Below are 54,288 nucleotides of genomic sequence, written 5' to 3'. Positions count from 1 at the left end.
GGATGCGCGCAGACGCCGTCTGCTAGGCTGCACGGCCGCTACCCGTTGGACTCTGACATGGATGATCTGCACGCCTCATTCGCCCGCTTCGGGCTGCTGCATGCGCAGCACGAGCGTGACTGGCAGGGCCCGTTCCCGCTGCCCACGGCACTGGCGTCGTTCTACGCGCAGGTCGGGCCGCTGGGCGAAGAGATCAATGCCAAGGTTGGCCGCGCCGGCATCACCGTTCCCGGCCTTGATGTCTGGATACCGCCACTGCAGCGCCTGTGGAGCCAGCAGGCCGGCTATCGATGGCATGGCGTCAGCGGCGAACGGATCAACGACTGGCCATCGAACTGGCTGGTGATTGCCGATCGCGGCGCTGATCCGTTCATCCTCGACCTGGACGACGGCCGTGTGCTGTTCAGCCACCACGGCGCCGGCCTGCTGGATGCCGGCGAGATCACTGCCGATGTGCCGACCTTGATGGCGGCTCTGGCTGCTGCAGGCACGGTGTACCTCGATGCCGGCGATGACCTCTACAACGACGATGACGATGGCGGCATCCGTCCTGAACACCGGGAGGCAGCCGTACAGGCGGTGGCCCGGGTACTGGGCGACCGCCTGCAGGCCGAGTTGTTCATCGAGACGTTGCTGGACTGAATCCAGCCATGGCGTGGATCTATTTCTCGAAGCGCTTCATCGCTTCGCTGATCAGCGTCCGCGCCTCGGCAGCATTGCCCCAACCGTTGAGCTGCACCGGGTTGCGCCCGGCCGGCAGGTCCTTGTAGACCCGGAAGAACGCTTCGATGCGCTGTCGTTCGATCTCCGGCAGATCGGCCAGGTCGCGGATGTTGGCGTAGGTCGGGTCAACCTTGTCGGTCGGCACGCCGATGATCTTCTCGTCGTGCTCGCCGCCGTCGACCATCTTCAGGTAGCCGATCGGCCGGAAGCGCACGATCACGCCCGGATGCAGGGGTTCACGGGTCAGCACCAGCGCGTCCAGCGGATCGTTGTCGCCAGCCAACGTGCGCGGCATCGAACCGTAGTTGGCCGGATAGGCGACCGGCATCGACTGGAAGCGATCCACGTGCACCAGGCCGTCCTCCTTGATCTCGTACTTGGTGACGCTGCCGGCCGGAATCTCCACCGCCAGGTTCACTTCCTGCGGCGCCTGCTTCGGCTGCGCCACCAGGAACGGGTGCAGCACGCCATCGGCGGCGGCCACCGCGGTCGCGAGCAGGAACAGGGCCCCGCCGATGGCAGCCATGGGAACAAGACGGTGTACGGTTTTCATCTGGATCTCCTCCTCATTCCCAGCAGCGATCGGCGCGGCCCTTGGCAGTCTGCGCGCGCGGGCAGTCACGCGGCGTGATGCGGCCTTCGGTCAGCTCCGTGCGCTGCTTGCCGCCCTTGGTGTCGCGACGCAGCTCGAAGGCATCGTAGAGTCGCCCGGTCACCGTGCGGGCCTCATAGCGCAGGTGCTGCGGATCGATGTGCAACACCTGGAACAGCTGGGTGTCCTCGGCCACCGGATCCATCGTCCTACGTGCCTCGTCGGAGAGACGGTACTGCTTCGGCCCCGCCACGGTCACCACATACTGCGGCGTCGCAGCCTGTCCTTCACCACGACGGCCATAGGTGTGATCGTGGCCCTGCAGCACCAGATCGACGTTGTGGCGACGAACCACCGGCAGCAGCACGTCACGCAATGCGGCGTTCTCGCGCCCTTCGCGCGGCGAATAGAACGGCTGGTGCAGCAGCACGAGTGTCCACGGCTGCGGATTGCCGGTCAGTACCTTGTCCAGCCACTGCGCCTGCGCCTTGGCCGTGCCAAGGTCGAGTGCCGACGTGCCATCGACCACGGCGACGCGCACGCCCTGCGCATCGAACCAGTAGCTGGTCTGTTGTGCGGCGGATGCCCCATTGCCCGGCAGCGCGAACGTCACCGGCCAGTGCCTGCCCAGCACGCGGCGTTCCTGCGGAGTGTCCTCGAACTCCTCGACATACTCGTGGTTGCCGATCGCCGGCGCGACCAGGGTTTCCTGCGCCAGCCAACCGGTGGCGGCAAACCATTCGCCCCACTCGCTGTCATCGGCACCATCGCCCCCACTGACCAGATCGCCAGCGAACAGGCTCAGGCGCGCCTCGGGTGCGGCCTTCTGCGCGGCGCGCACCACGCGGCTGACATGGCTCACGTTCTTGTTCTGGGTATCTCCAAAGTACAGCAGGGTCAGCGGCTGGTCGGGCGCAGCCAGCGTGCGCAGCTGGTTCCAGGCGCTCCAGCTGCCGTTGCCCTGCACGCGGTAGACGTACAGGGTATCGGGCCGCAGGCCGCTGACATCAGCGCGGTGGTGGTGCGACAGCCCGTTCTCGGTCTGCAGCGCGCGGGTCGTGGCGCGCACCTGGCGGATGCCCTCGATGGCCGGTGAATCACCGGCAAGGGCAATTTCCAGCAGCGGCGCCTGCACGCTGCCGTCGGTGCGCCAGGCCACGGCGAACCCATGGCCGGGATCGACTGCCGGCGAAGCGACAATGCGGTCCGGCACCGTCGTCGCTGCGTAGTGGCGGCTGCCCGCCGGCACCTGGGTGTTCGCTTCAGCCGCCGCGAAGCACAACGACGGCACCGCCAGCAGCAGGCCCAGCGCCAACGTATGCATCAGGCAACGACCGCTCACGAACCACACTCCAGCGGCAATGCCAACTGCTTGGCGATGCTCTCCCAGTCGAACGCCACCACGCCCTGGTCGTCATGCACCGCATACAACGCGCCGTGCGGGAAGCGCGCGCTGGGCTGCTGCATCATCCAGATGCCATCGGTGTTGGCCACGGTATTGCCCTGGAACGCGCCGACCGGCTTCAGGGTATGGCGGTCGAACAGGTGGAACACGCTGCGCTGCTTGCCCTGTTCGGTGGTGATCCACCAACCATCCTTGCCGCAGGTGCGCAGGGTTACGCCCTCGGCCTGCGCCTTGAACACGTCGCGGCCGAAGGTGGTGCCGGTGAAACGCCCGGCCAGCGTGTAGACCTTGAACTCGCTGGCGTAGCCCTCGTCCTCTTCGGCGATCAGCAGGCGATCGTTCTCGGGGTCGCCCCAGATCGACTCGACCACGCGCAGGGCACCCGCCTCAGTGGTATCACCGATGCTGGCCACGAGCTTCGCTTCGACCTTCGCGCCATCGCGGGTCACCTGGTACTGGCGCACGCGCTTGTCCAGCTCGGTCAGCGGCGGCAGGATGTCACGGCCCTGTGCATCCTCGCCGTTGTCCCAGGAGTCGGTCACGTAGACGCTGTAGCCATCGGCACGGCGGTCGACCCACAGTCCGTACGGCTTGCGCAGGTCGTCCGCAGCGAAGGTCGCCAGTGGAGTGAAGTCCGGCAGGCTCAGCACCTGCACGCGGTGATTGTCGCGCTCCACGATCCACAGCAGATCGTCGGTCACCGCGATGCCGTTTGGGCGATCGAACTGCCCTGGCGCGGTGCCGCTGCTGCCTACGTCGCGCAGGTGCTGGCCGCTGCTGCCGTCGTAGACCACCAGCTTGTCGGTGGCCTTGGCAGTGGCGATCAGCCAGAGCTTTCCGTCAGGTGCACGCCAGGCGGCAGGCGAATCGATGTTGTCAGCCGGCGTCATCGGTGAAAGGAATGCCTCGGCGATGGTGGTCACCGCACGCTCGTTCGTGGCCTTCGCCCCGGGCTTGGCCACGGCCGGATCATTGCCGTTGGCCGGCGTGCAGCCGGCCACCAACGTCACGGCCAGCATGGTGGCCAGCAGGGTGATGCGAGGCCCGCTCACAGTGCCACCTTCAGGCCCAGTGCGTAGGTGCGGCCATATTCTTCCATCTGCAGGGTGCGCGAGCGCGTGCCCTGGTACAGCTCCAGCGGCTTGTCCAGCAGGTTCTGTGCCTCGAAATACATGCTCACGCGCGGAGTGAACCTGTAGTCAAGCGAGAAGTCGAGCTGGGTGTTCGGCGCTACGTAGATGTCGAAGGCACGGCCGGCACCAAGGGTATCCAGGTACTCGCTGCGGTGCACGGCTGCCACGCGGGTGCTCAGGCCGTACTTCTCGTAACCGATGTGCGCGCTGTACACGTTCTTCGAGGCGCGCGGCAGGGTGAAGTCCTCACCGGCGCGGTTGGCCAGGCCCGGGTCGAAATCAGTGTCCAGCCAGGTGCCGCTGGCACCCACCAGCAGGCCATCCCAGCCAGCCGGGAGGAACGACAGCTGCTGCTGCCAGTTGAATTCGGCGCCGCGCACCTTGGCCTTGTCGCCATTGATCGAGGTCACCACCGGCAGGCCGTCGTAGATGCCGTCGGCGCCGGCCTGGCGGACCTGCACGATGTAGCCGTCGATCGACTTGTGGAACACGCCCAGCGAGAGGATGCCGCTGTCGCCGATGTACTTCTCCACCGACAGGTCGATGTTGGTCGACTCGTACGGATCCAGCTCCGGGTTGCCCAGGCGCACTTCATTGTCGTTGCGGGCCAGGCCGATGCGCGGCGAGGCATCGCCGAAGCCCGGGCGCGCCACCGTCTTGTTGGCAGCGAAGCGGAACACCCAGTCGTCGCTGGCGTCGTAACGCAGGTGCAGGCCCGGCAGTACGTTGTTGTAGCTCTTGCTGGCGGTAACCCGGGTCGCGGTGTAGGAGCGCCCGTCCTTGGCCACGTCCACGCGATTGCCGGTGGCGCTGAAGCGGGTGTTCTCCACACGCACGCCGCCGATCACGCGCAGCGCACCGATGTCCCAGGTGCCCATCGCATAGCTGGCGAACACGTCTTCGCGCGCGGTGTAGTCGCCTTCCAGAGACGTCGCGGCGTTGCCACCGACGTCCTGCGGACGCGCGCTGTATTCGCCACCGTGCTGCGACCAGTAGCTGCGCATCGCCGACGAGTCCATGCCCTGCCCCATCGGGCCGTGGCGATGTTCCGGCGAGCCAGTGGTCCAGTCACTGAGCTTGATCGCCGGACCCACGCGCAGCGACGCTTCATCGACATTCACGTCACGGTCGCGCCAACGCCCGAGCAGGCCGAACTTGTAGCTGCTGTTGTCACCGTCGAAGCGGATGTTGACCTGCGCGCTGCGCTCCTCGTCGTCCACCTTCTTCGGCTTGGCCACCACACGGTCGAATTTGTAGTTGGCGTTGTCCAGCCACTGGTCGTTGTCGAAGGTGTAGGTGGGCAGGCGGCTGCGCTGGTCCAACGTGCCATTGAAGGCCTTGCCGTTGAGCTTGAAGCGCGACTCGATCTCGTCGTCCACGCGTTCTTCGGTGCGGGTATAGCCGATCTTGTAGTCCAGTACCGCGTCGGTCAGCTTGTTCTCGCCACCCAGGCTGGCGGCGAAGGTGTTCTCTTCCTTGGTCCGGTAGCGCATGCGCTTGTCGATCGAATCCTTCGGCATGCCGGCAAGTCGATACTGGTCGGTGCCGGTGGCGATCATGTCGGCGCTGTTGAAGTTGAAGATCACGCGCTGGCGGGTTTCGGCATCGTCGAACTGGCTGTACAGCGTGCGCAGGTAGTAACGGCTGTCCTCGTTCGGGCGCCAGTCGAAATTGAGGTTGGCGCCGATGCGCTTGCGCTCGATCTCGTACTTGCGGTTCTGCAGGTTCAGCGCGGTGATTTCGCCCGGGCGGGTGGTGGTCGGATCCTTGTTCCCGCTGACATCACCGTACTCCACTTCGCTGTTGTCCGATTCGAACGTCCGCTTCTGGTAGTTCACGCCGGCGGCGATGCCGAAGGTGTCGTTGAACACTTCGCTGTAGTTGAAAGCGGCCTTCGGGCTGGTCTCGCCCGAAAGCTGCTGGTGGCTGCCTCCGATCTTGCCACGCAGGCTGCGGCCCTCGCGGTCGAACGCCGAGGCGGTCTCGACCAGGATCGCGCCGCCAATGGCGTCGCCCGGCATGTCCGGGGTCGGTGATTTGACCACGCGCAGGCGCTCGGTCGAATCGGACGGGATCACGTCCATCGGTGCGGCGCGGCTGGAGTTGTCCGGTGTGCCGATGGCGATGCCGTCGACGCTGACGCTGTTGAGGTTGGCATCCAGTCCGCGCACGACCACGTAGCGGCCCTCTCCCTGGTCGCGCGTCACGCTGATGCCCGGCAGGCGTTGCAGCGACTCGGCCACGTTCTTGTCCGGGTACTGGCCCAGCGCGTCGGACGACACCGCATCCTCGATGGCGTTGCTGCTGCGCTTGAGGTCCACCGCGCGGATCTGCGATTCAAGCTGGGCGCGCACTTCAATGCGGTCCAGGTCGACCGCATCGGCGGCCACTGCACCGGTGGCGGCGACCGCCTGCTGCCCGGCGGCCTGCAGTGGTGCAGCAGCCCCCATCGCCAGGGTCAGGGTGATGGCAACGGCCAACGGAGTCTTGATATGCACTGGGAATCCCCATTCCTGTTAAGAATGGGTCTGCACGGTATGTCCGCAAGGTTGCATGGCAATGACATGCATCTGCACATTTCATGCGGGCCGCCTCCGGCCCCGGTTTGGGGTTGGGCGCCCAATCCGGCAAAATGGCGTCCTCTCTCCTTATCCCCCTTCCCGACCATGAAGATCGTCGAAGTGCGCCACCCGCTGGTGCAGCACAAGATCGGCCTGATGCGCAACGCTGCGCTCAGCACCAAGGATTTCCGCGAACTGGCCAACGAGCTCGGCACGCTGCTGGCCTACGAGGCCACCGCCGACCTGGACACCGAGCCGCACACCCTGGCCGGCTGGGCCGGCCCGGTCACCGTGCAGCGCATCGCCGGCGCCAAGATCACCGTGGTGCCGATCCTGCGCGCCGGCCTGGGCATGCTCAGCGGCGTGCTGTCGCTGATCCCGGCGGCACGCGTCAGCGTGGTCGGCCTGCAGCGCGATGAGGAAACCCTGCAGCCGGTGCCCTACTTCGAGCGCCTGACCGGCCGCCTGGAAGAGCGCGACGCGCTGATCCTGGACCCGATGCTGGCCACCGGCGGCACCCTGATCGCCACCATCGACATGCTCAAGCGTGCCGGCGCCCGCCGCATCAAGGGCATCTTCCTGGTCGCCGCGCCGGAAGGCATCGAAGCAGTCAAGGCCGTGCATCCGGACGTGGAAATCTACACCGCGGCCATCGATGCCCAGCTCAACGACAAGGGCTACATCCTGCCCGGCCTGGGCGATGCCGGTGACCGCATCTTCGGTACCCGCGTCGGCTGATCCGGTGAACCGGGGTCGGATCCCTTTCGCAGAAAGGGCTCTGACCCCACCCCGAATGCCGGCCTACAGGCCGGCCGCGAACGCTTCCAGCTGGCCGATGACGGTGTTCCAGCCGTCGAAGAAGCCCATCTGCTCATGCTGGTCGCGCAGGGCCTTGTCCGGGTGCATCACCTGCGCGGTGTAACGACAGCCCTGGCCCTCATCCTCCATCGAGATGATGGCGGTGAAGCCCAGCCACGGTGACTGCGGCCGCCAACCCGGGCCCAGCATCGAGGTGAACACCAGACGCTGCTGCGGCACGATCTCCAGGAAGCTGCCCGGGTTGTCACTGCTGCCGCCGTCGGGGCCCTGCATGAAGGTGTGGAAGGCGCCGCCCGGGCGCAGGTCGAAGGCACGCACTTCGGTGGACCACGGCTTCGGGCACCACCACTGGCGCAGCAGCTCCGGGTCGGTCCACGCCCGCCACAGGGCGGCGCGCCGTGCGTTCAGTACGCGACTGATGACCAGATCGGTCTCGGGGTTGTTACCTGCGTCTACGGCCATGGGCCTGCTCCTGTCGGTGAAGGGTTTCGACAAACTCGACCATGCGGTCGGCGCGCGCCTCCCACACAACGCGCTGCGCGGCCAGCCATTGCTCGGCCTGGCCCAACCGTTCCGGCACCAGTTCGCAGGTGCGTACACGCCCCTGCTTGCGGCTGCGCACCACGCCACTGCGCTCCAGCACGGCCAGATGCTTCATCAGCGAGGGCAAGGCCATCTCAAAAGGCTCGGCCAAGGTCGACACCGTGCGCGGCCCCTGCCCCAGCGCCGCCACGATCGCGCATCGGGTGGGGTCGGCCAGTGCCTGGAACACGTCTTGAATGGCGGGATAATACTTACCCATATGGCTAAGTAATACGCCGATCTGAATGCCCCTGCAAGCGGTCGCTGCCGAGGCACGATTCTTCACGTGGCCTTGCTGCCTGCAGGCCAATGCTCCGCGCACCCGCCACCGCCTGGAGTGCTCTCGATGAAAGCTTCTTTCCTGCTGGCCGCTGTCCTGCTGGTCGGCCTGCCCCTGGCTGCCAATGCCACCACGCCGCAGCAGCAGCGCATGGCCGACTGCTCGGCCAAGAACAAGGGCTTGAAGGGTGACGCCTACAAGACCGCGCAGAGTTCCTGCCTCAGTGGCCACGCCGCCGAAGCCAAGCCGGCCAACGCGCAACAGGAACGCATGCGCAAGTGCAATGCTGACGCGGGTGCCAAGAAGCTGGCCGGTGACGCGCGCAAGACCTTCATGAGCAGCTGCCTGAAGGCGTCGTAGCATCGCTCGTCCAGTTCAATCGAATGGGGGCAGAGCCCGTTGCACAGCACTGGCATTCGACCCCATTTGAATATCGATATCTGACAGATGTGCCGACCAACGGTCGGCACCCACCAATAGCCACCGGCCACCTGTCAGCGATGGGGGCGGTGTGGGTGGGCAGGCGCCGTGGATGGCGCCATCGAGCCCCCATGGATGGGTTTACGGCGTGTCCTGACCACCCACACCGCCCCGCCATCCCACGGAATGCCGTTCTTGATCTTGCTTCGGCTTCTGCAGGTGCAGGGAGCAGCCCTGCCGAACACCCGTCACCCCAGCGCGCGCGCCTTCAGTTCACCCTGCTCGTGCAGGGTCACGAAACGCCCCTTGTCATCGCGACCCAGCTGCGCCAGCGCCACCTGCGGGTCGTGCGTGAAAAACAGATGCACGTTGCGCGCCAGCTTGTCCTCAAGGAACTGCCGCTTCTCGTCGATCAGGAGTTCGGCATTGCGGTCATAGCCCATGGTGATCGGCACGTGTACCCATGAGCGCCCTGGGATCAGGTCGGCACAGAACACCACCCCGCCGTGCGCATCTTCGCCGGCGTGCGCGTGGCCGACGATCTCGGCCAGCATCAACCCCGGCGTGTGGCCATCGCTGTAGCTGAAGCGAACGCTGCGACCCAGAACCTTCGAATACTCGCCGTCCACTACTTCCAGGCGACCGCTGGCCTGCAGCAGGCCAGGCAGCTCCGGAATGAAGCTGGCACGGTCGCGCGGATGCGGCTGCATGGCGCGCTGCCAATGCTGCGCACCGACCACATAGGTCGCATTGGGGAACAGCAGTTCCGGCTCACGCCCTTCGCTCCATGCCGCCAGCAGGCCACCGGCATGATCGAAATGCAGGTGGCTGAGCACGACGACATCAATGTCCTCGTGCTCGAAACCTGCTTCGCGCAACGAATCGATCAGTACGTGCTGGCTTTCCTGCACGCCATAGCGCTCACGCATGCGCGGATCGAAGAACGCCCCGATACCGGTTTCAAACAGCACGGTCTTGCCTTCCAGCGGGCTGGCAAGCAGCGCACGGCAGGCCAGCTCGATGCGATTGAGCTCGTCCGGTGCCGCCCATTTTTCCCACAACGCGCGCGGCGCGTTGCCGAACATCGCGCCGCCGTCGAGGCGCTGCGAGTTTCCACGAATAGACCAGAGTTTCATGTGTCGATTATCGGCGCCGGCTCGTTAAATAATCGCTAGAAAGGAAACAGAAAACCCCGCCGTCAAGGGCGGGGTTTCGGTAAACAGCCAGATTGGCGGCCAGCGGCCGGCACGACCGTATCAGCGTGCCGGCACGACCAGGGCGCTGCCCACCGGGTTGCGCGGGTCGCTGCCGCCAAACAGCTTGTTGGCCTTCCGGTCCCATTCCACGGTCTGCAGGTTGCCCCACACGTGGCTGGACCCACGGCCCCCGGCGGCCACATTGCCCGGCAGGTCGATCTTGTGACCCATCGCCTGCAGCTGCTTCACCGTGGCCGCGTCGAATGCATCGTCCTCGGCTTCGATCAGGTCCGGCAGCCACTGGTGGTGGTAGCGCGGCAGCGCGGCAACCTGCTGCGCGTCCAGGCCGGCGTCGTAGCCGAGGATGCCCAGCAGCACCATGGTGATGATGCGGCTGCCACCCGGGGTGCCCAGCACCACCACCTTGTCGGCGTTCTCCATGAAGGTCGGGGTCATCGAGCTGAGCATGCGCTTGCCCGCCTTCGGCGCATTGGCCTCGTAGCCCATCACGCCGAACGCGTTGGGCGTGCCCGGCTTCAGCGCGAAGTCGTCCATCTCGTTGTTCAGCAGCACGCCGGTGCCCTTCGGAATCAGCCCCGAGCCGTACAGCAGGTTGACGGTCTGGGTCGCGCCGACCCGGTTGCCGTCACGGTCGATGATCGAGAAGTGCGTGGTCTCGTCATCTTCCAGCGGCGTCGGGTTGCCCGACAGCAGGTCGCTGGGCGTGGCCTTCTCCGGATGGATGGTCGCCCGCAGGCCCTGTGCGTAGTCCTTGCTGGTCAGCACTTTCTGCGGGATCTGCACGAAGTCCGGATCGCCGAGGAAGAAGGTGCGGTCGCGGTAGGCACGGCGCATCGACTCCACCACCAGGTGGGTGCGGTGCGCCGGGTCCATCTTGTTGATGTCCCAGCCTTCCAGGATCTGCAGCATGCTGGCCAGCGCGATGCCACCGGACGACGGCGGCGGAGCGGTGGTGATCTTCCAGCCGTTGTAGTTGAACACGATCGGTTCGCGCTGCTTCACGCGATAGCCGGCCAGCTCTTCAGCGGTCCACTGGCCGCCGGCCTGCTTCACGCCGGCCAGCAACAGCTTTCCGGTCTGGCCCTTGTAGAAGCCATCGAAGCCACCTGCGGCCAAGCGCTCCAGCGTCTGTGCCAGCTCCGGCTGCTTGAACAGGTCACCGCTGGTGATCGGCTTGCCGTTGCGCAGGTAGACCTCACGGGTGCCGGGATAGCGCTCCATCACCTCACGGCGAGAGGCATAGCCCTTGGCCATGCGGTCGTAGACCGGGAAGCCTTCGCGCGCGATGCGGATCGCCGGCTGCAGCGATGCAGACAGCGGCAGCTTGCCGTGCCTGGCCGACAGCTCGACCAGCGCCGCAGGCAGGCCCGGAATACCGGCCGACCAGGCACCGTTGACCGAGCGGTCACGGTCGAGGTTGCCCTGCTTGTCGAGGAAGGCCTGCGGCGTTGCCGCGGCCGGCGCGGTCTCGCGCGCGTCCAGCATCACGTCCTTGCCGGTGGCCGCGTCGTGCAGCAGGAAGAAGCCACCGCCACCCAGCCCGGAACTGATCGGCTCGACCACCGCCAGCGTGGACGATACCGCCACCGCGGCGTCGAAGGCGTTGCCGCCCTGCGCCAGGATGTCGATGCCGGCCTGGGTGGCCAGCGCGTGGCCGCTGGCAATGGCCGCGCCGTCGGGGCGCTCGGCACGGGCCGGGCTGTCGGCCCAGGCAATCGGGCTCAGCAGCAGGCCGAGCAGCAACAGGGGGCGGACGATCAGCGTCTTCATTCGGATGGGGGCTCCGCATAGAGTTCGGGGTGATCGTGCTGCAGCTGGCGCAGCTTGGCCAGCAGCTGGTCTTCCGTTTCCACGATCTCCGGGTCCGGATCGATGCACTCGACCGGGCAGACGACCACGCACTGTGGCTCGTCGAAATGACCCACGCATTCGGTGCAGCGCGCAGGGTCGATCACGTAGATGGTTTCACCCATCGCAATGGCCTGGTTCGGGCAGGCCGGCTCGCATACGTCGCAGTTGACGCAGAGCTCGTTGATTTTCAGCGACACGGCGATACTCCTCGCCCGCGCCCTGGGACAAAGGACCGGCCAGCGCGGGCGCGCGGGCCGGTCAGGTCATCAGCGGCGCCCTTGCAGGACGCCGCCCGGGCCATGCCGGAGCATGGCCGCCATGGCTCGGTCTTACTTGGCTTCGACGAAAATGTACTCGGCACCGGTCGGCTGGATCGCAGCCTGAACGCGGGCGTTGTCGGCCGACTGGCCGATGAAGACGACGCGCACGCCCTTCATCGAATCCGGCGACACGTCCTTGAACACGGCCTGGATCATGTCAGCCATCTTGCCCGAGGCCGACGAACCGAAGGCCAGCATGTTGCCCGGCTGCACGCCACGGGCCACGGCCTGGGTCGCGCTCTCGGTCTGGCGCTCGTACTTGGCCTGGAAGTCCGGGTCCGATTCCGGCGAGAGGTAGTACAGGAACGGGCTGTTGGTGATGTTGCCCATGTTCTGGATCGCCACTTCCTGCAGGTACTTCTTCCAGCCTGCATCATCATCCTTGGCCGGGGCGACCAGGGCCTGCTTGGCCTCGTCGACCGGAGCGGCCTCTTCCTTCTTGCAGGCGGTGAAGGCCAGGGCCAACGAAGCGATCAGCATCGCGCGCATGGTGGTGTTCATGGGTTTCCTCCCGGAATGGTGCGTGGTGTTGTACGTAATGGGGTGCGGGTACAGCGGGGCTTACGACTGTGCCGCCTTCGCTTCGCGGACCTTGCGCAGGGCTTCGAGCACCGCGGCCGGCACGAAGCCGGACACGTCGCCGCCCAGGCGCGCGATCTCGCGGACCAGCGAGGACGAAATGAAGCTGTGCTGCTCGGCCGGGGTCAGGAACAGGGTCTCGACCTCGGGGATCAGGTGGCGGTTCATGCTGGCCATCTGGAACTCGTACTCGAAGTCGGACACCGCGCGCAGGCCGCGCAGCAGCACCCCACCCTGGACCGAACGGACGAAATGGGCCAGCAGGGTGTCGAAGCCGATGACCTCGACGTTGCCATGGTGGCCCAGTGCGCCACGCGCCAGCTGCACGCGCTGCTCCAGCGGCAGCGCCGGGCCCTTGGACGGGCTCTGCGCCACGCCCACCACGACCTTTTCAAACAGCGGCGCGGCCCGGCTGACCAGGTCGATATGACCGTTGGTGATCGGGTCGAACGTGCCGGGATAGACGGCAATGCGGCGGTTGGCCACGGTCATGGGCGGATGCAGATGTTCAGATGAGGTCAAAGTGTAGCAGTGGCGCGGCGGTACAGGGCAAAGCGCACCTCGCGGGTACCGCCCTCGCGGTGCAGCAGCCAGTCCGGCGGCAGCACCGGCACGTGGCCGGCCGGGGATTCCAGGTACAGCCAGGCATCGGCGGCCAGGTGCCGCGGCAGCTGCGCCAGCACGTCCTGCCACAGGCCATCGGCGAACGGCGGGTCGATGAAGACCAGATCGGCCTGCTGCGCGGGTGCGCCCTGCAGCCAGCGCAGGGCATCGGCCTGCACCACGGTGATCTGGTCGGCGGCCTGGAGCTTGGCCACGGCCGCGGTCAGATTGCGTCCCAGCTGCGCGTCGCGCTCGACCAGGGTGGCGTGGGCGGCACCGCGCGAGACCGCCTCCAGGCCCAGCGCGCCACTGCCGGCGAACAGGTCCAGCACCCGCGCGCCGCCCAGTCTGGGCATCAACCAGTTGAAAAGGGTCTCGCGCACGCGGTCACTGCTGGGCCGCAGCCCCGGCAGGGTCGGCACCGGCAGGCGGGTATTGCGCCAGCGACCGCCGATGATGCGGACCTGGCCGTCATTGCTCCCACGGCCGCTCACAGGCGCCCCCGGCGGGATGTATTCAAGAAATTCAGCATGAGCGGGATTGTAGTCGTCCGGGCGGCGCCCGGAACCCGCAGAGACCGAAGCAACAGCCAGAGCAACGGCAAAAGCTGGTTCCCTGTGGGTAGGCGGGGTGGGCCAGGTTGTGGGGGACGCCGTAAACCCGTCCATGGGGGCTTGGCCGCGGCATCCATGCCGCGGACACCCCCACAACCTGCCCCACCCCGCCTTCGACAGTTTCCTGCGATCTGCCGGAAGGTCTCTTGGGGTCAGATCCGTTTTCCTGCGGAAAACGGATCTGACCCCATTTGATGTATCGATATCTGACAGATGTGTCGACCAAGGTCGACACCTGCCAACAGCCGCGTGAACCTGTCAGAGGCGGGGCGGTGTGGGTTGGCAGGACCGTTGGCGCCATGGATGGCGCCATCGAGCCCCCAGGGACGGGTTTACGGCGTGTCCTGCCAACCCACACCGCCCCGCCATCCCACGGATAGCCCGCTGCTGCTGTTGATGTTGCTGTTGCTGTTGCTTCGGCCTCTGCAGGTGCAGGGCTGCAAGCCCTGCCGACCAACCCCTTGATTTCGGGACAATCAGCCATACCCCTTGGCGAGGCCGCACGCGCTGGCGCGGCATTGCACATGGAGCCCTATCGATGACCGAGACCACCCAGACCGAAACCCTTGGCTTCCAGACCGAAGTCAAGCAGCTGCTGCAGCTGATGATCCACTCGCTGTACTCCAACAAGGAGATCTTCCTGCGCGAGCTGGTCTCCAACGCCGCTGACGCTGCCGACAAGCTGCGCTTCGAAGCCCTGACCCAGCCGGCCCTGCTTGAAGGTGACAGCGAGCTGCGCGTGCGCGTCAGCTTCGACTCCGCCGCCCACACCATCACCATCGAAGACAACGGCATCGGCATGAGCCGCGCCGAGGCCATTGCCCACCTCGGCACGATCGCCAAGTCCGGCACCGGCGATTTCCTGCGCCAGCTGTCCGGCGACCAGAAAAAGGATTCGCAGCTTATCGGCCAGTTCGGCGTCGGCTTCTACAGTGCCTTCATCGTTGCAGACCAAGTGGAAGTGACCTCGCGCCGCGCCGGCCTGGCTGCAGGCGAAGGCGTGCGCTGGACCTCGCGCGGCGAAGGCGATTTCGAAGTGGCCACCATCGACAAGGCCGAGCGCGGCACCCGCATCGTGCTGCACCTGAAGGACGGCGAGCACGACTTCGCCGATGGCTGGCGCCTGCGCGGCATCCTCAAGAAGTATTCGGACCATATCGGCCTGCCGATCCAGATGCCGAAGGAAGGTGGCGAAGAAGGCGCCGCGGTCGAATGGGAAACCGTCAATCGCGCCAGCGCGCTGTGGACCCGCCCGCGCACCGAGATCAGCGACGCCGAGTACACCGAGTTCTACAAGCACGTGGCACACGACCACAGCGATCCGCTGGCATGGAGCCACAACAAGGTCGAAGGCAAGCTGGAATACACCTCGCTGCTGTACGTGCCCGGCCGCGCGCCGTTCGACCTGTATCACCGCGATGCCCCCAAGGGCCTGAAGCTGTACGTGCAGCGCGTGTTCGTGATGGACCAGGCCGAGCAGTTCCTGCCGCTGTACCTGCGCTTCATCAAGGGCGTGGTCGATTCCAACGACCTGTCGCTGAACGTCTCGCGCGAGATCCTGCAGTCCGGCCCGGTCATCGATTCGATGAAGGCCGCGCTGACCAAGCGCTCGCTGGACATGCTGGAAAAGCTGGCCACAGACAAGCCGGAGCAGTACGCCACGTTCTGGAAGGAATTCGGCCAGGTGCTGAAGGAAGGCCCGGCCGAGGACTACAACAACCGCGAGAAGGTGGCCGGCCTGCTGCGCTTCGCCTCCACACGTGGCGACGGCGATGCGCAGAACGTGTCGCTGGCTGACTACCTCGGCCGCATGGCCGAAGGCCAGGACAAGATCTACTACCTGACCGGCGAGAGCTACAGCCAGGTGCGCAACAGCCCGCACCTGGAAGTGTTCCGCAAGAAGGGCGTGGAAGTGCTGCTGCTGACCGACCGCATCGACGAGTGGCTGATGGGCTACCTGACCGATTTCGACGGCAAGGGCTTCGTCGACATCGCCCGCGGCGACCTCGACCTGGGCGCGCTGGAAACCGAAGCGGACAAGCAGGAACAGGAAGCAGCGGCCAAGGACAAGCAGGGCCTGGTCGAGCGACTGAAGACGGTGCTGGGCGATGACGTGGCCGACGTGCGCGTCTCGCACCGCCTGACCGATTCGCCGGCGGTGCTGGCCATCGGCGAACAGGACCTGGGCCTGCAGATGCGCCAGATCCTGGAAGCCAGCGGGCAGAAGGTGCCGGACAGCAAGCCGGTGCTGGAGATCAACCCGGGCCATCCGCTGATCGCCAAGCTGGATGCTGAAGCCGATGGCGCGCGTTTCGACGATCTGGGCCGGGTGCTGTTCGACCAGGCTGCATTGGCCGCCGGCGACAGCCTGAAGGATCCGGGCGCCTATGTGGCGCGCCTGAACAAGCTGCTGCTGGAGCTGTCGGCCTGATCGACAAGGTGGTCGCCGGGCATGGCCCGGCGATGCTCTGGTAGAGGCCAACCTTGGTTGGCACCTGCCAGGGCGGATCGAGCGTGCCAACCAAGGTTGGCACCCACCACAGGCGGCGGTTGGCACTTGGCGAGCGGGTTCAGGCCTCGCGATCCAGCAGCGAGCCCAGCATCTGGTCCTGGCGTCGGATCACCGCGGCGTTGGAAGCGAAAGCCACCACCTCGGCTTTCGCTGCCAGCAGATCACCCAGTGGTGCACTGACATCGGCGCCGGTAGGGGTCACCGCGGCCTGCACCCCGCCCTCCTCCACCGTACTGCGTTGCAGCTGCAGGCGTTGGGCATCAGGAGTCGCCAGGTTGGCCACGTTGTGCGCGGCCACCTGCACGCCCTGCTGGGCCGCACGCATCCCGCCGAGGGCGATTCCCATCACGTTGTTCATGGCGGTCTCCGGACCGCCCTGCGCAGCCCTCCGGACCGGTTAACGGCCGGCCGGCCGCGACCTTGAGTCCACATCGGCCCGACAGGCCTGAGTGGTAGCATATCCCTCTGATTTCAGCGCCTTTTGCCAATGCTCAGTTTTTTCCGCCGCAAGAAGCCCCAGGATGCCCCCGCAACGGAGGCACCCAAGACCCAGCACTACTCGGCTGAAGAGCTGGCGGCGGCGTTTCCGTCGGCCGCGCCGGTCGAGGACAAGGAGCCGGCACCGGTAGCCGTACCGGCCGAGCCTGCACCGGTCGAGCCGCCCCCGGCAACCGCCGTTCCGGTCGCTGTCGAGCCCACCCCGGCGATTCCGGCCCCAGCCGCAGCGGTTCCGGCAGCTCCTGCGCCGACGGCGCAGATCGACGTCGCCCCCATCGCGACCCCGGCCATCGAACCGGCACCCGCACCGCTGCCCGAGCCCACCCCGGCACCGGTCACCGACGACCTGCCTGCTGCCGCCTCGGTCGACGCTGCTCCGGCTCCTGCCGGCAAGCCCGGCTGGCGCGAACGCCTGCGCAACAGCGTCATCGCGCGCAGCTTCGGTGGCCTGTTCTCGCGCAACCCAAAACTCGACGACGACCTGCTGGACGAGCTGGAAACCGCCCTGATCACCGCCGACGTCGGCGTGGGTGCCACCACCGATCTGGTCGAGGGGCTGCGCAAGCGCATGAAGTCGCGCGAGTTCGCAGATGCAAATGCGCTGCTGGCCGCGCTGCGCGCCGAGCTGATCGCGATCCTGCAGCCGGTGGCCAAGCCGCTGGTGATCGACCGCAATGCCAAGCCCTTCGTGGTGCTGACCGTCGGCGTCAACGGCGTTGGCAAGACCACCACCATCGGCAAGCTGGCCAAGCGTTTCAAGGATGAAGGCCACAGCCTGATGCTTGCCGCCGGCGACACCTTCCGCGCCGCCGCCGTCGCACAGCTGCAGGCCTGGGGCGAGCGCAACGGCGTGGCCGTGGTCGCCCAAGGGCAGAACGCCGATGCCGCTTCGGTGGCATTCGATGCGCTGCAGGCCGGCAAGGCCCGTGGCACCTCGGTGTTGATCGCCGATACCGCCGGCCGCCTGCACACCCAGTCCGGCCTGATGAACGAGCTGGGCAAGATCCGCCGCGTGCTCGGCAAGATCGACGCCACTGCACCGCACGAAGTACTGATGGTGATCGACGGCACCACCGGCCAGAACGCGCTGTCGCAGCTGCGCCAGTTCAATGCCGCGGTGAACGTGACCGGCCTGGTGGTGACCAAGCTGGACGGCACTGCCAAGGGCGGCGTGGTGTTCGCGCTGGCCCGCGAGTTCGGCATTCCGATCCGTTTCGCCGGCATCGGCGAGCGCCCGGAAGACCTGCGCGTATTCGATCCGGAAGCCTTCGTTGACGCCCTGCTGCCCGAAGCGCTGGGTGCCTGATAGACCGTGCAGCCACGCATGGCGTGGCTCTACTGCAGCCCGGTAGAGCCCCCCATGGGTGGCTGCCCACCTCCGGAATACCGATGCCCCGCCAGCCGCACGCCAGCGCCGGAACCACGCAGACCGACGACTTCGTCGCCCACCTGCTGCATTGGTTCGACGACCACGGCCGCCACGACCTGCCCTGGCAGCATCCGCGCAGCCCCTATCGGGTCTGGTTGTCGGAAATCATGCTGCAGCAGACCCAGGTGAGTACGGTCATCCCGTACTTCCAGCGGTTCCTGCAGCACTTCCCGACCCTGCCCGACCTCGCCGCCGCCGGCAATGACGCGGTGATGGCGCAGTGGGCCGGGCTCGGCTACTACGCCCGCGCACGCAACCTGCACGCGGCAGCCAAGCGCTGCGTGGAACTGCACGACGGCGACCTGCCACGTGACTTCGACGCACTGCATGCCCTGCCCGGCATCGGCCGCAGCACCGCCGGTGCGATCCTCAGCCAGGCCTGGAACGACCCGTTCGCGATCCTCGATGGCAACGTCAAGCGGGTGCTCAGCCGCTACCACGGCATCGACGGCTTCCCGGGCCTTCCGGCCATCGAGAAGCAGTTGTGGGCGATCGCCGAGGCGCACGTGGCGCAGGTGCCGACCGGGCGCATGGCCGATTACACCCAGGCGCAGATGGACCTGGGCGCGACCGTGTGCAGCCGCGCCAGACCCGCCTGCGTGATCTGCCCACTGCAGGACGCGTGCGTGGCGCGCCGCGAAGGCCGCACTGCCGAACTGCCGACGCCCAAGCCCAGCAAGACCCTGCCCGAACGAGAAGCAGTGGCCCTGCTGCTGCGCGACCCCCAGCAGCGCGTGCTGCTGCAGAAGCGGCCGGACACCGGCATCTGGGCGCAACTGTGGACGCTGCCGCAGGCCGAGGCCGGCAGCGACCTGCAGGACTGGTTCGATGCGCATGTTGAAGGTTCGCTGGAAGACGCCGAGGAGTTGCCAGTGCTGCAGCACACCTTCAGTCACTACAGGCTGCACCTGCAGGTACTGTCGCGCCAGGTGAACGGCCTGCGCGTGGAAGAACCCACGTTGCGCTGGGTCGCCTACGATGAACTGCGCGCGCTGGGCCTGCCCGCGCCGATCCGCAAACTGCTCGACGGCGCGACGATCAAGACGCCAAAACGAACTTCCAAGAAACCCCGCAACCACGAGTGAGTGCCATGCCCCGAACCGTCTTCTGCCAGTACGAACAACGCGATGCCGAGGGCCTGGACTTCGTGCCCTACCCCGGCGAGCTGGGCCAGCGCATCTTCAACAACATCGGCAAGCAGGCCTGGGCTGCGTGGCTGGCGCACCAGACCATGCTGATCAACGAGAACCGCCTGTCGCCGCGTACGCCGGAACATCGCGCGTTCCTTGAAGGCGAACTGGTCAAGTTCCTGTTCGAGAAGGACGCGCAAAAGCCGGCCGGCTTCACTCCGGAAGCCTGACGCACAGGTAGTGCCGGGCGCTGGCCGGCAACCTGGCATCTGCGCGATGCCGGCCAGCGGCCGGCACGACCGCGCTATTTCGTGTTTTCCTCGCGCTCCTGCACCTGCGCCTGGCGCAGCTCCTGCTCGGAAGCGCGTAGTGCCTTCACATCCAGCTTGCGGATGCTGTCGATGAAACACGGCAGGCGCGGGCCGCCGGTAGGGTCGCGCACCAGCACCTTGTCGAAACGCGCCGAAACACGATTCATCTGGCTGGTCAGGCCGATGGCGGTGGCATATGGCAGGTCCTGGCAGGGCCCCCTCAACTCCAGCAGGTAGGCCTCGCTGGGACGCGTCCATACCGCAAGCGCGCTGTCACCCAGCTCGGTCCAGCCATTGAGGGTGCCGAAGAACTGCATGTCGTTCTGCGGCGCGCCGGCGTGGGCACGGTACAGGTCAAGCTTCTCGGCGCTGCTGAGCCGGCCAGTGGTCGCACACGCGGCCAGCGCCAGGCAGAGTCCGGCCACCAGGAACGGGGTCTTCATGGCGATCTCCTCGGGGAACTGTCGCCATCATGCGCCCGGGCCGGCAACGGCGGCGCGACGACCGACAGCCCCATTCAGGCGCTGGTCGGCGGTCGACCAAGGCCGACCTCTACCAAAGCAGACCCAAGGCCCCGGATTCCGGAAGTCACCAACCTTGGCTGGCGCCTGCCCTGCAGGAGCAGCCGACCAGGGTCGGCTTCCACAAAAGCGGCCCCGGCGCCTCAGACGTCGGCGTGGGCCAGGGCGTGCAAGCGCCCTTCGCGCAGCTCCAGCACCCGGTCGAGGCGGCGCGCCAGGCTGCGGTCGTGGGTGACCAGCACCAGGCTGGTGTGACGCGCACGATTCAGTTCCAGCATCAGCTCGAACACCGTGGCGGCCGTGCGGTCATCCAGGTTGCCGGTCGGCTCGTCACCCAGCACGCAGGCTGGGTGATTGACCAGTGCCCGCGCCACCGCAGCACGCTGCCGCTCACCACCAGACAGCTCGCCCGGCTTGTGATCCAGGCGGTGGCCGAGGCCCACCGCTTCCAGCAGCGTGGTGGCCCGGCTGCTCGCTTCTGCTACCGCAGTGCCAGCCAGCAGTACCGGCATCATCACGTTTTCCAGCGCGGTGAACTCCGGCAGCAGGTGATGGAACTGGTAGACGAAGCCCAGCGCCTGGTTGCGCAGCAGACCGCGCGCGGTATCCGACAGCGCCGACATGCGCTGCCCGGTCACGTAGACCTCGCCGGCGGTTGGAATGTCCAGGCCGCCCAGCAGGTGCAGCAGCGTGCTCTTGCCGGCGCCGGAGGCACCGATGATCGCCACCGTCTCGCCGGCGGTCACGGTCAGGTCCAGGCCATCGAACACCGGGGTCTGCATGCGCCCTTCGGCGTAGGTCTTGCCCAGTGCTTCGGCGCGGATCACTTCGTCGCCGCGGTTGAAGACCTTATTCATAACGCAGGGCCTCCGCCGGCTGGGTGCGTGCTGCCCGCCAGGCGGGATACAGGGTGGCCAGGAAGCTCATCAGCAGCGCGACCACGGTGATCGCCACCACGTCGCCGGTCTGCATGTCGGTCGGCAGGCCGGTGATGTAGTACACATCCTCCGGCAGCAGCTTGACGTTGAACACGCTCTCGATGGCGCCGAGGATGCGTTCCAGGTTGAGGGTCAGGGTGATGCCGCCGATCAGGCCGGCCAGCGTGCCGAAGATGCCGATCAGCGAACCCTGCACCATGAACACCTGCATCACCCCGCCCGGCGTCAGGCCAAGGGTGCGCAGGATGGCGATGTCGGCCTGCTTGTCGGTGACCAGCATCACCTGCGACGACACCAGGTTGAAAGCGCCCATGGCGATGATCAGCGACAGCAGGATGCCCATCACTACCTTCTCCATGCGCAGCGAGTGGTAGAGGTTGGCATTCTGCTGGGTCCAGTCACTTACCCGGTACGCGCCGCCGAGGCTCTGCGCCAGGTCCACGCCCACTTCCAGCGAGCGGTCCATGTCGTGCAGTTTCAGCCGCACGCCGGTAGCGCCATCGGAACGCAGCACGCGCTCCAGGTCCTGCATGTTGGCGAAGCCGACGCCGCGGTCGACCTCGTTGTAGCCGGCCTCGAAGATGCCGCTGACGGTGAAGCGTTTCATCCGCGGCACTGCGCCAGCGGGCGTGCCCTGCACTTCTGCAAAGGTCACCAGCACCTGGTCGCCAACGTCCACGCCCAGCCAGACCGCCAGCTCTTTGCCCAGCAGCACGTTGAAGCTGCCCGGCTTGAGGCTGTCATAGCTGCCCTTGGTGACCTTCTTGTCGATCACCGACACCTTCGGCTCCAGCGCCGGATCGATGCCCTGGATGATTGCGCCCTGCACGCGCGGGCCGCTGATCATCGACTGGATCTCGATGTACGGCGCGGCACCTGCCACGCGCGGGTCCTTGCGGGCGACGTCCACCACGCGCATCCAGTCAGGCATCGGCTCGCCGTCGCGGCTGATGGTGGTGTGCGCGGTCATCTGCAGCAGGCGGCTGCGGATTTCCTTCTGGAAACCGCTCATCACCGCCAGGGTGGTGATCAGCACCGTAACGCCGAGCGCGATGCCCAGGATCGATGCCATCGAGATGAAGGAGATGAAGCCGTTGCGGCGCTTGGCGCGCAGGTAGCGCAGGCCAATGGCCACGGGAATGGGTTTGAACATGCAGGCACGCCGGTCAATTCAGCTTATGGTGCCATCGACCGGGGCCTACGGGAAACGCCGCGTGCGGCCACGGCCAGTCGCAGTTCACGTCGCTGCCTGGAATCGAGCACATCGGGCCAGAACAGCAGGCGCCGGCGGCACCGATCCTCACGCCAGAGCAACAACAGCCACGGCCCACGCACGACCAGTTGTGGTGCATCGACGTCCTGCCCGGCCACCTGCAGCGGCTCGGGCGGTACCGGCAGAAGCACCTGCACGCGCGGCCTGCGCTGGCGCCAGGCCAGTTCGGCCAACCCGATGCCCCAGGCCAGCAACACCGCCGGCGTCAGCAGCCTGGGCGGCAGATCCGATGCACGCAGCAGCCAGGGTGCGGCCAGCAGCACCGCCAGCTGGGCGGCGGCCTGCAGCCGCGAGGGGCGCCACTCAAGGCTTGAGGGCGAGGATCTTCTGCATGAGGGGGATCGCGTGCGCATGCGGGCAGGCCTCATAGCCCATGAACCAGCGCCACAACTTATCGTCCTCGCAGTCGAGCAGGAACAGGAAAACCTCGCGCTCCTCGGTCGGCGCGGTGCTCCATTCGTGGTCGAGATAACGGCCGAACAGCTGGTCCAGCTCACGCATGCCGCGGCGGCAGCGCCAGCGCAGCTTCTTCAGCAGAACGTCTTCTTCCATCGTGTTTCTCCAGATACAGCAAAGCCACGCAAGGCGTGGCTCTACTGCGGTGGCACAGCCACGCATGGCGTGGCTCTACCGGGTACGGCCAGAGCCGATCAGGCGCGGCGTTCCATCATCAGCTTCTTGATCTCGGCGATCGCCAGCGCCGGGTTCAGGCCCTTCGGGCAGGTCCGGGCGCAGTTCATGATGGTGTGGCAGCGGTACAGCTTGAACGGATCTTCCAGATCGTCCAGGCGCGCACCGGTGTCCTCATCGCGCGAGTCGATGATCCAGCGGTAGGCCTGCAGCAGGATCGCCGGGCCCAGGTAACGCTCGCCGTTCCACCAGTAGCTCGGGCAGCTGGTCGAGCAGCAGGCGCACAGGATGCACTCGTACAGGCCGTCCAGCTTCTTGCGGTCTTCCGGCGACTGCAGGCGCTCACGGTCCGGCGGTGCCGGGGTCTGGGTGCGGATCCACGGCTTGATCGAGGCGTACTGCGCATAGAAGTGGGTCAGGTCCGGAACCAGATCCTTCACCACGTTCATGTGCGGCAGCGGGTAGATCGGCACTTCCTTCTTGCCGCAGTCCGAGATGGCTCGGGTGCAGGCCAGGGTGTTGGTGCCGTCGATGTTCATCGCGCACGAACCACAGATGCCTTCGCGGCACGAGCGGCGGAAGGTCAGGGTCGGGTCGATCTCGTTCTTGATCTTGATCAGGGCGTCCAGGACCATCGGGCCACAGGCGTCCAGATCGACTTCATAGGTATCGGTGCGCGGGTTGCTGTCGTCGTCCGGACTCCAGCGGTAGATCTTGAAGGTGCGCACGTTCTTGCCGCCGTTCTTGACGGGGAAGTGCTTGCCCTTCGTGATCTTGGAATTCTTGGGGAGTGAAAACTCGGCCATGGCTGCTCTCGTTGGCTCAGGCGGCCCGCGCCCTTGGGCGCGGATTGCATGGTAGGCGGGGTCGGATCAGTACACGCGCGGCTTCGGCGGCACCACGGACACGTCGTCGGTCAACGTGTACATGTGCACCGGACGGTAGTCGAAGCTGCACTTGCCCTTCTCGTCGACGCTGACCAGGGTGTGCTTCTGCCAGTTGACGTCGTCGCGGTCCGGATAGTCCTCGTGCGCATGCGCACCACGGCTTTCCTTGCGCTGTTCGGCCGAGTTGATCGTCGCCACCGCGTTGAGCAGCAGGTTGTTCAGCTCGTAGGTCTCGATCAGGTCCGAGTTCCACACCAGCGAACGGTCGGAGACCTTCACGTCCTGGAACGAGTCGAAGATCTTGTCCATCTTCTCGCAGCCTTCCTTCAGCGTCTGGCTGGTGCGGAAGACGGCCGCGTCGGCCTGCATGGTGCGCTGCATGCGATCGCGGATGACCGAGGTCGGGGTATCGCCGTTGGCGTGGCGCAGTTTGTCCAGCAGGCCCAGCGCCTTGTCGCAGGCATCGGCCGGCAGCGGCTTGTGCGATGCGCCCGGCTTGATGGTCTCGGCGCAGCGGTTGGCCACCGCACGACCGAACACCACCAGGTCCAGCAGCGAGTTCGAGCCCAGTCGGTTGGCGCCGTGCACGGACACGCAGGCCGCTTCACCGATGGCGTACAGGCCCGGCACCACGGCATTGTCGTTGTCGCCGACCTTCTGCACCACTTCGCCGTGGTAGTTGGTCGGGATGCCGCCCATGTTGTAGTGCACGGTCGGGATGACCGGGATCGGCTGCTTGTGCACGTCGACGCCAGCGAAGATGCGGGCGCTTTCGGCGATGCCCGGCAGCTTGTCGTCGATCACGCCCGGGCCGAGGTGGGTCAGGTCGAGCAGGATGTGGTCCTTGTGCTCGCCGACGCCGCGGCCTTCGCGGATCTCGATGGTCATCGAACGGCTGACCACGTCGCGCGAGGCCAGGTCCTTGTAGTGCGGCGCGTAGCGCTCCATGAAGCGCTCGCCGCTGCTGTTGCGCAGGATGCCACCTTCACCGCGGACACCCTCGGTGATCAGGCAGCCGGCGCCGTAGATGCCGGTCGGGTGGAACTGCACGAACTCCATGTCCTGCATGGCAATGCCGGCACGCATGGCCAGGCCGCCACCGTCGCCGGTGCAGGTGTGCGCCGAGGTGGCGCTGAAGTAGGCACGGCCGTAGCCGCCGGTGGCCAGTACCACGCCCTGGGCGCGGAACAGGTGCAGGGTGCCGTCGGACATGTCCAGGGCCAGCACGCCGCGGCAGGCGCCTTCGTCGTCGAAGATCAGGTCGAGCGCGAAGTACTCGATCATGAAGCGCGCATCGTGCTTCAGCGACTGCTGGTACAGGGTGTGCAGCATCGCGTGGCCGGTACGGTCGGCCGCCGCGCAGGTACGCTGCGCCGCCGGGCCTTCGCCGTACTTGGTGGTCATGCCACCGAACGGACGCTGGTAGATCTTGCCTTCGGCGGTGCGCGAGAACGGCACGCCGTAGTGTTCGAGCTCGATGATGGCCGGGATGGCCTCACGGCACATGTATTCGATGGCGTCCTGGTCGCCCAGCCAGTCCGACCCCTTGATGGTGTCGAAGAAGTGGTAGCGCCAATCGTCTTCGCCCATGTTGGCGAGTGCGGCCGAGATACCGCCCTGGGCGGCAACGGTGTGCGAACGGGTCGGGAAGACCTTGGTCAGGCACACGGTCTGCAGGCCCTTGGCGGCCAGGCCGAACGTGGCGCGCAGGCCGGCGCCGCCGGCGCCGACCACGACCATGTCGTACTTGTGTTCGGTGATCTTGTAAGCGGACATCTAATCTGGATTCCTGTGTAGGTGCCTGGGCTCAGGCAACGCCGAGGGCGATGCGGCCCACCGCAAACACACTGACGATCATGCCGAGCACGGCGACGAACTTCACCGCGGTCTGCAGCACCAGGGCCAGCAGCGATTCGTGGATGTAGTCTTCCAGCACGACCTGCATGCCGAGCTGCGCGTGCCAGAACATGGCGATCAGCAGGCCGATCAGCGGCACTGCGTTCCACGGCTTGGCCACGGCGGCGGCGGCGGTCGCGTAGTCCGAGCCCAGCAGGCCCAGCACGAAGACCAGGAACCAGATACCCAGCACCACCAGCGCGGCGGCAGTCAGGCGCTGATGCACGAAGTGCTCGGTGCCGGTCTTCGCCGAGCCAAGGCCACGCACGTTCTTCAACGGGGTACGGAACTTGCTCACGCGGCACCTCCGAACATCACATAGGCCCACACCAGCAGGGTGATCACCAGGCTGCCGGTGACCGACAGCCAGCTGCTGCGGATGAAGGCGGGGATGCTGAAGCCGATGGCGAAGTCCTGCACCACATGGCGGATGCCATTGCACAGGTGATAGGCGAACGACCATGTCCACGCGAACAGGAACACGCGGCCATACCAGGCCCCGGCATGGCCGGTGAAGCAGTTCCAGGACTCGGGCCCCATCATCAGGGCCAGCAGGCCGGCAGCGATGATGAGGGCACCAACAGACAGAAAGACGCCAGTGGCTCGATGCAGGATCGAGGTGGCCATCTGAATCTGCCAGCGATACACCTGAAGGTGCGGGGAAAGTGGGCGTTGTCTGGTCGCCATTCGCTGGGCTCGTTGTCTCGGCTGGGCGGCACGCGGCCGCGTTGGCTCAATGCTGATCAGAAATCGATGCAGCGTCCGTTTTTCTCCCAATCGCCATACCGCACCGGATCAAGTCCGCCGCGGCCGCCGAATTCTTCTGCTTTTTCCTGTTCCACGGGCACGGGTGCCGCGGGGACCAGCGGGGCTTCAGATTCGTCGTCGGGAGTGGGGGTTGTTTGGCCTATCATGTTCGGTCTCGCAACGCACAAATTTTAGACCTCGTTCACGTGCCTGACAACCTGCCCCCTGCTTTCGTCGGATATCCGCGCCTGCCCGGCCACCAGCTGCTGAGCCTGCAGGGCCCGGATGCGGCTGTCTTTGCCCACGCCCAGTTCAGCAGCGATGTCACCGCCCTGCCCCTGCTGCACTGGCAGTGGAGTGCCTGGTTGAGCGCCAAGGGCCGCACCCTGGCGGTGTTCCAGCTGCTGCGGTTGGCCGACGACCACCTGATGCTGGTGCTGGCGGATGGCGATGCCGATGCGATTGCGTCGCAACTGCAGCGCTTCGTGTTCCGCCGCAAGGTGAAGGTGCTGGTGCGCGATGATCTGGCGGCGGCCGGGGCATTCACTGCGCCCGAGGCCGCCAGCGGCGCCGCGATTGCGCAGGCCGCAGGTGATGGCTGGGAACTGGACCTGGGCAGCGATGCCCTGCCGCGCACCCTGCGCATCGGCGCCGCCGATGCCTTTGCGGCCGGCAGCGAAACCGATGAGGCCGCTTTCGCCCTGGCCTGGCGCCAGGCCGACCTGCGCTACGGGCTGCCGCGGCTGGAAGAAGGCCAGCGCGAGGTGTGGACCCCGCAGCAGCTGGGCCTGGACCGTCTGAACGGCTACAGCGTGAAGAAGGGCTGCTATCCCGGCCAGGAAATCGTCGCCCGCACCCACTTCCTCGGCAAGGCCAAGCGCGCGGTGCAGCTGATGCATACCGCGGCACCGGCGCAGGCCGGCGATGGCGTGCAGCAGGACGGCGCGGCGCTGGGCACGATCGCCTGCGTGGCCGGCGACCTGGCACTGGCGGTGCTGCCACTGGAGGCGGGTGATGCTGACCTGCAGGTGGGTGATGCCATCGCGCAGCGCGTGCCGTTGCTGGATGGATTGGCACGCTGAAGCAGGTTGGTGGGGATCTGCACTGGTGGGTGCGGACCGTTGGTCCGCACGCCTGAAATGGTAGTGCCGGCCGCTGGCCGGCAACCAAGCACGGTTGAGGCTGCCGACCAGCGGCCGGCACTACCCGTTACAGGCGCTCGCCGGTTTCCGCGCTGAAGAAATGCAGGCCCTGCGGGTGGATCGCCACGCGGATCTGCTCGCCCACCGCCGGCAGCGCCTGCGGCGCCACGCGCATGGTCAGCGCGTGCTGGCCACTGCTCAGGTTGACGAAGATCTCGTTGCCGACCGGCTCGATGCCTTCGATGCGCGCGGTGAACGCATGCGCATCATCGGCGCTGGCCGGCTGCAGGTGCTCCGGACGCACACCCACCGCGATCGGCTTCTGCAGCCACGCCGGATCGATCATGGCCTGGCCCAGCGGTGCACGCCAGTCGCCGTCGACCACGGTCACGCCGCTGGCATCGCCCTGCAGCGTGCCGCGCAGCACGTTCATCGCCGGGCTGCCGAGGAAGCCGGCCACGAACAGATTGGCCGGACGATCGTACAGCGCCATCGGCGTATCGATCTGCTGGATGATGCCGTCCTTCAGCACCACGATGCGCTGGCCCAGGGTCATCGCCTCGACCTGATCGTGCGTCACGTAGATCATGGTGGTGCCCAGCTTGCGGTGCAGCTGCGCGATTTCGGTACGCACGCTGTGGCGCAGCTTGGCATCCAGATTGGACAGCGGCTCGTCGAGCAGGAACACCGCCGGCTCGCGCACCAGCGCCCGGCCCAGCGCAACACGCTGGCGCTGGCCGCCGGACATCGCCTTGGGCAGCTTGTCCATCATCTCGGTGAGGCCCAGCGTCTGCGCCGCCTCGGCGATGCGCTTGTCGATGGTGGCCTTGTCATGGCCGCGCAGCTTCAGCCCAAAGGCCAGGTTCTCGGCCACCGTCATGTGCGGGTACAGCGCGTAGCTCTGGAACACCATCGCGATGTCGCGATCCTTCGGCGCCACATCGTTGACCACGCGATCACCGATGGTCAGCGTGCCGCCGCTGATCTCTTCCAGGCCAGCCACCATCCGCAGCAGGGTCGACTTGCCACAGCCGGAGGGACCGACCAGCACCATCAGCTCGCCATCGGCGACCTCGAAGGTGGCGTCCTTCACCGCGACCTGGCCGTTGTCATAGACCTTGCGCACACCCTGCAACTGCACTTTTGCCATATCACCTATCCGGTCCGCCCGAAGCCGGGCTGTCTTTTGGGACTGCCTCGGCCCTCCCGATGGCAGTGATGATTGCGCGCTTGCCGCATGACGGCGAGCACTGCAATCGAATACAGTTGCCCATTCTGCCATGTAAACGTTTTCACGTGGCACTATCCGATGATCGGTGCGCACCGATCTGCGTCGGCGGTTGAACGAAGGTTCCGCCGGGGTAGTGGTTTCGAATGGAACGGTCTTCCGGTGCCCCGGAGAACGCCCCCAACGAACCTCGGACAGGCAGTTGCGCGGATGTCCCCCGAACCCAGCCATGAAGCGATTGACAACGATGTCACCCGGATCTGAAACTCGAGCGATGCACGACACCCTCTTCCTGTTCGGTGCCACAGGTGATCTGGCCCAGCGCTACCTGTTCCCTTCGCTGCTTCGCCTGCTTGGCGACGGCCTGCTGCCGGAGGACTTCCGCATCCGCGCACTGGCGTTGTCCGGGCATGACACCGAAGCCTTCCATGACATCCTGCGCCCGCGCCTGCAGCAGGCCATGCCGATGGCCTCGCAGGACGACATCAACGGCCTGCTGCGCCGCATCGACTACCGTTCGGTCGACCTGCGCGACGTCGACTCTGTCGCCGCCGCCGTCTCCGATCTGGTGCATCGCAAGTGCGTCAGCTACCTGGCCATTCCGCCGGGCCTGTACATCTCCACCTGCGAAGGCCTGGCCAAGGGTGGCGCCCTCGCCGCGCCGGCACGCCTGATGCTGGAGAAGCCGATCGGCAGCGACAGCGAGAGCGCCGAGGAGATCATCAGCACCATCGGCCAGTGGATCGACGAGGACCGCGTGTTCCGCCTCGACCACTACCTCGGCAAGGCCGCGGTGCAGAACCTGATCGCGCTGCGCTTCGGTAATACGCTGCTGGAAGCGGTATGGAACCGCAACTACATCGAATCGGTGCACATCCTGGTGGCCGAGAGCGAAGGCGTGGATGGCCGCGACGCCTACTACGCCCGCTCCGGCGCGCTGCGCGACATGGTGCAGAGCCACATCCTGCAGCTGCTGTGCATGGTGGCGATGGAGCCACCGGCCTCGCTGGAAGCCGATCGCATCCGCGACGAGAAGGTCAAGGTGCTGCGCGCGCTGCGTCCGCTCGATGCCAGGCACGCCGCGCGTGACAGCATCCGCGGCCGCTACACCGCCGGTACCATCAACGGCCAGCCGGCGCAGGCCTACCAGCCGCCGGAAGGCAGCGACGTGGAAACCTTCGCCGGCGTCACCGCGCACATCGACAACTGGCGCTGGAGCGGCGTGCCGTTCCACCTGGTCACCGGCAAGCGCCTGCCCGAGCGCACCACCCGCGTGGTGGTCACGCTGAAGCCGGTCACCCACTGGCTGTTCGAGCGCCCGCAGCGCGCCCAGGCCGCACCGAACCGCCTGGTGTTCCAGCTGCAGCCGCAGGAGAACATCGAACTGGGACTGATGAGCAGCCTGGCCGGCCCGGAATGGGGCGCGCTGGAACTGCATCCGCTGGAACTGGAACTGTCGGTGCCGACCGGCCTGCATCGCCGCATCGCGTACGAACGCCTGTTCCTGGATGCGTTCAACGGCAACCACACCTTGTTCGTGCGTGACGACGAAGTGCGCGCCGCCTGGGCGTGGATCGACAGCGTGGCCGACGCCTGGAAGGAGGCCAAGCTGCCGCTGGAACCCTATCCCGCCGGCCAATGGGGCCCGAGCAACGCAACGGAGTTCCTGCCGCAGGGCGTGGACGCACCGGACAGCGAGGCGTCGGCATGAGTGCCAACTCGCAGCCGGTGCTGGTCGCCGACATCGGTGGCACCAACGCCCGCTTCGCCCTGGCCGACACCTCGCTGGACGCGCCATTGCTGAAGGAGAGCATCCGCGAGTACGCAGTGGCGGAGTTCCCGTCGCTTGGCGATGCCGCCCGCCATCACCTTGAGCAGATCGGCGCTGCCGCCAGCCGCGGCGTGTTCGCGGTGGCCGGCCGCGTAGACGGTGACGAGGCACGCATCACCAATCATCCGTGGGTGATCTCGCGCAGCCGCACCGCGGCGATGCTTGGTTTCGACGAGCTGCACCTGATCAACGACTTCGCCGCACAGGCGATGGCGATCTCGCTGCTGCAACCCGAGGACGTGGTCCAGGTCGGTGGCGCCGCCTGGGTCCCGGGCAAGCCGGGCCAGCCACGCAACTATGCGGTGATCGGGCCCGGTACCGGGCTCGGCGTCGGGGGCCTGATCCTGCGCCACGGCCGCTGCTACCCGCTGGAAACCGAAGGCGGCCATGTCAGCTTCCCGCCGGGAACGCCGGAGGAGATCCGCATCCTGGAGATCCTGTCCGAGCAGTTCGGCCGCGTCTCCAATGAGCGCCTGATCTGTGGCCCCGGCCTGGTCAACATCCATCGCGCGGTGTGCGAGATGGCCGGTATCGACCCGGGCCAGCTGCAGCCGGTGGACGTGACCGCCCGCGCCCTGCATGGCGATCCGCAGGCAATGCGCACCGTCGATGTGTTCTGCGCCGTGTTCGGCGCCATTGCCGGCGACCTGGTACTGACCCAGGGCGCCTGGGACGGCGTGTTCCTCACCGGTGGACTGACCCCGAAGATGCTCGATTCGCTGCAGCACTCCGGGTTCCGCCAGCGCTTCGAACACAAGGGGCGGTTCTCTTCGATCATGGCGCGGGTGCCGTCGCTGGCCGTGATGCATCCCCATGCCGGACTGCTGGGCGCCGCCGCCTATGCCGCCGATGCCGAACGTGACGCACCTGGAGTTGCCGCATGAGCCCCACCTTCCACGACGACCGCGTCGAGTTCATCCACCACGGCGATGCCGACGGCTGGATCGAAGCGGTAGCCGCCGAGATGGCGCAGACCCTCAACCACGACATCAATGAAGTGGGCCGCGCCCGCATCCTGTTGTCCGGCGGCACCACGCCGGCACCGGTCTACCAGGCGCTGGCCGAACTGGACGTGCACTGGGACCGGGTTGAAGTGAGCCTGGCCGACGAGCGCTGGCTGTCGCCGCAGGATCGCGACAGCAACGCATGGCTGGTGCGCGAGCACCTGCTCAAGCGTGCCGAGGGTGCCCATTTTGATCCGCTGGTGCGCATCGGCAAGCCGCTGCCCGAATGCGTCTACAGCGCCAACCTGCAGGCCCAGCACAGCCAGCCGCCGAGCCTGGTGGCACTGGGCATGGGCAACGACGGCCACACCGCCTCGCTGTTCCCCGGCTCGAAGGACCTGGCCCGCGCACTGGAAAGCACCCTGCCCTACGCGGCGCTGGATGCCACCGGCTGCCCGGGCGCGAACCAGTGGCCGCTGCGCATCACCCTGACCCCGCATGGGCTGCGCCAATGCCGCCAGCGCCTGCTGCTGCTGCGCGGCAAGCAGAAGCTGCAGGTGCTGCGCCAGGCGTTGGACAGCAACGACCCCCAGCAGTACCCGATCCTCAACGCGATCAACCTGGAAGGCGCGCGCCTGCGCGTCCACTGGGCTGATTGATGTCGGCGGCGGCGCCCTGCCGCCGCTTGCCTCTCGCCACCTTGAACGCCGGTAGCCAATGAGCCTCCATCCGCAACTGCAAGCCATCACTGAGCGTGTCATCCGCCGCAGCGCCGCCTCGCGTGCCGCCTACCTGGCCGCGATCGACGCCTCCCTGCGCGAAGGCCCGTTCCGCAGCCGCCTGAGCTGCGGCAACCTCGCCCACGGATTCGCCGCCTGTGGCGGCACCGACAAGAGCCGCCTGCGCGGCGGCGTGACGCCGAACCTGGGCATCATCACCGCCTACAACGACATGCTCTCGGCGCACCAGCCGTTCGAGACCTATCCCGAGCAGATCCGCGAGATCGCCCGCGAGCTCGGTGCTACGGCACAGGTGGCCGGCGGTGTGCCGGCGATGTGCGACGGCGTCACCCAGGGCCGCGGCGGCATGGAACTGTCGCTGTTCTCGCGCGATGTGATCGCGCAGGCGACCGCGATCGGGCTCAGCCACGATATGTTCGACAGCACCGTCTACCTCGGCGTGTGCGACAAGATCGTGCCCGGCCTGCTGATCGGTGCGCTGGCCTTCGGCCACCTGCCGGCGGTGTTCGTGCCGGCCGGCCCGATGACCCCGGGCATCCCCAACAAGCAGAAGGCGGAAGTGCGCGAGCGCTATGCCGCCGGCGAAGCCACCCGCGAAGAGCTGCTGGAAGCCGAGTCCGCCTCGTACCACGGCGCCGGCACCTGCACCTTCTACGGCACCGCCAATTCCAACCAGGTGCTGCTGGAAGCGATGGGCGTGCAGCTGCCGGGCGCGTCGTTCGTCAATCCGGGCACGCCGCTGCGCGACGCGCTGACCCGCGAAGCGACCGAACGTGCACTGGACATCACCGCACTGGGCGACGACTTCCGTCCGCTGGGCCGGATCATCGACGAGCGCGCGATCATCAACGCGGTCATCGCGCTGATGGCCACCGGCGGTTCGACCAACCACACCATCCACTGGATCGCGGTGGCGCGTGCCGCCGGAATCGTGCTGACCTGGGACGACTTCGACGAACTGTCGCAGCTGATTCCGCTGCTGGCCCGCGTCTATCCGAACGGCGAGGCCGACGTGAACCGCTTCGCGGCCGCTGGCGGCCCGGCGTTCGTGTTCGGCGAGCTGATCAAGGCGGGCCTGATGCACGGCGATCTGGTCAGCGTGGCGCGCGGCGGCATGGCCGACTACGCACGCGAACCGCAGCTGCGCGATGGCCAGCTGGTCTACCTGCCGGGCCTGGAACGCAGCGCCGATGACGAAGTGGTGCGTGGCGTCGACAATCCGTTCGAGCACCAGGGCGGCCTGCGCCTGCTGCGCGGCAACCTCGGCAAGTCGCTGATCAAGCTGTCGGCGGTAAAGCCGCAGTACCGCACGATCGAAGCGCCGGCCGTGGTGGTCGATGCACCGCAGGTGCTGAACAAGCTGCACGCCGGTGGCCTGCTGCCGCAGGACTTCGTGGCGGTGGTGCGTTACCAGGGCCCGCGTGCGAACGGCATGCCGGAACTGCATTCGCTGGCGCCGCTGCTGGGCCTGCTGCAGAACCAGGGCCGGCGCGTGGCGCTGGTCACCGACGGTCGCCTGTCCGGCGCCTCGGGCAAGATTCCGGCGGCGATCCACGTGACGCCGGAAGCGGCACGCGGCGGTCCGCTGGCCAAGGTCCGCGAGGGCGACATGATCCGCCTGGATGGCGAGGCTGGCACGCTGGAAGTGCTGGTGGACGCGGCCGAATGGGCGGCACGTCCGCTGGCGCCGAACACCGCGCCGGCTGCGCATGACCTGGGCCGCAACCTGTTCGCGATCAACCGTCGCGTGGTGGGTCCGGCTGATCAGGGCGCGATTTCGATTTCGTGCGGGCCGGCGGCGGCTGATGGCGGGCCGTGGGAGTACGACGCGGAATATGAGCTGGGGCACGATGCCGCAGCGGCGGCGGCGCCGCATGAGGCAAAAGACGCCTGAAGCGAAAAGCCGCGGCAGGCTTCCCGGCCTGGGCAGTAGAGCGCCCTGGCCGGGACACGCCGTAAACCCATCCATGGGGGCTCGGTCGCGGCATCCATGCCGCTCACGGTCCCGGCCAGGGCGCTCTACTGCCCTTGGACAATTCCCGGCGCGTCATTTGCGCTGCGGCCACTGAATCAAGAAGAGCAAAAGGCAAGGGCAAAAGCATGGGTATCGAACAACATCAGGTGAAGGCGGCGGAGCTGTTGCGTGCGGCGGGCATCCTGCCGGTGGTGACGATTCATACGCTGGACCAGGCGCGGGCGGTCAGTGCGGCGCTGCTGGAAGGTGGCTTGCCGGCGATCGAGCTGACGCTGCGTACGCCAGTGGCGATGGAAGCATTGGCGATGCTCAAGCGCGAGCTGCCGGACGTGGTGGTGGGTGCCGGTACGGTGCTGACCGTGGAGCAGATGCAGCAGTCGATCGATGCGGGTGCGGACTTCCTGGTGACCCCGGGTACGCCGCCGGCACTGGCTGATGCACTGGCCGCTGCACCGCTGCCGGTGGTGCCGGGTGCGGCCACCCCGACCGAGCTGCTGTCGCTCTACGCCCGCGGCTTCCGCGTGTGCAAGCTGTTCCCGGCCACGGCTGTGGGTGGCCTGGCAATGATCAAGGGACTGGCCGGCCCGGTGGCGGACCTGAAGCTGTGCCCGACCGGCGGCATCACCGAGAACACCGCCGCCGAATACCTCGAGCAGAAGAACGTGGTCTGCATCGGTGGTTCGTGGATGGTGCCGGGCAACTGGATCGCCAACGGCGAATGGGACAAGGTGCGCGCCAGCGCCGCAGACGCCGCCAAGATCATCCAGCGCGTACGCGGCCACTGAGCCCGACAAAGGTGCAGAGCCGAGCCCATGCTCGGCTCCGGCATCATCAGGGGTCAGAGCCCTTTCCCACCGGGAAAGGGATCCGACCCCGGGCGACGAGTGCGGAAAGCGCGCGACCCGCTCCTGCTCTTCCTTCTTCATTCCGCGGTGGCGGCGCACGGAAACCGTCCGTGGCCCTGCGGAGGGATTGCGCAGGGGCGTAAGCGCCATGGATGGCGCGCCCGAGCCTCCAGGGATGGATTCACGGCGTCCCCTGCGCAATCCCTCCGCAGGGCCAACCCCACGAATCCGGCCGCACACCGCGAGGGGCTCAGCCGTTGGCCGAACCCCTTACAGCGGCCGTGCCGGATCCACCAGCCCGTACTGGCTGGCCATCCGCGCCAGCGCGATGTTGTCGTGGATCCCCATCTTCTCGAACAACCGCGCCTTGTGCGTGTTCACCGTCTTCGCACTCAGGCTCAGGCGCCGCGCGATGTCTTCCTGGCGCAGGCCCTGGGTCAGCAACAGCGCCACCTCAAGCTCGCGCGGCGACAGGTTGTCGAACGGCGAACCATTGCCTTCCACTGTCGACAGCGCCAGATTCTGCGCGATGCTGGTGCCCAGGTAGCGACGACCGGCCGCCACATCACGCACCGCACGCAGCAGTTCCTGCGCATCGCAGCCCTTGCCGATGTAACCGGCCGCACCGGCTTCGAGCAGGCGCTTGGGTAGCGGGCCGTCTTCCAGTACCGACACGATCACCACGCGGGTATTGCGGTGGCTGCGGACGATGCGCTCGGTCACTTCCATGCCGCTCACGCCCGGCAGGTGCAGGTCGCACAGCACCACATCCGGCAGCAGCTGGCGGACTTCACGCAGCGCGTCTTCGCCGGTCTCGGCTTCGCCCACCACCTCGATGTCGGTTTCCCCCGACAGAATCATCTTCATACCGGTGCGGACCAGCGCGTGGTCATCCACCAGGTAGACTCGAATCGTCATTCATGTACCTCTTCGAATGCGGCCATTGCAGGTCAAGCTAGGCAGGGTGCCGATACCCTGCAAGCGCGTCCGGAATGCGGCGTCGGCGATCTGCCTTGCGCATCACAGTACCGCGCGTTGTGCTTGCCCCCTGTCTTGCAGAACCTGCTGCAACGAAACAACTGATCTATCACGTAGACGTCCCTCAAGGGCCATCCACGTCAAACCCCCTGTGTTGGTGCTTCGCTGGCCTTCGCTGGCGGCGGGCCGTGACGTCGCCAAGGGTGCCGGCGACTGAACATGACCAGATAGCACCCTACCACCCAAACCAGCGCGGCACACCATCCGGCCAGGATGTCGGAGGGGTAATGCACCCCCAGATAGACCCGCGACACGCTTACCAGCAGGCTGAACGCGGGTGCCAGCATCAGTACCGGCCAGCGCCAACGGGTGTTCCAGGCGAGCAGTACCAAGGTCACGGCAAGGGTCATCGAACCCATCGCATGCCCGCTGGGGAAGCTGAACGTCGATTCCGGCGCGATCGATTCCCACAGGCTGGGGCGCTGCCGCTGGAAGAACTGCTTGCTGCCCATGTTCAGCAGCGCCGACCCTACGAAGCTGACCGCGACGAAGGTCGCCTCGCGCCAGCGCCGGTAGCCCAGCAGCACGCCGATGATCAGCACGTCGGCCGGGATCAGGAACCACTCGTAGCCCAGTTTCGAGATGAGCACGAAGAAGCGGTCCAGCCAGGGCGAATGCAGGCCATGCATCTGCCACAGCAGGGGCGCGTCGAAATGGAACGATTCAAACTCGTGCACTTCATCCGCCAGGGCAACAAAGCCTGCCAACGGCAGCAGCACGCCACCGAACAACAGGACCAGGCGCCAGGCGTTGCGCGCCATCCAGTGGCGGAAGCCGGAGGCGGACTCCGGTGCGGCGAGGATCGCAGGCTTATCCGGCGCTTCGGACATACGTGTGTTCGACGTAATCGTCGATCAGGGCGACGAACTCCTGGGCGATGTTGTCGCCACGCAGGGTCACCTTCTTCTCACCATCGACGAACACCGGCGCCGCAGGCGTCTCACCCGTGCCCGGCAGCGAGATGCCGATGTTGGCGTGACGCGATTCGCCCGGCCCGTTGACGATGCAGCCCATCACCGCCAGGGTCATGTTCTCCGCCCCCGGGTGGTGGATCTTCCACAGCGGCATCTTCTCGCGCACGTGGTTCTGCACCACCTTGGCCAGCTCCTGGAAGAACTCGGAAGTGGTGCGGCCGCAGCCCGGGCAGGCCGTGACCAGCGGCGTGAAGGCACGCTGGCCGGTGGTCTGCAGCAGTTCCTGGGCGACGATCACTTCCTGCGTGCGCGACTGGCCCGGCTCCGGGGTCAGCGAGATGCGGATGGTGTCACCGATGCCTTCCTGCAGCAGCACGCCCAGCGCCGCGGACGATGCCACGATGCCCTTGCTGCCGATACCGGCCTCGGTCAGGCCCAGGTGCAGGGCGAAGTCGGAGCGCTGCGCCAGGTCGCGGTACACCGCGATCAGCTCCTGCACGCCACTGACCTTGGCCGACAGCACGATGCGATCGCGCGGCAGGCCCAGCTCCACCGCCTGCTCGGCCGAATCCAGCGCCGAGCGGATCAGCGCCTCGCGCAGCACGCGGCCGGCGTCCCAGGGCTGTTCGCGCAGGTTGTTCTCGTCCATCAGCTTCGCCGCCAGGGCCTGGTCCAGCGAGCCCCAGTTGGCGCCGATGCGCACCGGCTTGTTGTAACGGATGGCGAATTCGATCAGCTGGGCGAACTGCAGATCCTTCTTCTTGCCGAAGCCGACGTTGCCCGGGTTGATGCGGTACTTGGCCAGTGCTTCGGCACATGCCGGTTCGGCGGTCAGCAGCTGGTGGCCGTTGTAGTGGAAATCGCCGATCAGCGGCACGTCGATGCCCATCATCGCCAGCTTGTCGACAATGCGCGGGATCGCCGCAGCGGCTTCCACGGTATTGACGGTCAGCCGCACCATCTCCGAACCGGCACGCCACAACTCGGCCACCTGCTTCACGCTGGAGGCGACGTCGGAGGTGTCGGTGTTGGTCATCGACTGCACCACCACCGGCTTGCCTCCGCCCACGGTGACTCCGCCGATCTGGACGGCATGGGTCTGGCGGCGCGGCCAGGCAGTGGCATCGGAGGGCGGAGTCGGGCGGGTGACGGCGTCGTGCATGGGCGCATTCTACCGCCCGGCCCTGCATTCGGGGTGACTCGCATTCAGCCGGCGGCACGGCTGCGGCCGATTGTCGCAGGCACGGTCACGCGCGAACGCATACGATGAGCGTGAATGACCGGTCCCGACGCCCCGTTTCTCCGAACCCTGTGCAGCCTGCGCTGGCTTGCAGTAGGCGGCCAGGCCGCCACCATCCTGGTCGCCACCTGGGTGCTGGGGCTGCCGTTGCCGCAGCTGCCGCTGTGGGCGGGTGTGGCGGTGCTTGCCCTGTTCAACATCTACACCCAGCTGCGCCCGGAAGCGGCCGACACCGCGCCGCTGACCGCATTCGGCCACATCCTGGTGGACGTGATCATCCTGACCTGGATGGTGGGCTGGAGCGGTGGCATGGCCAATCCGTTCAGCTCGCTGTTCCTGATCCTGATCGCACTGGCCGCGTTCGCCCTGCCCCTGCGCTGGGCGCTGGCGGTCGCGCTGGCCTGCCTGCTCGGCTACGCCGCCAGCGGCATCTTCGGCCAGCCCCTGCCGGACGGCTATTTCCGCGCGCAGGACCTCAACCGCTGGGGCGTGGTCGCCAACTTCCTGATCTCCGCTGCGGTGGTGCTGACCTTCTCCACCCGGCTGGCGCTGGCGCTGCGCCAGCGCGAACTGGAACTGTCGGCGCTGCGCGAGCGCTTCGCCCGCAACGAGGGCATCGTCGCCCTGGCCACCCATGCCGCCTCGGTGGCGCATGAACTGAACACGCCGCTGGCAACCATGACCCTGCTCGCCGACGACGTGGCCGAACGCAGTGAAGAGCCGGAAGTGCGCGAGGACATGGAAACCCTGCGCGAGCTGCTGGTGCAGTGCCGTGAGCGCGTGCTGGCGCTGGCCGCACCGGCCTCGGCCGATGCGCCCGGACGCAGCCATTCCAGCGCGCAGCAGGTGCTGGAGCAATGGCGCCTGGTGCGACCGACCATCGACCTGCACCGCAACGACGATGCGCCGCTGCGGCTGCCGCTCGACCCGGGCGTGGGCCACCTGCTGATGGTCCTGCTCAACAATGCCGCCGATGCCGGCGAACAGGCCGGCCGGCCGCGCGTGGACCTGGACCTGCGCATCGAAGGCGACGATCTGATCGGCGAAGTACGCGACTACGGCCACGGCTTCAACGCGCGCGCCGCGGTGCTGCCGGGCAAGCTGTTCGGCAGCAGCAAGAGTGAAGGCATGGGGGTCGGCCTGGCCCTGTCCCATGCCACGATCGAACGCCTCGACGGCGAGATGTGGATGCGCCCGGCCCAGGGGGCCGGCAGCCGCGTCGGCTTCCGCCTGCCGCTGGCCCCACGCGAGGAAACCCCATGAGCGCCTCAACCCTCGGCCTGCTGGTCGACGACGACGAACTGTACCTGCGCACCCTGCAGCGCAGCCTGGCCCGCAAGGGACTTGAAACGCAGACCGCGCAGGATGCCGCCAGTGCGCTGGCACTGGCCCGCCAGCACCCACCCGCGTTCGCCCTGATCGACCTGAAGCTGGGCAGCGATTCCGGCCTGGCGCTGATCCAGCCGCTGCGTGCGCTGCGCGCGGACATGCGCATCCTGCTGGTGACCGGCTACGCCAGCATCGCCACCGCGGTGGAAGCGATCAAGCTCGGTGCGGACGATTACCTGCCCAAGCCAGCCACGGTACCGATGATCCTTCGCGCTTTGGGCGAGGAGGATGACGGCCCGGCCGACGATGGCGAAATGGAAGTGCCCGACGCGATGACACCGATCAGCCGCCTGCAGTGGGAACACATCCAGCAGGCGATGCACGAGACCGGCGGCAACGTGTCGGCAGCCGCGCGCCTGCTCGGCATGCACCGGCGCTCGCTGCAGCGCAAGCTGGCCAAGCGGCCCAGCCCGGAACGCGACCCGAGCCGCTGAGGCACCACGCCCTTCATGGTAGTGCCGGCCGCTGGCCGGCAACCCGTCCGCTCCGGTAGTGCCGGCCGCTGGCCGGCAACCCGTCCGCTCCGGTAGTGCCGGCCGCTGGCCGGCATCCAGGTGATGCTTCAATCGTTCATGAGGTTGCCGGCCAGCGGCCGGCACCACCAGAGCCTCAGCGCTTCAGCTGCGCAAGGATCTCGCGGGTCATCGGGTCGGCAACGGCCACATCCTCGCCCTGCAGCGCCGGCAGCAGGCCGCTGGCCAGCTGCTTGCCCAGTTCGACACCGAACTGGTCGAAGGCGTTGATGTTCCAGATCACCGACTGCACGTACACGGCGTGTTCGTACATGGCGATCAGCGCACCCAGCGCCTGCGGGGTCAGCGCCTCGAGCAGGATCAGCGTGCTCGGGCGGCCGCCCGGGTAATCACGGTGCGGGTCGTCGCTGCCCTGGCCATTGGCCAGTGCTTCGGTCTGCGCCAGCAGATTGGCCAGCAGGGCCTGATGATTGATCGTGTAGGGATCGTCGTTGTGCACGCAGCCGATGAAGTCGGCCGGAACGATGCTGGTGCCCTGGTGCAGTGCCTGGAAGAAGCTGTGCTGCACATCGGTGCCCGCGCCTCCCCACCACACCGGCACGGTATCGGTGGTGACCGGCTGGCCATCACGCTGCACACGCTTGCCCAGGCTTTCCATCACCAGCTGCTGCAGGTAGGCCGGCAACAGCGCCAGGCGCTGGTCGTAGGTCATCACCGCATGCGTGGCATGGCCCAGCAGGTTGCGGTTCCAGATGTCGGTCAGGCCGTGCAGCACCGGCAGGTTGCGCTCCAGCGGTGCATCCAGCGCATGCGCATCCATCTGCGCAGCACCTTCCAGCAGCTGTTCAAAGCGCTCGAAGCCGATCGCCAGCGCGATCGGGAAACCGACCGCAGACCACAGCGAATAGCGGCCGCCGACCCAATCCCACATCGGCAGCACACGATCGGCGGCGATGGCAAAGGCCTTGGCGGCACGTTCCGGATTGGCGCTGACCGCGTACAGGCGATCGCTGCCACCCAGCCAGTCGTGCAGGATCTGGCCGTTGAGCAGGGTTTCCTGGGTGCCGAAGGTCTTGGAGATCAGGATGCCGGCGGTCTTGGCCGGATCCAGCGTGGCCAGCGTACGCTGCATGGCCGCGCCGTCCACGTTCGATACGAAATGCACGCGCAGGCGCGCACCGCTGACCGGACGCAGCGCGTCGGCGACCAGGCGCGGGCCAAGGTCGGAACCACCGATGCCGACACTGACTACATCGGTCACGCCACTGTCTTCCAGCGCGCGCACCAGCACGCCCATGCGCTGGCGGATCTCGCGCGCGGTGGCATAGGCCTCGGCCGCCACCGGCGCATCGACCACGTCGCCGCGCAGTGCGGTGTGCAGCGCGGCGCGACCTTCGGTCAGATTGACCTGCTCGCCACGGAACAGGCGGGTGATGGCACCACCGACATCACGGTCGGCAGCCAGCGCCAGCAATGCCTGCAACGCCGCGGCATCGTATTTCTGCCGGGCGAAGCTGACGTACAACGGACCGACCCGCAGCGCCAGGTCCTGCACGCGGCCGGGTTCGGCGGCGAGCAGGCCGGAGATGCTTGCGCCCTTCAGGCGCTGGGCGTGGGAATGCAGCGAGTCGAATCCGTTGTTCGTTGTCATGCGGCCTGGGTCGGGATCGTGTCGTTGGTGTGGGTGATCTGGTTCTTGCCATCAACGTACACCAGCTTCGGCTTGAAGCTGTCGGCTTCCTGCTCGGTCATGCTGGCGAACGCGGCAATGATGATGATGTCACCGACCTGCACGTGGCGCGCGGCGCCACCGTTGAGCGAGACAACGCCACTGCCGGCTTCGGCGCGGATGGCATAGGTCGAGAAGCGCGCACCGTTGGTCACGTCCCAGATGTGCACCTGCTCGAACTCGCGGATGCCGGTGGCAGCCAGCAGGTTGTCATCGATGGCGATCGAGCCTTCGTAGTTCAGCTCGGAATGGGTGACGGTGGCGCGGTGGATCTTGGTCTTGAGCAGGGACAGGTGCATGGGGGCGCTGCAACGGCAAAGGAAAGAGCGGATTCTAGCACCCGCTTGGCCGTCGTCAGGGGCCTGCGGCAGGACGCTGAAGGCCGTTCAGGCGCCCTCGCCCGGCGGCGGCGGCGTGGCATGGACGGCACCGCCCTGCAGTGACAGCCTGAACACCGTATGGAAGGCCAGCCCGGAGGCCAGGCCCAGGCCCCCTGCAGCCAACACCGTCAGCCCATAGCTGATCACATCGAATGTATCGACATAGCGCAGGCGCTGCAGCAGCGGCCCATGGATCGCGCCCGGCCACTCATGGATGGCCATGGCCAGCGCGCCCAGAGCAGACCCTGCAAGCACGAAGCGGGTCCGGCGCAGGGGCCACCGAGACCGCAGGAGCAACGCCATCGGCAGGAACACCGCGATGGCGACGCAGACGCCCAGCCCGAACATCAGTCCACCGCCGGTGAGCGCGGGCATCGGCGTGCGCCTGAATTCGAGCGCGAACAACAGGCCGCCAAACAGTTGCGCCGGCAGCATGCCGGCAGCCAGCACGGCCAGGATCAACGCCTGCGCAAGCCGACCAGCGTCAGTGGAGGGTGTCTTCATTGCCGTTCTCCCGTCCATGGGAAGGTGCGAGGCGCCCATTGTGGGCGCCCCCGGGCCGCATGCGGCTCAGAACTCCAGGTTGTCGATCAGGCGGGTGGAGCCCAGGCGCGCGGCGATCAGCGCTACGCGGCCACCGCCATCGAACGTCGGCTCGGCCAGCTCCGGGGTGCGCAGCACCGCATAGTCGACCTGGAAACCGGCCGCCTGCAATGCCGCCGTGGCGTCGGCCTCGATGCGATCACGCGCCTGCCCGGCCACGTAGCCTTCGCGCATGCCCAGCAGGGTGCGGTGGATGGTGGTCGCGACCGGGCGCTGTTCGGCGCTCAGGTACTGGTTGCGCGAACTCTTGGCCAGGCCATCCTCGTCGCGCACGATGTCCGCGCCGACGATCTGGATCGGGAACGACAGCTCAGCCACCATCTGCCGGATCACCGCCAGCTGCTGGTAGTCCTTGCGGCCGAACACGGCCACGTCCGGCTGCACCTGCAGGAACAGGCGCGCCACCACCGTGCAGACGCCATCGAAGTGGCCCGGGCGGCTGGCACCTTCCAGCACCTCGCTCACGCCGGGCGCGTGCATCTGCGTGGTCTTGTCCACGCCCAGCGGGTACATGGCCTCGACGCTGGGCAGCCACACCGCATCGCAGCCGACCTGCTCAAGCCCGGCCACATCGGCCTCGGGCGTACGCGGATAGCGGCTGAAATCCTCGTTCGGCCCGAACTGGGTCGGGTTGACGAAGATGCTTGCCACGACCTTGTCGGCGTACTGGCGGGCCAGGGTCACCAGCGAATGATGGCCACCGTGAAGGTTGCCCATGGTCGGCACCAGCGCCACGCGGAGGCCCTCGCGCTTCCACTGGGCGATCTGCTCGCGCAATGCGCCGAGCTCGTTGAAGGTCTGGATCATGAGGCGTAAGCGTGCTGTTCGTCGGGGAAGCTGCCGTCGCGCACGGCGTCGGCGTAGGCGCGGGTGGCACCGGCCACCGAACCGCCTTCGGCAAGGAAATCCTTGACGAACTTGGGGCGGCGATGGCCACTGTCCAGGCCGAGGAAATCGTGCAGCACCAGCACCTGGCCGTCGCACTGCGGGCCGGCACCGATGCCGATGGTCGGCACCTCCACCGCAGCGGTCACCTCGGCGGCAACCGGGGTCGGCACGCACTCAAGCACCATGATGCTGGCGCCGGCAGCGGCCACGGCCCTGGCATCTTCCACCAGCTGGCGCGCGGCATCGCCGCGGCCCTGGATCTTGAAGCCGCCCAGGCGCAGCACCGACTGCGGTGTCAGGCCCAGATGCGCACAGACCGGAATCTCACGCTCAACCAGGTAGCGGATGATGTCGACCTTGAAGCCGGCACCTTCGATCTTGACCATCTCGGCACCGGCCTGCAGCAGCTGCAGCGAAGCATCCAGCGCGCGCTCCGGAGTGGCATCGGCACCGAACGGCAGGTCGGCCACCAGCAGCGCGCGCTGCAGCACACGGGCCACGGCGCGGGTGTGGTAGACCATGTCGGCCACGGTCACCGGCAGGGTCGAATCATGGCCCTGCACGACCATGCCCAGCGAATCGCCAATCAGGATCAGGTCAACGCCATTTGCGTCGAAAGTGCGGGCGAAGCCAGCGTCGTAGGCGGTCAACATGACCAGCTTCTGGCCATTGCGCTTGGCCTCGGCCAGGGCGGGAACGGTCCAGGGCTTGCTGTCTGCGTGGGTGCTCATGTGCTGATAACCGGGGGAGATAACCCGGGCATTATCACCCTATCGGCGCGATCCCGCAGGCATCCACCCGCATCACTGCATCCCGCACGCGGCCATGCCCGGGGATGGCCAGATCCGGCGCGATTTCGGCCAGCGGCACCAGCACGAAGGCACGCTCGTGCATGTAGGGGTGCGGCACCTGCAGGCCGGGCTGGTCGAGCACCTGCGCGCCATACAGCAGCAGGTCCAGGTCCAGCGCGCGCGGCCCCCAGTGCACCGCCGCATCACGCACGCGGCCAAAGCCCTGCTCCAGCGCCAGCATCGCCTGCAGCAGTTCATCGGCTGCCAGTGACGTTTCGACCGCGGCCACCGCGTTGACGAACGGTGGCTGGTCTTCATTGCCCCAGGCCGGCGTTGCGTACAGGCGCGAGGCCTGCAGCACGCGGGTCCCAGGCAGGCCGTCCAGCGCAGTGATCGCCGCGCCGACAGTCGTGGCCGCATCGCCGAGGTTGGCGCCGAGGCCGATCCACGCTGGCGTCATTGCTTATTCGCCAGCTGCACCGGCCGAGGCCCCCGGGCGGCGGCGACGACGGCGACGCTTGCGCGGTGCTCCGTTCTCGTCATCGCCCTCTTCGCTGTGCATCGCGTCCAGCGAAGATTCCAGCTCGCGGCCCGACTGGGCCTGTGCCTCGCGCCAGAATTCAACATCGGCAGCGTGCTCGGCCGAGGCCACCTGGCGCAGGCTGAGGAAGTCGAACGCGGCGCGGAAGCGCGGATGGGTGAGCGTGCGGAACACGCGCTTGCGCTGGCGCGAGCTGAAACGCGACTGCAGCAGCCAGATTTCCTGCATCGGCAGCGAGAAGCGGCGCGGCAGCGCGATGGTGCTCAGCTGCTGCACGGTGACGCGGTCGGCGGCACGACGCTGCGCCTCTTCCGGCGCCACGCCCTGCTTGAGCAGGGTCGCCTGGGCGCGGCAGAACGCCGGCCACAGCAACAGCGCGAACAGGAACGCCGGCGAGACCGGCTCGTCGTTGGCCACGCGGGCATCGGTATTGGCCAGGCCCTCGACCAGCATGCGGCGCAGCGCGCCGGTACGGTTGGACTTCAACGCCCTGGCGCTTTCCGGGAACAGCACGTCGAGCAGACCGTAGCGCTCCAGGCCTTCGAAGCTGGCCACGCCGTGCCCGGACAGGAACAGCTTCAGCACTTCCTCGAACAGGCGTGCCGGCGCGGCTTCGTTGAGCAGGCCAGCCAGCTGCGGGATCGGCGCGGCGGTGCCCTCTTCGATCTGGAAGCCGAGCTTGGCCGCCAGGCGCACGGCGCGCAGCATGCGCACCGGGTCTTCCTGGTAGCGCTGTACCGGGTCGCCGATGAGCTTCATCAGGCGCGCCTGCACGTCTTCGAAGCCACCGGTGTAGTCACGCACCGAGAAGTCCTCGATGGCGTAGTACAGGGCGTTGCAGGTGAAGTCGCGGCGGACGGCGTCGTCTTCGATGGTGCCGTACACGTTGTCGCGCACAAGCATGCCGTTTTCCATCTCGCGGTCGCCACTGCCGTCATCGCTGTTGGCGCGGAAGGTGGCGACTTCGATGATCTCGCGGCCGAACACAACGTGGGCGAGGCGGAAACGGCGGCCGATCAGGCGGCAGTTGCGGAACAGCTGCTTGACCTGTTCGGGCGTGGCGTCGGTGGCCACGTCGAAATCCTTGGGTTGGCCATTGACCAGCAGGTCGCGCACCGCGCCGCCGACAAGGTAGGCGCCGAAGCCGGCATCGCGCAGGCGATAAAGCACGCGCAGGGCGTTCGGGCTGATGTCCTTGCGGGAGATCGTGTGCTGGTCGCGCGGGATGACGCGCAGGCTGAACGGTGATGTAGCAGAGGAAATGATGTTGGCGCTTCCGGTTGAAGTTTCGGGATTGCCCAATGGCATCGAGGTGCATATACTAGCGCTCCTGCCTCGGCAGCGACACAGTTACGCTCCCTTCGTCTAGTGGTTAGGACGTGGCCCTCTCAAGGCTAAAACAGGGGTTCGAGTCCCCTAGGGAGCGCCAGTCGCCGCAGCAGGAACCGAAAAAGCCCGCCTTGTGCGGGCTTTTCTGTTTTCCGGGCCTGCAATCGGCTTGAGCCGGTGGGGTCACCCAGGGCAGGACACGCCGTAAACCCATCCATGGGGGCTCAATGGCGCCATCCATGGCGCCAACGGTCCTGCCCTGGGTGACCCCACCGGCTCTGGACGGTTTCCCGCGAGCTGCGGCAACAACCGGCCAGCGCTTCGCCGCATCCGCACGCACCATGAACTGTCAGGAGGGGGCAGGCCGCCCCCTCACACTCTGGACAAGCAGGCGCCAACGGGACACAACCGAAGCCAGTCGCCGTCAGCCTTCCATCTGCTCCAGCTCCTTGCCCTTGGTCTCGCGCACGTAGCGGACCACGAAGAAGATCGAGAGGATGGCCGCCACCGTGTAGATGCCATAGGCGCCGGCCAGGCCGATGCCGGCCAGCAGCATCGGGAAGGTCACGGTGATCGCGAAGTTCGAGGTCCATTGCGCCGCACCCGCCACCGCCAGCGCCGGGCCGCGGATCTGGTTGGGGAACATCTCGCCCAGCATCACCCACATCACCGGGCCCCAGGACATGTTGAAGAACACCACGTAGACGTTGGCCGCGACCAGCGCCAGCCGGCCCATGCCGTCGGACAGCTGCAGGCGACCGTCGGCCAGGCTGCCACTGGCGAACGCGACCACCATCAGCACCAGCGCCACCGACATGCCGACCGAGCCGATCCACAGCAGCGGCCTGCGCCCGATGCGGTCGATCAACAGCACGGTCAGCAGGCAGGCACCGATGCTCAGCCCACCGGACAGCACGTTGATCAACAGCGCGTCGCTTTCCGAAAAGCCGACCGCCTGCCACAGCACTGCGCCGTAGTAGAACACCACGTTGATGCCGACCAGCTGCTGGAACATGGCCAGGCCAATACCCATCCACAGGATCGGCCGCAGCTTGCCGCTGACCGTGTCGCGCAGGTCGCTGAAGCGCGGCTTGTGCTGGTCCTGGGCCAGGCTGGTTTCGATCTCGGCCTGCTTGGCCGCCGCCGCGGTATCACCGTACAGCCGCGCGAGCACCGCCCTCGCCTGCCCCTGGCGGCCTTTCAGCACCAGGAAGCGCGGGCTTTCCGGAATCACCAGCAGCAACAGCAGGAACAGCGCGGAGGGCAGCGCCTGCATCCAGAACATCCATCGCCACGCCTCATGGCCCAGCCACAGCGGCTCGGTCGACGCCCCGGCGGCGCGGGCCAGCAGGTAATTGCTGAGGAAGGCCGCAAACAGGCCGCAGATGATCGCCATCTGCTGCACCGTGGCCAAGCGCCCGCGATAGCGCGCCGAGGCCACCTCGGCAATGTAGGCCGGCGACATCACACTGGCCGCGCCCACCGCGAAGCCGCCAAGCACGCGTGCGGCAATGAACAGCCAGGAGGCATGGGCGGCGCCGGCGCCCAGCGCCGAGACCAGGAACAGCAGCGCCGACACGATCAGCACGCCACGACGGCCCAGGCGATCACCCAGCCAACCCGCCAGGAACGCGCCGATCGCGCAGCCCAGCAGCATCGAGGCGACTTCGAAACCGAGCGCCGCCTCGCTGGAGTTGAAGGCCTGGCGCAGGCCATCGACGGTGCCATTGATGACACCACTGTCGAAGCCGAACAGGAATCCACCGAGCGTGGCCACGCAGCTGATCAGGACGATGAATGCAGTGTTCTCACCGCCATGGGGTGCGATTCTGGGCTTGGCTGGCGACATTGACGATCCTGCTGGGAAGGGGGCCGGCCACCCGACGCAGGCGGCTGACCCGCAGCGTCGCACAGGCCCCGCCCTGCCGCCAATGACTGCCACGGCCGCGCCTGCCAGACGCCCGATTTCCGCCCCGCGCCGACAGCGGGGGCCAACCTGTTCTAGAATTGGCGGGTTCAGGAATCGATCCACCCCCAGCCCATGCCCTTTGTCGTCACCGAAAACTGCATCAAGTGCAAACACACCGATTGCGTGGAAGTGTGCCCCGTGGATTGCTTCCACGAAGGCCCGAACTTCCTGGTGATCGACCCGGATGAGTGCATCGACTGCACCCTCTGCGAGCCGGAGTGCCCGGTCAATGCGATCTTCCCGGAGGACGATGTCCCCGCCGGCCAGGAAGGCTTCGTCGCCCTCAACGCCGAGCTGGCGAAGGAGTGGCCGGTGCTGACCGTGCGCAAGGACCCGCCCGCCGACGCCGGCGAATGGGATGGCAAGCCGGACAAGCTGAAGCTGCTGGAGCGCTGAGAAGCGCCCACGGCGGCAACGAAAAGGGCGCCCACGGGCGCCCTTTTCTGTTTTCCGGTGAACGCCAACCGCAGAACCGGTATGCCAACCTCGCGATACGGCATGCCAACCTTGCGATCCGGTAGGTGCCAACCTTGGTTGGCACAGAAGCGCCGACCAAGGTCAGTCTCTACCAGAGGCAGCCCTTACTGGGCCAGCTTCGCCTTCAGCGCGGCGATCAGCTTCACCGGCGCTTCGGCGGTGGCCGGCAGGCCACGCGGGTCGACCGCGGAGATGTAGGCGCCGGCATCGACGGCGACCACGCGGACCAGGAAGTTGCTGCCTTCGTAGGCCACGTCATACGAGCCGAGCAGCTGGGCGCGGCTGGCGATGGTCACGCCCTCCACGCCTTCCAGCGCGGTACCGACCTTGGCGAAGGCTTCATCCTTGCCACCGGCGATGGTGAAACCGGTATTGCCAACGGCCGGAGCCGCAGCCGCCGGCGCCGCCGGCTTGGTGGCCGACACCAGCGCCGGCACCTTGTTGTCACCGGTGGTGGCCGGCAGGTTGAGGTCCGGCGGCACTTCCAGCGGACGCATTTCCGGGGCCAGGGCATAGTCGCCCTTGACGCCACGCTTGAAGCAGCCGGTGGTGCCGGCGGCAACGGCCACCGCAAGCAGGGCGTAGGACAGCACGCGGACAGTGGAAACGGATTGACGCATGTGAATCTCCTGGGTCAGACCAAGACGAAAGGTCAGTGGCTGGAAAGGGCTTCAAGGGCGGCGATGTCGCCGGCAAGATGGTCGGCGGCCGCGTGGTGCGGCGCCGACAGCGGCAGCAGCGGCAGGCGCAGGTCATGGCCGATGCCGATACGGCGCAGCAGCGCCTTGACCGGAATCGGGTTCGGTTCAACACCGCAGAAATCATGGAACGGCTGCAGGCGCGCATCCCAGGACTCGGTGGCTTCGTGGTCATGGGCGGCGGCCAGCTCGCACATGCGGCGGTAGGCGCCGGGCAGCACGTTGGAGCCGACCGAGATCAGGCCGTCGATACCGGCCCGGATCGAACGCGCGGCCGTACCGTCGTCGCCGCTGAGCACGGCGAACTGCGGGCTGCGCAGTGCGAGCAGCGCCTGCACCCGGCCGGTGTCGCCCACCGCCTCCTTGATGCCGACGATGTTGGGGTGGCTGGCCAGTTCGGCCACGGTCTCCGGCTGCATGTCGCAACCGGTACGGCCGGGCACGTTGTACAGCACGACCGGCAACCCGCCCTGGTCGGCGACCGCACGATAATGGGCAATCAGGCCGGCCTGGGTCGGCCTCACGTAGGGCGGGGTGACCACCAGTGCATGGCTGGCGCCAAGCGCGGCCGCACGACGGGTCTGTTCGATGGTTTTGGCGGTACCGGACAGGCCGGTGCCGGCCATGACCGGGATGCGGCCGCCAATGCGTTCGACCGCGCTGGCCAGCAGCAGGTCGTACTCGGCATCGGTGAGGGTTGCCGCTTCGCCGGTCGAGCCGGCAACGACAACGCCATGGACGCCACCTTCCAGTTGCAGGTGCAGCAGGCGCTGCCAACCGTCGGGATCGAGGGCGCCGTCGGCCCGGAACGGGGTCGCCAGCGCGGTGATGAGGCCGGAAAGGGACAAGGACGTGCTGCTCTTGGCTGGAAAGGGAAAACGCCCGCCACGAAAGGCCGGGGGCGACCTGAATGTTACTTGCGGCGCGAAAGCACGGGCAAGTATGCTGGACACCGGTGGATCCCCGCCTCTGGCGGGCATTCAGACTAACGCATGCATTACCCGGAATCGCCTTGACCGACACCACCCCGCGCCCCGCGCCGAGCGAAAACCACCTCCTGATCAACGCCTATACGACGCATCCGGAGTCCCCCCTGCTGTCCGTCACCCGCCGCATCGCCGACAGCGGCTGCAATCTGGTGGACGCACGCCTGGCCACGGTCGGCCGCGATGTCTCGGTCACCGCCCTGGCCACCGGCTCCTGGGACTCGGTGGCCAAGCTGGAGGCGATGCTGACCCGGCTGGAGCGCGAGGAAGGCCTGAAGCTGGTCTGGTACCGCACCGCGGCCAAGCAGGCGCAGTCCAACCTGCTGCCGTACATTGTCGAAGTGATCGCCGCCGACAAGCCGGGCATCCTGTTCCAGCTGGCCGATTTCTTCGACCGCCAGGGCATCACCATCGAGAACCTGCAGAGCACGCGCTACCGCGCCATGCAGACCGGTGCGGAAATGTTCAGTGCTCAGGTCACCATCGGCGTGCCGGCCAACATGCACATCGCCGCGCTGCGCGACGATTTCCTTGAGTTCTGCGACCACCTGAACCTGGACGCGATCATGGACCCGATGAAATTCTGATTGGGAGTGCGGATTTTTCGCGCGCCTCTCACGGGCGCGTGGCGTTTCATGCAATTGTCGTAGAAACAACCCAGGCTCGACAGAAGGACCTCATGAACAACGGCGATACCCTGGACAGCACCACCCTTTCCCTGCCGCTGGCGCTGTCCGGTGGCGACCAGGCCACTCTCGGCGACTATGCCGGCCAGTGGCTGGTGCTGTACTTCTACCCCAAGGACAGCACTCCCGGCTGCACCACCGAAGGCATCGACTTCAACGCCCTGCTGCCGAAGTTCAAGAAGGCCGGCGCGGTCGTGCTCGGCGTCTCTCGCGACTCGGTGAAGTCGCACGACAACTTCTGTGCCAGGCAGGGCTTCAACTTCCCGCTGGTCAGCGATGGCGACGAAGCGCTGTGCAGCGCCTTCGACGTGATCAAGATGAAGAACATGTACGGCAAGCAGGTACGTGGCATCGAACGCAGTACCTTCCTGATTTCCCCCGACAGCCGCATCGTGCAGTCCTGGCGCAAGGTCAAGGTTGCCGGCCATGCCGATGCCGTTCTCGCCGAACTGAAGGCCTCCCAGTCCAAGTGAGTCCCACTGCCTACTGTGTCTGCCATCACCCTGCCCCGCAGCAGGCCGTGGTGGTTTTTCCCTGTCCGTAACCAGGAATCGACGATGACCCGAGGCAAGCGCATCTACGTGCTGGATACCAACGTGCTGATGCACGATCCGACCGCGCTGTTCAAATTCGAGGAGCACGACATCTACCTGCCCATGCAGGTGATCGAGGAGCTGGACAACGGCAAGAAGGGCACCTCCGAAGCGAGCCGCAACGCCCGCCAGGTGAGCCGCTTCCTCAACGAGCTGGTGCAGGAATCCGGCCTGGACAACCTGGCCGACGGCATTCCGCTGCAGCGCCCCAACGGCCTGCAGCTGCGCGGCAAGCAGAGCGCCGGCAAGCTGCGCTTCCAGACCAGCCACTTCGACGCGGGCAAGAGCTTTGGCAAGGTCATTCCCGACAATGCCATCCTTGGCGCGATCCTGGCGCTGAAGGAAGAAACGCCGGACCTGCCGGTGGTGTTCGTTTCCAAGGACATCAACCTGCGGATCAAGGCCGCCATCGCCGGCATCGTGTCCGAGGACTACGAAAACGACCGCGCGCTGGACGATTTCAGCCTCCTCTACACCGGCGCCACCGAGCTGCCGGAAGACTTCTGGAAGCGCCACGGCGACGACCTGCGCAGCTGGAGCGACAAGGGCCGCAGCCATTACGAAATCCAGGCGCAGGACGGCGAGGAGTGGTACCCGAACCAGTACGTCTACCTGCCCGGCGAAGACGAAGTCGAACTGCGCGTCAGCCGCGTGGTCGGCGACGGCAAGGTAGTGCTGTCGCTGGTCGATGATTTCCGCCACGGCAGCCACGCCGTCTGGGGTATCAGCGCGCGCAACCGCGAGCAGAACTTCGCGCTCAATGCACTGATGGACCCGGAGATCGACTTCGTCACGCTGCTGGGCACCGCCGGCACCGGCAAGACCCTGCTGGCGCTGGCTGCCGGCCTGGCGCAGACGATGGACCAGCAGCGCTACCGCGAGATCATCATGACCCGCGCCACGGTCAGCGTCGGCGAGGACATCGGTTTCCTGCCGGGTACCGAGGAGGAGAAGATGACGCCGTGGATGGGCGCGCTGACCGACAACCTGGAAGTGCTCACGCACAACCAGGAAGGCGGCACCTGGGGTCGCCAGGCCACCAACGACCTGCTGGCCAGCCGCATCAAGATCCGCTCGATGAACTTCATGCGCGGCCGTACCTTCCTGTCGCGCTACCTGATCCTGGACGAGGCGCAGAACCTCACCCCGAAGCAGATGAAGACGCTGATCACCCGTGCCGGCCCCGGCACCAAGATCGTCTGCCTGGGCAACGTTGAGCAGATCGACACCCCGTACCTGACCGAGACCACCTCGGGCCTGACCTACGCGGTGGATCGTTTCAAGAACTGGCCGCATAGTGCGCACATCACCCTGCGCCGAGGCGAACGCTCGCGCCTGGCCGATTACGCTTCGGAGGTGTTGTGAACCGCTGCACCCGCCTGCTGCTGCCCACGGCTGCGATCACCCTCGCAGCCGTGCTCGGTGCCTGCACCACCACGCGCGGCCCGGCCAGTGTGCCGACCGCCGAGCGCACCGGGCAGTCCTGGGTGGTCACCCGCCCGATCATCGCCGCGCAGGTGCTCGACACCTGCTCGCGCGCCAGCCCCGGCCGCGAGCCCGGGCGGGTCAGCGGCTACTGGGCACCCAGCCGGCAGCAGATCGATCAGCTGGAGGCACAGCTGTCGTCGCTGGAGGCACAGGTACCGAAGGTGCTGGACTTCGACCGCCAGTACGTCGGCATCGAAAGCGCCGGCAAGCGGCTGATCTACGTCAACGCCTTCCACCTGCCCGACGACAGCGGCATCAATCCGGCACGCGAAGCGATCCGCGTCTGTGACGGCGGCACGCAGTTCTGGGGCGCGGTGTTCGACCCGGCCAGCAACACCTTCAGCGAGCTGCAGTTCAACGGCGGCTTCGGCGGGCCCTGAGGGGCCCCGCCGATGGGAATACGCCTGCCCACCTGGGTCTGGATCGGCGCGGTCGCGCTCTCGTGCGTGGCCGGCATGGTCAACGTGGTCGGCTTCCTCGGTTTCGAGCACCAAGCGGTCAGCCACATGACCGGCAGTACCAGCCAGTTGGGCATGGCGCTGGCGCAGGGGGACTGGCGCGCCGTCGGGCACCTGTGGGGGCTGCTGATCGCGTTCTCGCTGGGTGCGATGCTCAGCGGCCTGCTGATCCAGGACAGCGCCCTGCAGCTGGGCCGGCGCTATGGCGTGGCGCTGGCACTGGAATCGGCGCTGCTGCTGGTGGCCATTCCACTGTTCGAACAACATCAGATCTGGGGCGCACTGGCCGCCGCCATGGCCTGCGGCCTGCAGAACGCGATGGCCACCACCTTCAGTGGCGCAGTGGTGCGCACCACCCACCTCAGCGGCATGTTCACCGACCTCGGCATCGGCCTCGGCCACCTGCTGCGTGGGCTGCCGCTGCAGGTACGACGGCTGACCC

General features: G+C 67.0%; 58 protein-coding genes and 1 tRNA gene (1 of these 59 only partly in view). 22 read left to right on the top strand and 37 right to left on the bottom strand.

The annotated features are described in order from the left end of the window. The first annotated feature begins 57 nt into the window (after positions 1-57). Entirely contained in the window at positions 58-642 is a 585-nt protein-coding gene (locus Q9Q79_RS08250; RefSeq protein WP_062606080.1) for a hypothetical protein, read from the top strand. A 19-nt stretch (positions 643-661) separates the two neighbouring features. On the opposite strand, the gene Q9Q79_RS08245 is transcribed toward Q9Q79_RS08250, so the two are convergent. From Q9Q79_RS08245 to Q9Q79_RS08230, 4 genes are read right to left on the bottom strand one after another with little or no spacing between them, the layout of a single operon-like run. After that, positions 662-1,276: an inorganic diphosphatase gene (locus Q9Q79_RS08245; protein ID WP_201862396.1), complete on the bottom strand. Its 615-nt coding sequence runs from the start codon at positions 1,274-1,276 to the stop codon at positions 662-664. Between the two features lie 13 nt (positions 1,277-1,289). Then, positions 1,290-2,639 (bottom strand): metallophosphoesterase family protein, encoded by a 1,350-nt coding sequence (locus Q9Q79_RS08240; protein WP_236672486.1) that lies wholly within the window; start codon positions 2,637-2,639, stop codon positions 1,290-1,292. 14 nt (positions 2,640-2,653) lie between these two features. After that, positions 2,654-3,772, bottom strand: coding sequence for a phytase (locus Q9Q79_RS08235; RefSeq protein WP_005409101.1), 1,119 nt, complete (start codon positions 3,770-3,772; stop codon positions 2,654-2,656). Continuing rightward, entirely contained in the window at positions 3,769-6,351 is a 2,583-nt protein-coding gene (locus Q9Q79_RS08230) for a TonB-dependent receptor (protein WP_201862398.1), read from the bottom strand. The genes Q9Q79_RS08235 and Q9Q79_RS08230 overlap by 4 nt, the downstream gene beginning before the upstream one ends. A 168-nt stretch (positions 6,352-6,519) precedes the next feature. Here Q9Q79_RS08230 and upp point away from each other — a divergent pair, with 168 nt between their 5' ends. Then, complete coding sequence (gene upp / locus Q9Q79_RS08225) at positions 6,520-7,152, top strand: uracil phosphoribosyltransferase (protein ID WP_005416149.1); 633 nt, start codon at positions 6,520-6,522, stop codon at positions 7,150-7,152. A 63-nt stretch (positions 7,153-7,215) separates the two neighbouring features. On the opposite strand, the gene Q9Q79_RS08220 is transcribed toward upp, so the two are convergent. Next, complete coding sequence (locus Q9Q79_RS08220) at positions 7,216-7,695, bottom strand: SRPBCC family protein (protein ID WP_185695374.1); 480 nt, start codon at positions 7,693-7,695, stop codon at positions 7,216-7,218. After that, positions 7,676-8,035: a metalloregulator ArsR/SmtB family transcription factor gene (locus tag Q9Q79_RS08215; protein WP_201862401.1), complete on the bottom strand. Its 360-nt coding sequence runs from the start codon at positions 8,033-8,035 to the stop codon at positions 7,676-7,678. Before Q9Q79_RS08215 ends, Q9Q79_RS08220 begins: the two co-directional genes overlap by 20 nt. A 126-nt stretch (positions 8,036-8,161) precedes the next feature. Here Q9Q79_RS08215 and Q9Q79_RS08210 point away from each other — a divergent pair, with 126 nt between their 5' ends. Beyond that, positions 8,162-8,455 (top strand): PsiF family protein, encoded by a 294-nt coding sequence (locus tag Q9Q79_RS08210; RefSeq protein ID WP_005412985.1) that lies wholly within the window; start codon positions 8,162-8,164, stop codon positions 8,453-8,455. Between the two features lie 308 nt (positions 8,456-8,763). Here Q9Q79_RS08210 and Q9Q79_RS08205 read toward each other — a convergent pair whose 3' ends face one another. The 6 genes from Q9Q79_RS08205 to rsmD form a co-directional block, all read right to left on the bottom strand. Continuing rightward, entirely contained in the window at positions 8,764-9,651 is an 888-nt protein-coding gene (locus Q9Q79_RS08205; RefSeq protein WP_005412984.1) for an MBL fold metallo-hydrolase, read from the bottom strand. A gap of 120 nt (positions 9,652-9,771) precedes the next feature. Continuing rightward, on the bottom strand, positions 9,772-11,502 hold the full coding sequence (ggt, locus tag Q9Q79_RS08200) for a gamma-glutamyltransferase (RefSeq protein WP_049395944.1): 1,731 nt from the start codon (positions 11,500-11,502) through the stop codon (positions 9,772-9,774). Then, positions 11,499-11,780 carry a YfhL family 4Fe-4S dicluster ferredoxin gene (locus Q9Q79_RS08195; protein WP_004153175.1) on the bottom strand — a complete coding sequence of 94 codons (282 nt, stop codon included), beginning with the start codon at positions 11,778-11,780 and terminating at the stop codon, positions 11,499-11,501. Before Q9Q79_RS08195 ends, ggt begins: the two co-directional genes overlap by 4 nt. Positions 11,781-11,912: 132 nt before the next feature. After that, complete coding sequence (locus tag Q9Q79_RS08190) at positions 11,913-12,404, bottom strand: hypothetical protein (protein WP_005409092.1); 492 nt, start codon at positions 12,402-12,404, stop codon at positions 11,913-11,915. 60 nt (positions 12,405-12,464) lie between these two features. After that, the gene (gene coaD, locus Q9Q79_RS08185) at positions 12,465-12,974 is read right to left on the bottom strand and encodes a pantetheine-phosphate adenylyltransferase (protein ID WP_005409091.1); all 510 of its coding nucleotides are present in this window, start codon (positions 12,972-12,974) and stop codon (positions 12,465-12,467) included. A gap of 26 nt (positions 12,975-13,000) precedes the next feature. Next, positions 13,001-13,597 (bottom strand): 16S rRNA (guanine(966)-N(2))-methyltransferase RsmD, encoded by a 597-nt coding sequence (rsmD, locus tag Q9Q79_RS08180; protein WP_308150307.1) that lies wholly within the window; start codon positions 13,595-13,597, stop codon positions 13,001-13,003. Between the two features lie 640 nt (positions 13,598-14,237). On the opposite strand from rsmD, the gene htpG reads away from it, so the two are divergent. Continuing rightward, the gene (htpG, locus tag Q9Q79_RS08175; RefSeq protein WP_012479776.1) at positions 14,238-16,130 is read left to right on the top strand and encodes a molecular chaperone HtpG; all 1,893 of its coding nucleotides are present in this window, start codon (positions 14,238-14,240) and stop codon (positions 16,128-16,130) included. A 139-nt stretch (positions 16,131-16,269) separates the two neighbouring features. On the opposite strand, the gene Q9Q79_RS08170 is transcribed toward htpG, so the two are convergent. Then, a complete protein-coding gene (locus tag Q9Q79_RS08170; protein ID WP_201864067.1) occupies positions 16,270-16,569 on the bottom strand; it encodes a hypothetical protein in 300 nt (99 codons plus the stop codon). Between the two features lie 129 nt (positions 16,570-16,698). Here Q9Q79_RS08170 and ftsY point away from each other — a divergent pair, with 129 nt between their 5' ends. From ftsY to Q9Q79_RS08155, 3 genes are all read left to right on the top strand, one after another. After that, complete coding sequence (gene ftsY, locus Q9Q79_RS08165) at positions 16,699-18,015, top strand: signal recognition particle-docking protein FtsY (RefSeq protein WP_012479774.1); 1,317 nt, start codon at positions 16,699-16,701, stop codon at positions 18,013-18,015. Positions 18,016-18,098: 83 nt separating this feature from the next. Continuing rightward, positions 18,099-19,223 carry an A/G-specific adenine glycosylase gene (gene mutY, locus Q9Q79_RS08160; protein WP_049395489.1) on the top strand — a complete coding sequence of 375 codons (1,125 nt, stop codon included), beginning with the start codon at positions 18,099-18,101 and terminating at the stop codon, positions 19,221-19,223. A 5-nt stretch (positions 19,224-19,228) separates the two neighbouring features. Beyond that, positions 19,229-19,498 (top strand): oxidative damage protection protein, encoded by a 270-nt coding sequence (locus Q9Q79_RS08155; RefSeq protein ID WP_005409085.1) that lies wholly within the window; start codon positions 19,229-19,231, stop codon positions 19,496-19,498. 74 nt (positions 19,499-19,572) lie between these two features. On the opposite strand, the gene Q9Q79_RS08150 is transcribed toward Q9Q79_RS08155, so the two are convergent. The 10 genes from Q9Q79_RS08150 to Q9Q79_RS08105 form a co-directional block, all read right to left on the bottom strand. Then, a complete protein-coding gene (locus tag Q9Q79_RS08150; protein WP_005409084.1) occupies positions 19,573-20,022 on the bottom strand; it encodes a DUF6491 family protein in 450 nt (149 codons plus the stop codon). Positions 20,023-20,243: 221 nt separating this feature from the next. Next, positions 20,244-20,957 carry a lipoprotein-releasing ABC transporter ATP-binding protein LolD gene (gene lolD, locus Q9Q79_RS08145; protein ID WP_005409083.1) on the bottom strand — a complete coding sequence of 238 codons (714 nt, stop codon included), beginning with the start codon at positions 20,955-20,957 and terminating at the stop codon, positions 20,244-20,246. Next, complete coding sequence (locus Q9Q79_RS08140) at positions 20,950-22,191, bottom strand: lipoprotein-releasing ABC transporter permease subunit (protein ID WP_005409082.1); 1,242 nt, start codon at positions 22,189-22,191, stop codon at positions 20,950-20,952. Before Q9Q79_RS08140 ends, lolD begins: the two co-directional genes overlap by 8 nt. A gap of 23 nt (positions 22,192-22,214) precedes the next feature. After that, complete coding sequence (locus Q9Q79_RS08135) at positions 22,215-22,664, bottom strand: hypothetical protein (protein ID WP_043035022.1); 450 nt, start codon at positions 22,662-22,664, stop codon at positions 22,215-22,217. Further along, positions 22,615-22,863 (bottom strand): succinate dehydrogenase assembly factor 2, encoded by a 249-nt coding sequence (locus Q9Q79_RS08130; RefSeq protein WP_005409080.1) that lies wholly within the window; start codon positions 22,861-22,863, stop codon positions 22,615-22,617. The genes Q9Q79_RS08135 and Q9Q79_RS08130 overlap by 50 nt, the downstream gene beginning before the upstream one ends. 98 nt (positions 22,864-22,961) lie before the next feature. After that, on the bottom strand, positions 22,962-23,747 hold the full coding sequence (locus tag Q9Q79_RS08125) for a succinate dehydrogenase iron-sulfur subunit (RefSeq protein WP_005409079.1): 786 nt from the start codon (positions 23,745-23,747) through the stop codon (positions 22,962-22,964). 66 nt (positions 23,748-23,813) lie between these two features. Further along, complete coding sequence (gene sdhA / locus Q9Q79_RS08120; protein ID WP_005409078.1) at positions 23,814-25,604, bottom strand: succinate dehydrogenase flavoprotein subunit; 1,791 nt, start codon at positions 25,602-25,604, stop codon at positions 23,814-23,816. A 31-nt stretch (positions 25,605-25,635) separates the two neighbouring features. Beyond that, the gene (sdhD, locus tag Q9Q79_RS08115; protein ID WP_005409077.1) at positions 25,636-26,022 is read right to left on the bottom strand and encodes a succinate dehydrogenase, hydrophobic membrane anchor protein; all 387 of its coding nucleotides are present in this window, start codon (positions 26,020-26,022) and stop codon (positions 25,636-25,638) included. After that, complete coding sequence (gene sdhC / locus Q9Q79_RS08110) at positions 26,019-26,411, bottom strand: succinate dehydrogenase, cytochrome b556 subunit (protein WP_005409076.1); 393 nt, start codon at positions 26,409-26,411, stop codon at positions 26,019-26,021. The genes sdhD and sdhC overlap by 4 nt, the downstream gene beginning before the upstream one ends. 56 nt (positions 26,412-26,467) lie before the next feature. Beyond that, positions 26,468-26,638 (bottom strand): DUF1674 domain-containing protein, encoded by a 171-nt coding sequence (locus Q9Q79_RS08105; protein WP_005409075.1) that lies wholly within the window; start codon positions 26,636-26,638, stop codon positions 26,468-26,470. 39 nt (positions 26,639-26,677) lie between these two features. On the opposite strand from Q9Q79_RS08105, the gene Q9Q79_RS08100 reads away from it, so the two are divergent. Further along, positions 26,678-27,553, top strand: a complete 876-nt coding sequence (locus Q9Q79_RS08100) for a folate-binding protein YgfZ (RefSeq protein WP_099484521.1) — start codon at positions 26,678-26,680, stop codon at positions 27,551-27,553. A gap of 127 nt (positions 27,554-27,680) precedes the next feature. Here Q9Q79_RS08100 and ugpC read toward each other — a convergent pair whose 3' ends face one another. Beyond that, positions 27,681-28,763, bottom strand: a complete 1,083-nt coding sequence (gene ugpC, locus Q9Q79_RS08095) for a sn-glycerol-3-phosphate ABC transporter ATP-binding protein UgpC (RefSeq protein ID WP_099527503.1) — start codon at positions 28,761-28,763, stop codon at positions 27,681-27,683. 352 nt (positions 28,764-29,115) lie between these two features. Between ugpC and zwf the strand changes: the two genes are divergently transcribed. The 5 genes from zwf to eda all read left to right on the top strand — a co-directional run bounded on the left by zwf (position 29,116) and on the right by eda (position 35,116). Further along, positions 29,116-30,552: a glucose-6-phosphate dehydrogenase gene (gene zwf / locus Q9Q79_RS08090; RefSeq protein WP_005409072.1), complete on the top strand. Its 1,437-nt coding sequence runs from the start codon at positions 29,116-29,118 to the stop codon at positions 30,550-30,552. Beyond that, positions 30,549-31,556 (top strand): glucokinase, encoded by a 1,008-nt coding sequence (gene glk, locus Q9Q79_RS08085; protein ID WP_005412971.1) that lies wholly within the window; start codon positions 30,549-30,551, stop codon positions 31,554-31,556. The genes zwf and glk overlap by 4 nt, the downstream gene beginning before the upstream one ends. Continuing rightward, on the top strand, positions 31,553-32,275 hold the full coding sequence (pgl, locus tag Q9Q79_RS08080) for a 6-phosphogluconolactonase (RefSeq protein WP_099498287.1): 723 nt from the start codon (positions 31,553-31,555) through the stop codon (positions 32,273-32,275). The genes glk and pgl overlap by 4 nt, the downstream gene beginning before the upstream one ends. A gap of 58 nt (positions 32,276-32,333) precedes the next feature. Continuing rightward, positions 32,334-34,250, top strand: a complete 1,917-nt coding sequence (gene edd, locus Q9Q79_RS08075) for a phosphogluconate dehydratase (protein WP_005409069.1) — start codon at positions 32,334-32,336, stop codon at positions 34,248-34,250. 206 nt (positions 34,251-34,456) lie between these two features. After that, entirely contained in the window at positions 34,457-35,116 is a 660-nt protein-coding gene (eda, locus tag Q9Q79_RS08070) for a bifunctional 4-hydroxy-2-oxoglutarate aldolase/2-dehydro-3-deoxy-phosphogluconate aldolase (protein ID WP_005409068.1), read from the top strand. Between the two features lie 330 nt (positions 35,117-35,446). On the opposite strand, the gene Q9Q79_RS08065 is transcribed toward eda, so the two are convergent. The 3 genes from Q9Q79_RS08065 to ispG form a co-directional block, all read right to left on the bottom strand. After that, on the bottom strand, positions 35,447-36,094 hold the full coding sequence (locus Q9Q79_RS08065) for a response regulator (protein ID WP_005409067.1): 648 nt from the start codon (positions 36,092-36,094) through the stop codon (positions 35,447-35,449). Between the two features lie 200 nt (positions 36,095-36,294). Further along, positions 36,295-37,044, bottom strand: coding sequence for a phosphatase PAP2 family protein (locus tag Q9Q79_RS08060; RefSeq protein ID WP_005409066.1), 750 nt, complete (start codon positions 37,042-37,044; stop codon positions 36,295-36,297). Beyond that, complete coding sequence (gene ispG / locus Q9Q79_RS08055) at positions 37,025-38,290, bottom strand: flavodoxin-dependent (E)-4-hydroxy-3-methylbut-2-enyl-diphosphate synthase (protein WP_005409065.1); 1,266 nt, start codon at positions 38,288-38,290, stop codon at positions 37,025-37,027. The genes Q9Q79_RS08060 and ispG overlap by 20 nt, the downstream gene beginning before the upstream one ends. A gap of 114 nt (positions 38,291-38,404) precedes the next feature. Between ispG and Q9Q79_RS08050 the strand changes: the two genes are divergently transcribed. Further along, positions 38,405-39,631, top strand: coding sequence for an ATP-binding protein (locus Q9Q79_RS08050; protein WP_012479765.1), 1,227 nt, complete (start codon positions 38,405-38,407; stop codon positions 39,629-39,631). Further along, complete coding sequence (locus Q9Q79_RS08045) at positions 39,628-40,191, top strand: response regulator transcription factor (RefSeq protein ID WP_005409063.1); 564 nt, start codon at positions 39,628-39,630, stop codon at positions 40,189-40,191. Before Q9Q79_RS08050 ends, Q9Q79_RS08045 begins: the two co-directional genes overlap by 4 nt. 175 nt (positions 40,192-40,366) lie before the next feature. Here the strand turns inward: Q9Q79_RS08045 and pgi are convergent, their stop codons facing one another. From pgi to pcnB, 7 genes are all read right to left on the bottom strand, one after another. After that, positions 40,367-41,881 carry a glucose-6-phosphate isomerase gene (gene pgi, locus Q9Q79_RS08040; RefSeq protein WP_049396132.1) on the bottom strand — a complete coding sequence of 505 codons (1,515 nt, stop codon included), beginning with the start codon at positions 41,879-41,881 and terminating at the stop codon, positions 40,367-40,369. Then, entirely contained in the window at positions 41,878-42,258 is a 381-nt protein-coding gene (gene panD, locus Q9Q79_RS08035) for an aspartate 1-decarboxylase (protein WP_005409061.1), read from the bottom strand. Before panD ends, pgi begins: the two co-directional genes overlap by 4 nt. 87 nt (positions 42,259-42,345) lie before the next feature. After that, complete coding sequence (locus tag Q9Q79_RS08030; RefSeq protein WP_044569834.1) at positions 42,346-42,843, bottom strand: hypothetical protein; 498 nt, start codon at positions 42,841-42,843, stop codon at positions 42,346-42,348. Positions 42,844-42,909: 66 nt separating this feature from the next. Beyond that, on the bottom strand, positions 42,910-43,749 hold the full coding sequence (gene panC, locus Q9Q79_RS08025; RefSeq protein WP_012479762.1) for a pantoate--beta-alanine ligase: 840 nt from the start codon (positions 43,747-43,749) through the stop codon (positions 42,910-42,912). Then, entirely contained in the window at positions 43,746-44,561 is an 816-nt protein-coding gene (panB, locus tag Q9Q79_RS08020; RefSeq protein ID WP_005409058.1) for a 3-methyl-2-oxobutanoate hydroxymethyltransferase, read from the bottom strand. The genes panC and panB overlap by 4 nt, the downstream gene beginning before the upstream one ends. A 34-nt stretch (positions 44,562-44,595) precedes the next feature. Beyond that, positions 44,596-45,081 (bottom strand): 2-amino-4-hydroxy-6-hydroxymethyldihydropteridine diphosphokinase, encoded by a 486-nt coding sequence (gene folK / locus Q9Q79_RS08015; protein WP_012479761.1) that lies wholly within the window; start codon positions 45,079-45,081, stop codon positions 44,596-44,598. A gap of 3 nt (positions 45,082-45,084) precedes the next feature. Then, the gene (gene pcnB / locus Q9Q79_RS08010; RefSeq protein WP_032965757.1) at positions 45,085-46,464 is read right to left on the bottom strand and encodes a polynucleotide adenylyltransferase PcnB; all 1,380 of its coding nucleotides are present in this window, start codon (positions 46,462-46,464) and stop codon (positions 45,085-45,087) included. Positions 46,465-46,516: 52 nt separating this feature from the next. Here pcnB and Q9Q79_RS08005 point away from each other — a divergent pair. Continuing rightward, positions 46,517-46,591: transfer RNA gene (locus tag Q9Q79_RS08005), tRNA-Glu, on the top strand. 324 nt (positions 46,592-46,915) lie between these two features. On the opposite strand, the gene Q9Q79_RS08000 is transcribed toward Q9Q79_RS08005, so the two are convergent. Further along, complete coding sequence (locus tag Q9Q79_RS08000; RefSeq protein WP_201864065.1) at positions 46,916-48,340, bottom strand: sugar porter family MFS transporter; 1,425 nt, start codon at positions 48,338-48,340, stop codon at positions 46,916-46,918. A 192-nt stretch (positions 48,341-48,532) separates the two neighbouring features. Here Q9Q79_RS08000 and fdxA point away from each other — a divergent pair, with 192 nt between their 5' ends. Then, positions 48,533-48,856, top strand: a complete 324-nt coding sequence (gene fdxA / locus Q9Q79_RS07995; RefSeq protein WP_005409054.1) for a ferredoxin FdxA — start codon at positions 48,533-48,535, stop codon at positions 48,854-48,856. A 185-nt stretch (positions 48,857-49,041) separates the two neighbouring features. Here the strand turns inward: fdxA and Q9Q79_RS07990 are convergent, their stop codons facing one another. Next, a complete protein-coding gene (locus tag Q9Q79_RS07990; protein ID WP_005409053.1) occupies positions 49,042-49,557 on the bottom strand; it encodes a hypothetical protein in 516 nt (171 codons plus the stop codon). Between the two features lie 32 nt (positions 49,558-49,589). Beyond that, a complete protein-coding gene (gene dapA, locus Q9Q79_RS07985) occupies positions 49,590-50,483 on the bottom strand; it encodes a 4-hydroxy-tetrahydrodipicolinate synthase (RefSeq protein ID WP_005409052.1) in 894 nt (297 codons plus the stop codon). 164 nt (positions 50,484-50,647) lie between these two features. Here dapA and Q9Q79_RS07980 point away from each other — a divergent pair, with 164 nt between their 5' ends. The 5 genes from Q9Q79_RS07980 to Q9Q79_RS07960 form a co-directional block, all read left to right on the top strand. Continuing rightward, entirely contained in the window at positions 50,648-51,208 is a 561-nt protein-coding gene (locus Q9Q79_RS07980) for a glycine cleavage system protein R (RefSeq protein WP_005409051.1), read from the top strand. A gap of 92 nt (positions 51,209-51,300) precedes the next feature. Then, complete coding sequence (locus tag Q9Q79_RS07975; RefSeq protein ID WP_005412958.1) at positions 51,301-51,780, top strand: peroxiredoxin; 480 nt, start codon at positions 51,301-51,303, stop codon at positions 51,778-51,780. Positions 51,781-51,864: 84 nt separating this feature from the next. After that, a complete protein-coding gene (locus tag Q9Q79_RS07970; RefSeq protein ID WP_005409049.1) occupies positions 51,865-53,265 on the top strand; it encodes a PhoH family protein in 1,401 nt (466 codons plus the stop codon). Beyond that, positions 53,262-53,768 (top strand): hypothetical protein, encoded by a 507-nt coding sequence (locus tag Q9Q79_RS07965; protein WP_012479757.1) that lies wholly within the window; start codon positions 53,262-53,264, stop codon positions 53,766-53,768. Before Q9Q79_RS07970 ends, Q9Q79_RS07965 begins: the two co-directional genes overlap by 4 nt. A gap of 12 nt (positions 53,769-53,780) precedes the next feature. Continuing rightward, positions 53,781-54,288: the 5' portion of a YoaK family protein gene (locus Q9Q79_RS07960; protein WP_012479756.1), read on the top strand. It continues 161 nt past the right edge of the window; only the first 508 of its 669 coding nucleotides appear in the window; it begins with the start codon at positions 53,781-53,783; its stop codon lies off the right edge, out of view.

The organism is Stenotrophomonas sp. a6 (assembly GCF_030913325.1).
Taxonomy (GTDB): Bacteria; Pseudomonadota; Gammaproteobacteria; order Xanthomonadales; family Xanthomonadaceae; genus Stenotrophomonas; species Stenotrophomonas maltophilia.
Note: the sequence above shows the minus strand (reverse complement) of the source record. Positions and strands in the feature narration are given on the sequence as shown.

What these genes read in the sequence shown, in the direction of transcription:
- Q9Q79_RS08250 (WP_062606080.1), top strand. Translation starts at nt 58, where the DNA reads ATGGATGATCTGCACGCCTCATTCGCCCGCTTCGGGCTGCTGCATGCG.
- Q9Q79_RS08245 (WP_201862396.1), bottom strand. Translation starts at nt 1,276, where the DNA reads ATGAAAACCGTACACCGTCTTGTTCCCATGGCTGCCATCGGCGGGGCC.
- Q9Q79_RS08240 (WP_236672486.1), bottom strand. Translation starts at nt 2,639, where the DNA reads ATGCATACGTTGGCGCTGGGCCTGCTGCTGGCGGTGCCGTCGTTGTGC.
- upp (WP_005416149.1), top strand. Translation starts at nt 6,520, where the DNA reads ATGAAGATCGTCGAAGTGCGCCACCCGCTGGTGCAGCACAAGATCGGC.
- Q9Q79_RS08220 (WP_185695374.1), bottom strand. Translation starts at nt 7,695, where the DNA reads ATGGCCGTAGACGCAGGTAACAACCCCGAGACCGATCTGGTCATCAGT.
- Q9Q79_RS08215 (WP_201862401.1), bottom strand. Translation starts at nt 8,035, where the DNA reads ATGGGTAAGTATTATCCCGCCATTCAAGACGTGTTCCAGGCACTGGCC.
- Q9Q79_RS08210 (WP_005412985.1), top strand. Translation starts at nt 8,162, where the DNA reads ATGAAAGCTTCTTTCCTGCTGGCCGCTGTCCTGCTGGTCGGCCTGCCC.
- Q9Q79_RS08205 (WP_005412984.1), bottom strand. Translation starts at nt 9,651, where the DNA reads ATGAAACTCTGGTCTATTCGTGGAAACTCGCAGCGCCTCGACGGCGGC.
- ggt (WP_049395944.1), bottom strand. Translation starts at nt 11,502, where the DNA reads ATGAAGACGCTGATCGTCCGCCCCCTGTTGCTGCTCGGCCTGCTGCTG.
- Q9Q79_RS08190 (WP_005409092.1), bottom strand. Translation starts at nt 12,404, where the DNA reads ATGAACACCACCATGCGCGCGATGCTGATCGCTTCGTTGGCCCTGGCC.
- coaD (WP_005409091.1), bottom strand. Translation starts at nt 12,974, where the DNA reads ATGACCGTGGCCAACCGCCGCATTGCCGTCTATCCCGGCACGTTCGAC.
- htpG (WP_012479776.1), top strand. Translation starts at nt 14,238, where the DNA reads ATGACCGAGACCACCCAGACCGAAACCCTTGGCTTCCAGACCGAAGTC.
- Q9Q79_RS08170 (WP_201864067.1), bottom strand. Translation starts at nt 16,569, where the DNA reads ATGAACAACGTGATGGGAATCGCCCTCGGCGGGATGCGTGCGGCCCAG.
- ftsY (WP_012479774.1), top strand. Translation starts at nt 16,699, where the DNA reads ATGCTCAGTTTTTTCCGCCGCAAGAAGCCCCAGGATGCCCCCGCAACG.
- mutY (WP_049395489.1), top strand. Translation starts at nt 18,099, where the DNA reads ATGCCCCGCCAGCCGCACGCCAGCGCCGGAACCACGCAGACCGACGAC.
- Q9Q79_RS08155 (WP_005409085.1), top strand. Translation starts at nt 19,229, where the DNA reads ATGCCCCGAACCGTCTTCTGCCAGTACGAACAACGCGATGCCGAGGGC.
- Q9Q79_RS08150 (WP_005409084.1), bottom strand. Translation starts at nt 20,022, where the DNA reads ATGAAGACCCCGTTCCTGGTGGCCGGACTCTGCCTGGCGCTGGCCGCG.
- lolD (WP_005409083.1), bottom strand. Translation starts at nt 20,957, where the DNA reads ATGAATAAGGTCTTCAACCGCGGCGACGAAGTGATCCGCGCCGAAGCA.
- Q9Q79_RS08140 (WP_005409082.1), bottom strand. Translation starts at nt 22,191, where the DNA reads ATGTTCAAACCCATTCCCGTGGCCATTGGCCTGCGCTACCTGCGCGCC.
- Q9Q79_RS08135 (WP_043035022.1), bottom strand. Translation starts at nt 22,664, where the DNA reads ATGCGCACGCGATCCCCCTCATGCAGAAGATCCTCGCCCTCAAGCCTT.
- Q9Q79_RS08130 (WP_005409080.1), bottom strand. Translation starts at nt 22,863, where the DNA reads ATGGAAGAAGACGTTCTGCTGAAGAAGCTGCGCTGGCGCTGCCGCCGC.
- Q9Q79_RS08125 (WP_005409079.1), bottom strand. Translation starts at nt 23,747, where the DNA reads ATGGCCGAGTTTTCACTCCCCAAGAATTCCAAGATCACGAAGGGCAAG.
- sdhA (WP_005409078.1), bottom strand. Translation starts at nt 25,604, where the DNA reads ATGTCCGCTTACAAGATCACCGAACACAAGTACGACATGGTCGTGGTC.
- sdhC (WP_005409076.1), bottom strand. Translation starts at nt 26,411, where the DNA reads ATGGCGACCAGACAACGCCCACTTTCCCCGCACCTTCAGGTGTATCGC.
- Q9Q79_RS08105 (WP_005409075.1), bottom strand. Translation starts at nt 26,638, where the DNA reads ATGATAGGCCAAACAACCCCCACTCCCGACGACGAATCTGAAGCCCCG.
- ugpC (WP_099527503.1), bottom strand. Translation starts at nt 28,763, where the DNA reads ATGGCAAAAGTGCAGTTGCAGGGTGTGCGCAAGGTCTATGACAACGGC.
- zwf (WP_005409072.1), top strand. Translation starts at nt 29,116, where the DNA reads ATGCACGACACCCTCTTCCTGTTCGGTGCCACAGGTGATCTGGCCCAG.
- glk (WP_005412971.1), top strand. Translation starts at nt 30,549, where the DNA reads ATGAGTGCCAACTCGCAGCCGGTGCTGGTCGCCGACATCGGTGGCACC.
- pgl (WP_099498287.1), top strand. Translation starts at nt 31,553, where the DNA reads ATGAGCCCCACCTTCCACGACGACCGCGTCGAGTTCATCCACCACGGC.
- edd (WP_005409069.1), top strand. Translation starts at nt 32,334, where the DNA reads ATGAGCCTCCATCCGCAACTGCAAGCCATCACTGAGCGTGTCATCCGC.
- eda (WP_005409068.1), top strand. Translation starts at nt 34,457, where the DNA reads ATGGGTATCGAACAACATCAGGTGAAGGCGGCGGAGCTGTTGCGTGCG.
- Q9Q79_RS08065 (WP_005409067.1), bottom strand. Translation starts at nt 36,094, where the DNA reads ATGACGATTCGAGTCTACCTGGTGGATGACCACGCGCTGGTCCGCACC.
- Q9Q79_RS08060 (WP_005409066.1), bottom strand. Translation starts at nt 37,044, where the DNA reads ATGTCCGAAGCGCCGGATAAGCCTGCGATCCTCGCCGCACCGGAGTCC.
- ispG (WP_005409065.1), bottom strand. Translation starts at nt 38,290, where the DNA reads ATGCACGACGCCGTCACCCGCCCGACTCCGCCCTCCGATGCCACTGCC.
- Q9Q79_RS08050 (WP_012479765.1), top strand. Translation starts at nt 38,405, where the DNA reads ATGACCGGTCCCGACGCCCCGTTTCTCCGAACCCTGTGCAGCCTGCGC.
- Q9Q79_RS08045 (WP_005409063.1), top strand. Translation starts at nt 39,628, where the DNA reads ATGAGCGCCTCAACCCTCGGCCTGCTGGTCGACGACGACGAACTGTAC.
- pgi (WP_049396132.1), bottom strand. Translation starts at nt 41,881, where the DNA reads ATGACAACGAACAACGGATTCGACTCGCTGCATTCCCACGCCCAGCGC.
- panD (WP_005409061.1), bottom strand. Translation starts at nt 42,258, where the DNA reads ATGCACCTGTCCCTGCTCAAGACCAAGATCCACCGCGCCACCGTCACC.
- Q9Q79_RS08030 (WP_044569834.1), bottom strand. Translation starts at nt 42,843, where the DNA reads ATGAAGACACCCTCCACTGACGCTGGTCGGCTTGCGCAGGCGTTGATC.
- panC (WP_012479762.1), bottom strand. Translation starts at nt 43,749, where the DNA reads ATGATCCAGACCTTCAACGAGCTCGGCGCATTGCGCGAGCAGATCGCC.
- panB (WP_005409058.1), bottom strand. Translation starts at nt 44,561, where the DNA reads ATGAGCACCCACGCAGACAGCAAGCCCTGGACCGTTCCCGCCCTGGCC.
- folK (WP_012479761.1), bottom strand. Translation starts at nt 45,081, where the DNA reads ATGACGCCAGCGTGGATCGGCCTCGGCGCCAACCTCGGCGATGCGGCC.
- Q9Q79_RS08000 (WP_201864065.1), bottom strand. Translation starts at nt 48,340, where the DNA reads ATGTCGCCAGCCAAGCCCAGAATCGCACCCCATGGCGGTGAGAACACT.
- fdxA (WP_005409054.1), top strand. Translation starts at nt 48,533, where the DNA reads ATGCCCTTTGTCGTCACCGAAAACTGCATCAAGTGCAAACACACCGAT.
- Q9Q79_RS07990 (WP_005409053.1), bottom strand. Translation starts at nt 49,557, where the DNA reads ATGCGTCAATCCGTTTCCACTGTCCGCGTGCTGTCCTACGCCCTGCTT.
- Q9Q79_RS07975 (WP_005412958.1), top strand. Translation starts at nt 51,301, where the DNA reads ATGAACAACGGCGATACCCTGGACAGCACCACCCTTTCCCTGCCGCTG.
- Q9Q79_RS07970 (WP_005409049.1), top strand. Translation starts at nt 51,865, where the DNA reads ATGACCCGAGGCAAGCGCATCTACGTGCTGGATACCAACGTGCTGATG.